The organism is Vulgatibacter sp. (assembly GCF_041687135.1).
GTDB lineage: Bacteria > Myxococcota > Myxococcia > Myxococcales > Vulgatibacteraceae > JAWLCN01.
Window position 1 is genome coordinate 335,282 of sequence record NZ_JAWLCN010000001.1, and the last position, 57,019, is coordinate 392,300.

Here is a 57,019-nt window from a genome sequence, read left to right on the forward strand (position 1 = left end):
GCGCCCACGGATCTCGACACCGCCGTGGTGCAGGCGCACTGCCCGGATGGCGAGGGCGGCTGGACCATCCATCCCGGCCACGGCGAGCCCGACGGCACCTTCGTCATCGAAGGCCTGCCCGAGGGGCATTGCTGGGTGCGGATGGACCGCTGGGAAGGCGGCGAGCATCCGCCGGAGGACGAGTACTTCTGGACCGACGCCTCGACCCTCGACTTCGGCACCGTGAAGGTCGAGCGCGAACAGGTCGACTTCTTCGTGGCCTCCACCCGGATCTCCCTGGCCGTCGACGGCCTCGAGGCCTGGGTGCCGGGGGAGCACGAGCTCGGCCTGCTCGTTCCGAACGTCACCTTCTCGCAGTACAACTTCGCCGACTTCCCGGGCTCGGTGGAGGGGATTCCCGGCGCAGGTGAGACCGCGGCCGAGTCGATCTCGTACGAGCTCGCCAACCTCTCCACCCCAGCGTTCTCGGCGGAGAAGGGCGATCGCCCGCTGATCCTGCAGTCGGGGCTCCGGGAGAACGATCGGGGCAACGCCTGGTTCACCCCGCTGCGCGCCTTCGAGGGCGAGCCCTTCTCCCTGGACGAGGGCGGCACCGCCCACGTCGAGGGCACGCTCGTGGAACTCGAGCAGCACACCTACCGGCTCCACTGGGACATCCCAGCGTTCGACGCCCTCGCCGACGGGATCCGGGAGGGAGCCACTCCCTTCGCCAGGGGCTTCGCCTATCTCTCCTCCCGCGGCGTGGAGGAGGACGCGTGGCACCACGGTTCGCGTCCGTGGCAGGCCTTCGTGGTGGCGGACGAGTCGATCTTCGACACCGCCGAGGCGGTGGATTTCGGCGACGTCGTGCACGGCAACCCGATCCCCGGCGGCACCTTCTACGACTGGTACCAGGTCTGGTACCGCACCTTGCTGCCCTGGTTCGACGACAGCGAGCAGGAACTCTGGGCCACCGCCGGCCGCTACGGCGGACCCGCGCCCACGGCAGAGGAGGGCGCCCGCCCCCTGGTGGCCCCGGTCACTGGGATCCGCATCGGCGGCAGGGATGCATCGCAGCCACTGGCAGACGTCGGTCCGCAGCCGACGATCAGCTGGCAGCCCCCTGTTACCGGCGAGATCACCTCCTACGAGATCGACCTCGTCACCCCCGGCGCCGGCGACATGGCGATGGGCGGCTTCTTCCGCAAGGCGGCCCACCTCGTGGTGCCCGGCGACGTCACCGAGATCGTCCTTCCGGTGGATCTGCTCCGCGAGGGCTTCCGCTACGCGGTGATCGTCCGCGCCGTCTCCAGCGAAGGCCAGGAGGTCCGCACCGCGCCGCTGGCCCGGGCGCTTCCCTACGCGTGGGCCGACGCGGTCTCGGAGACCTTCCTGCCTTGAGCCACCCCGACTTTCGCAGCACGAGGAAGATCATGCGCCACGTCGCAAGCAGCCTGATCCCGACGCTCCTCCTTCTCGCCGCCTGCGGCGGAGAGGAGCAGCCCCGTCCCCACGGCAGCGCCGAGAGCCCGATCGAGCCGGCGGCCCGCACCATCGCCGGCAGCGCCGAGTGGAAGTACGTCCGGGTGGACGGCACCCCCAGCGGCAGCTTCCAGGACGACCTGCACAGCTGGGTGATCGAGGCGCACTTCCCCACCGAGCAGGGCTGGGACGTGGTGCCGGGCTACGGCCTCTCGGACGGCACCTTCACCATCCCCGGCGCGCCGGAAGGCGAGTACTGGCTCCGCATGGTGATGCGCCCGTTCGGCCAGGACTTCGTCTGGACCGACGCCACCACGCTGCCGATCGGGACCACCTCGGTGGGCCAGGCCGATCCCGTCCACGCGCCGGCACAGGCGCCGGTGGTGATCCGCGCCGACGGCCTCTCGCCCTGGGAAGACGAGGACGGCCTCGCCTTCTTCGCCCCCGACGCGGTCAACGTCGACAACGGGATCCAGTGGGAGATCGAGGCGGGCGCGCCGGCTTCCGGGGACACCTCGCTCGACCTCACCTTCAACTGGAACGGCAGGCCGCACGTCCGCGTCGAGCAGGGGAGCCCCGCCTTCGTGGTGCAGTCCCGCGCCTTCGCGAGCGATGCCGGCGTCGCCTTCCGGGCGCCGGTGGCAGCGTTCACCCCAGCCGACGTGGTGCAGGGACTCGACGGCACACCGATCGTGCTGGAGGGCAGCTTCGCCTCGCCGCCCGCCCTCGACTTCCAGCTGGCCTACGACGCTGCAGCCTACGACGCGCTGCGCACCGCGATCCACCCCAGCGGCGCGAGCGAACACCCGTTCTACGGCCACGCCCTCTACGCCCACCCGGGCGCGCGGGACGACGGCGAGCTCTTCTACAGCTTCGAGTTCCCGATCTTCGAGATCGCCGACTCGAGCGTGCTCTCCACCTCGGACGATCTCGGGGCCTTCTCCATCCCCAACCCCTACCCCGAGGAATGGGTGGTCCAGTCCTTCTACGCCACCTGGCAGGTGCAGGTCCCCTTCCCGCTGGACGACGGGCAGGAGCGCTTCTTCGAGGCGGTGGTCGGACGCCGCAGCCGCACGCTCTCGACCGAGGCCGAGCCGCTGCGTCCCGTCGTCGGCCCGGTGGGCGAGGTGCGCCTCGACGGCGTGGCCCTCGATACCGATCGCGAGGGGATCGCGCCGCTGGCGGAGCTCTCCTTCGATCCGCCGGCGATCGGCAGCCCCACCAGCTACGTGGTGCAGGTGGCGGAGGCGCTCGTGGATCCGCCGGAGCCCTACTGGCCGGGTTGGTACCTGGTGGCGAACCTCCGCCTCCCCGGCGACGTGACGAGCGTGCGCATGCCCCACAACCTGCTGCGCCCCGGCGGCACCTACCTGCTCGTCGTGCGCGCGGTGCAGGAGGAGGGGCAGGACCTGCGGCTGGCGCCCTACCGCAACGGCGTGGAGTCGGCGATCGCCGACCGCGTCACCTCGATGTTCACCGTCGCCGCCGAGTGATCGCGGCGTGAGAGCAGAGGCGGCCGGCGGGCCTGGACCGGCCGGCCGTCCTCGTTTCCGGAGAGAATGAAATGAGCGGAGCACCGCGCATCGATTTCTACAGCAACTTCCACAAGGGGCTGCGCCGCCTGCACTTCGACTTCGCGGTCCTCGCCGGCTCGACCGATCCGCACGACGCCGCAGCGGTCGAGCACCTGCGCGTGCGCTTTCGCCAGATCGTCCACGTGCTCCACGCCCACGCCCGCAACGAGGCGACGTACATGCACCCGGTGCTGGCGCGCCACCTGCCGGAGGCCCACGCCTCCCTCGAGCTGGAGCACGCGGGCCACGACACCGAGCTCGCCACCCTGCAGGCGCAGCTCGATCGGATCGCCACCGTCGCGCCCGAGAACCGTCAGGACGCGGCGATGACCTTCTACCGCTCCTACAACCGCTTCCTCGCCAGGCAGCTCGAGCACCTTGCCGAGGAGGAGTCGCTCCTGCCGCATCTGTGGGAGCGCTGCGATCCTTCGGAGCTCGCCGAGGCGCTGGGGCGCTTCAAGGAGGCGCTCACGGTGGAGAAGCTCGCCTCGGATTGGACGATGATGCTGCCTGCGCTCAACGCGCCGGAGCGCCACGCGATCCTCGGCATGGTGCTGGCGAAGCACTGACCCCGCATGTGCGGCCTCCGCCCACCACACGCCGGTTGCGGGCAGGCGGGGCGGGCCTGCCTGCTCGGGCGTTGTGCGGGGGGGATGGGTGCACTAACCTCCCCGCCGAATGGCTGACGAAGGCAAGCGCCCCCAGGGGCCCGACGAGAGCGCCCCGACCCAGGGTGCATCCGTTCCGACGAAGAAGAAGACCTGGCTGAAGCGGATCGCCGGCGCGAGCCTCGGGCTCGTGCTCCTCGGCGGTATCGCTGCAGCCGGCGCCGTGTACTGGGCGTACGACACCTATGGCGCCGATCTGCCCCGTGTGCCAGACGTGCACGAATGGCATCCGCCGATCCTCTCGGAGGCCTACGCCACCGACGAGGTCCTCCTCGCCGAGTTCTTCGCCGAGCGGCGGAAGGTGGTCCCCTACGAGCGGATCCCGAAGAAGCTCGTGCAGGCCTTCGTGGCCTCCGAGGACAACGTCTTCTTCGACCACCCCGGCTTCGATCCGATCGGCATCGCCGGCGCCGCCTGGAAGAACTTCACCGCGGGCCGCGTCCGCGGCGGCGGCTCCACGCTGACCCAGCAGACCGCCAAGGCGCTCCTCATCTCCGCGGAAGGCTACGACAAGGGCCGCGAGAAGACGATCCGCCGCAAGATCAAGGAGCTTCTCCTCGCGCTCGAGCTTGAGCGCAAATTCACCAAGGAGGAGATCCTCTGGCTCTACCTGAACAACGTCTACCTCGGGCACCACAGCTACGGCGTCCAGTCGGCGGCGGAGAACTACTACCGCAAGAACGTCGAGGACCTCACCCTGCCCGAGATCGCGCTGATCGCCGGCCTGCCCCAGGCGCCTTCGCGCTACTCGCCCTTCACCAACCCGAAGAACGCCGCCGAGCGCCGGGAGTACGTCCTCCGCCGCATGGCGGAAGAGGGGATGATCAGCGAGGAGCAGCGGGCCAGCGCAGCGGCGGAGCCGATCCGCGTCCACCCGGTGGAGGACGTCTTCGGCGACACGGCTCCCTTCTTCGCCGAGCACGTGCGCCGCGACATCGTCGACCGCTACGGCAACCAGCGGATGCTCGGCGACGGCCTGAAGATCTGGTCCTCGATGAACTCGGAGAACCAGCGCTTCGCCCAGAACGCGATGCTGAAGGGGCTCCACCACGTCGATCACCGCCAGGGCTTCTCCGGCCCGGTGGGGAAGGTGGCGAAGAACGACCAGGCGGCGAAGCTGAAGGCCTTCGACGCGGTGCTCGAGGCGCGCGGCGGCGCGAAGCTCGAGCGTGATCGCATCTACGTGGGGCTCGTCACCGCCGTCGAGGCGAAGAAGGCGACGGTCAAGCTCGGCACGAAGCTCGAGGGCGAGCTGCCCCTGGGGGCCGCCCGTTGGGCGCGCAAGCCCAACTCCGAGGCCTACTTCCCCTCCTCGCTCATCACCTCGCTCGAGGGCGTGGTCGAGCCGGGCGACCTCGTCGTGGTGCGCGGCGCCATCGCCGAGGACATCGGCATGGACTCGGAGAAGGCGGGGCTGAAGCGGACCTACGGCGCCGACGGCGTCTTCCTCGCGCTGGAGCAGGAGCCGGAGCTGCAGGGCGCGATCGTCTCGATCGATCCCTGGAGCGGCTACGTGGTGGCGATGATCGGCGGCTACGACTTCGACGCCTCCGAGTTCAACCGCGCCTTCCAGTCCTGCAGGCAGCCGGGCTCCTCCTTCAAACCGATCGTCTACTCGGGCAACTTCGAGCTGGGCAGGGATCCCACCGACTCGCTGCGCGAGCGGCCTTTCACCCCGGCGTCGATCCTCATCGACGCGCCGATCGTCACCGACGATCCCGAGAACAACCTGCGCTGGAAGCCGCAGAACTTCGACCAGACCTTCATGGGCGAGGTGACCGCCGCCTACGCGCTGGTCAACTCGATGAACATCCCCGCGGTGAAGGCGCTCGAGAACCTGAGCGTGCGCCAGGCGGTGGATTGGGCCAACAAGATCGGCATCACCTCGAAGCTCAACGAAGATTTCTCGATCGCGTTGGGCTCGTCGTGCGTGACCCTCTGGGATCTCGCCAACGTCTACGCCGCCTTCGATCGCGGCGGCACCAGGCCCGAGACGAAGTTCCTCCGCAAGGTGGAGGATCGCTTCGGCCGCACCCTCGAGGATCACACCTGGTACGCCGACGGCTGGGCGCCGCTCAAGGACCGGATCGCCGCGGGTTACGCCGAGCTCTGGAGCGAGCCGGAGCGGGTGATGAGCGAGGAGACCGCCTACATCACCACCCAGCTGCTCAACCAGGTCACCCTCTACGGCACCGCCGCCAGCGCCGGCCGGATGAACAACAAGTGGAAGATCGCCGGCAAGACCGGCACCACCAACGATTCGTTCGATGCGTGGTTCATGGGCTACTCGGTGGATCTCGTCACCGGCGTGTGGGTCGGCTACGACCGCTACGACCACCCGCCGATGGGCCGCTACGAGCAGGGCGGGCGCACCGCGCTGCCGATCTGGCGCGACTACATGGAGAACGCGCTGGACGGCAGACCCCAGCGCGACTGGAAGCAGCCCGCGGGGATCAACTGGATGACGGTGAACCTCAAGACCGGCCGTCCCGGCGGCGGCGAGGGGAGCCGGGCGCTGCCTTTCAAGCGTGGCACCGAGCCCAGCGCGTCCACGCCTGCGGGCGACGGGGGCACGGTGGATCCGGCGCTCTTCATGGGGCTGCCTTAAAGTCCGTTCTCCCCCTTGTTGAGAGACGAGGCGGTCGTGGTCCAGCGGGCTGCGGCCGCCTTTTTGTTCGTGGAGCGCTCGGATCGTTCACGGCAGGTGTCTCGACGGGTTGCTGCGCGGCTGCTACGGTGAGCCGGCCGTATCGCTCCCTGCAACAGGCCGTGCTCGTATCTCGCAAAGGAGGCTGCGAATGAAGCGCTCTCTTCTTCACGCCCTTCAGGCCCTCAGCTTCGCACTGCTGGTCGCGGCGACGGGCGCGGTCGCTCGCCCCGCGCTCGCCGAAGCGGAGCCGCTCGCCTTCGCGACCACGGAGTTGCCGGTGGGCGTGGTCGGTCTCCCGTGGGAGGCCCGCATCGAAACCGTCGGTGGGACAGGCCCCGTCACCCTCGAGTTTCCGCCGGGCGAGATGCCGGTCGGGATTCACGTCGACGGGGACACCCTGCGCGGCACGCCGATGGAAGCCGACTCGTTCTCGTTCGTCCTCGTCGCCAGGTCGGGTGAGGAGCGGGTCGCCGCGGTCTTCGCGGTCCGCTTCGTCGATGCAGGGACGTGCCTGACCAGCCGGCTACCGAATGCCGTCGTCGGACGGCACTACGCCTCGCAGGTCGAGATCGCCGGCGGCGCGTTGCCCTGGACCTTCGACGCCGGCGACCTCGTCCTCGGTCTGCAGGTGAGCAGCAGCGGCGAGATCTCGGGGATCCCGATCGGGGAGACTGCCGAGCCCCTCACCCTCGAGGTGCGGGCGCGGGATCGCGAAGGCCTCGAGAGCAGCTGCACCCTCGAGCTGCTGGTGATCGCGGAAGCCGACCTCTTCATCGAAGGCAGCGGCGGTGCCGGCGCTAGCGGCGGCAGCGCCGGAGGTGAATCGAACGGCGGCAGCGGCGGAAGTGCCCTCACCGGTGAAGGCGGCGATGACGATGGCGGCTGCGCCGCCTCCGCCACCGGCCCCTCGCTCCTCGCAGCCGGCCTCGTCCTCGCCAGGCTCCGCCGCCGCAGCTGATCGGCGCACGCCCGCCGATGCACGCATGGAGGCGGTCGTGGCCATCCGAGCCGCGACCGCCTCTTTCGCATCACCAGCCGCGGCACGAACCAACCCCAGGGCACGAGCAGCGCCTTCGCACGGAGCACTGTCGAGGTGAAGCACCACCGCCGGCCCGTGCTCGGTGAGGACCACCCGGTGCTCGTGACCTGGCGGGTGCTCGACCACGTCTGGAGCATGCAGTCGAAGCGCAGCTTCCGCGTGCTCCTCCGCACTTCTCGTCCGGCGGCGGAGCGCTTCGGCGCGCGGATCACGCATTTCTCGGTGCAGGGAAACCATCTGCATCTCCTCGTCGAGGCAAGCGGGACGAAGGCGCTATCGAGCGCGATGCAGGGGCTGGGCGTCCGGATCGCCAAAGGGCTCAACAAGCTGATGGGACGCGCGGGGAAGGTCTTTGCCGATCGCTTCCATGCGCACGCCCTCGGCTCGCCGACCGAAGCGCGCAACGCGATCGACTACGTGCTCGGCAACACGCGCAACCACGCCGAGCGGCAGGGGCGGGCCGTCACGCGCTTCGTGGATCGCTTCGCGGTCTCGCATGAGCAGCTCGGTGACGCGACCGCCTGGTGGCGGACCTTCGACGACGGAAGCCTACCGGTGGCTCCGCCGGCGAGCTGGCTGCTGGAGCAGGGATGGCGCCGTGCCAGGCCGAAGAAGGCGCCACCTGCCTTCGCGTTCCCGGCGTAGGTTCGCCGCAATCCTGTCCGGTCACACCGGCCAGTAGCGCCGATGGAAGGCAGCTGCCTCCCGGAGCGCGGCGAGGCCCCGCTCGCTCGGCGGTGGCGGCTCCGGCGGCAGCGCGCCGGCGAGCACCCGCGTGCAGGCGTGTACGCTCTCCGCCAGCGCGGGGAGGTCGTAGCCGCCCTCGAGCACCAGCGCGATCCTGCCGCCTGCGTGCCGATCGGCGATCCCCTTCGCCAGGTGGCAGAGGTGGGCGAAGCCGTCCGCCGAGACGCCCATCCCGCCGAGGGGATCGTCGCCGTGCGAATCGAAGCCCGCGGAGACGAGCACCAGCTCGGGCCGGTAGCGCTCCGCGATCGGCAGGAGCAGCTCCCGGAAGACCGCGGCGTAGTCGCCGTCTCCCAGCCGCGGCGGCAGCGGCACGTTGACCGTGTAGCCCTCGCCGGCACCACGTCCGGCCTCGGTGAGCGCGCCGGTGTCGGGATAGAAGGGGAGGCGGTGGGTGCTGAAGAAGAGCACCTCGGGCCTGTCGTAGAAGGCGACCTGGGTGCCGTTGCCGTGGTGGACGTCCCAGTCGACGATCAGGATCCGCTCGTAGCCGAGCATCTGCCTTGCGTGGGCTGCGGCGACGGCGACGTTGTTGAAGAGGCAGAAGCCCATCGCCCGGTCGGGCTCGGCGTGGTGCCCCGGTGGCCTGCCCAGCGCGAAGGCGCCGTTGGCCACACCCTCGGAGACGGCGCCCACCGCCTCGATCGCGGCGCCTGCGCTGAGCAGCGCCGCCGGCAGGGTCGCCGGGCACATCGCCGTGTCGGGGTCGAGCTGGGTGCTGGTTCCCGCGAGGGCGAGGATCTCCTGGACGTAGGGCACGGTGTGGACGCGCTGGAGCTCCTCGCTGGTGGCCTGCCGGGGCAACTCGATCCTGGTGCCGGGGATGGGATCGTGCTGGAGCCGGTCGAGGATCGCGCGCAGCCGCCCCGGACTCTCGGGATGGGCGTAGCCCGGGTCGTGGGCGAGGCAGCGTTCGTCAACGAAGAGCAGCGTCTCACGGACCATCCGGCACTCCTCCCGCGCAGCAGCGCCGAGGAGCCGCACCACGCGGCCCCAACGGCAAAGCTGCCCCTCGTGGTGCCACCCGCCAATGGGCGATGCAACAAGACCGTGGCGGTGCTGGGGCAGGATGGCCCGAATCACGTCCGAGCAGCCTGCCGCCTTGCATGCCGCCTCGTCCTCGGGCAAAGGGGCAGGGAAGCGGGAATCGGCCTTTTCTCCATGGGGTTGGTGCTCCCGCGGACACCTTCCAGAAGTACGCCCCTGGTGTAGACTGCGAGCCCCATGTTCGGCCTGTCCTTCGGCGAAATCCTCATCATCCTGGTCGTCGCGCTGATGGTGCTCGGGCCCAGCGGCATGCCCAAGCTGGCCCGCACCCTGGGCAAGGGGCTGCGCGACTTCCGGCGGGCCACCGGCGACATCCGCGGCTCCTTCGAGCAGGAGTTCTACAAGCTCGATCAGGAGGTGGAGAACGCCACCCGGGTCGACGGGCCGAAGGCCGCTGCCGCCGCGGGGATCGAGCCGGGCTCGGTCTCCACCGCCAACGCGCCGCCGGAAGGCGTCGCGCCGCGCAACGCCGCGCTGCTGCCGCCCGAGGGCACCGAGCCCACCGTGCCGCAGGCGAACCTCGCCGTGGCGCCCACCGCGGAAGCACCTGCGGCAACGACGCCCGCCGCGGAGCCCGCCGCCCCGCCGGTGAAGGCGACAGAAGAGACCCGATGAGCACCGACGAGCAGCAGCAGCCTTCCGAGCTGCGCCTCAGCCTCCTCGAGCACCTCAAGGAGCTTCGCTCCCGCCTCTTCCGGGTGACGCTGGCGGTGCTCGTCCTCGGCTCGCTCTCGCTGGCCTTCGCCCGGGAGTTCTTCCACTTCCTCGTGCTGCCGATCCTCCAGGCCTTGCCCGAGGGGCAGCGGGCGCTGGTCCAGACCTCGGCGATCGAGGAGATCAACACCTTCCTCAAGGTCGGCATCTACGCCGGCGTCTTCCTTTCGGCGCCGGTGATCCTCCAGCAGATCTGGGGCTTCGTCTCCCCGGGCCTCTACGCCAACGAGCGCCGGATGGCGCTGCCCTTCATCGGCGCGGGCACCGCCTGCTTCGTCGCCGGCGCGGCGTTCTGCTACTTCGTGGTGCTGCCGCCCGCCTTCGAGTTCCTGCTCAAGCCCGAGGAGGCCCGTGCTGCACAGACCGAGATGCAGCTCGCCCGCGGCGCGGTGGAGGACGCAGGCCGGCTCATCCGTGCCGGCGATTTGCCCGCGGCCGAGACTCTGCTCGAGAAGGCCGACGGGCATCTCGAGGTGCTGCCCGACGGCAGCCCCGACGGCCTGCTCGCCCTGCAGGAGCGGGCCAGCGGACTCGATCCGCTCCTCGACGCTGCGGAGCGGGTGGCAGGCGGGAGCCCTCCTGCCCGCGCGGCCCTCGCCGAGGCGATCGCCGCCAGGCACGACGGCCGCGCCGCCGCCCTGGCCGGCGACCGTGCCGGCGCGGTGCGCTCCCTCGACGCAGCGGAGCGAGCGGTGCGCCGTGCCTGGGCCCTGGGCACGGGCGGCGCGGAGGGCGCACGGGCGGAGCTCCTCCTCGAGCGGCATGCAGGCAGCACCGCGCGCCTCGCCGCAGCGGCGGAACAGGTGACCATCGACGATTGGACCCGGCCGATGCTCTCGATGAAGGAGCAGCTCAACCTGGTCCTCGTCCTCCTGCTCGCATTCGGGCTGATCTTCGAGATCCCGGTGGTCTTCTCGCTCCTCGCTGCCCTCGGCATCGTCACCGGCGAGGGGCTGGCGAGCTGGCGCAAATACGCCATCGTCGTGAACGTGATCGTGGCCGCGGTGATCACCCCCACCGGCGATCCCTTCAACCTGGCGATGATGGCGATACCGATGGTGCTCTGCTACGAGGTCGGCGTGATCTCGGCGCGCATCATCACCGCCCGCCGCAGGGCCCGCGAGCAGGCTCTACTCGCCGGGTGAAATGTGCACCCGACCCATCCCCGCTTGGGTCGCTTTCCGCCCCGAACAGTGGCACGCCGCGCAGACCCTCCTTACCCCGTCTGTTCTGATGGAAGGAGAAGGAGGCGGCCCTGGCAAAATACGACGCGCATCGGATGGCGACGGGCGTCCCCGGCCTCGACGAGGTCCTCGCTGGCGGCCTGCCCGCGGGCAGGATGTACCTGGTCGCCGGTGATCCCGGCGCGGGGAAGACGACCCTCGGCCTGCAATTCCTGCTCGAGGGGCGTGACCGGGGCGAAGCCTGCCTCTACATCACGCTCTCGGAGACGGCGGCCGAGCTGCGCAGCAGCGCCGCCTCCCACGGCTGGTCCCTCGACGGAATCGAGATCCTCGACCTGCAGTCCGGCCAGGGAACCGGCCGCGCGGACGCCCACTACACCATCCTCCATCCGGCCGAGGTCGAGCTCGGCGACACGATGCGGACGATCGTCGAGCGGATCGAGGAGCTTCGGCCCAGGCGTGTCTGCTTCGATTCGCTCTCGGAGGTGCGCCTGCTCTCGCGGGAGTCGCTCCGCTTCCGCCGGGAGGTCCTCGCCCTCAAGCAGGCCCTCGCGCCGTCCGGCGCCACGGTGCTCCTGGTGGACTACCGGACCCGCGAGTCCCGCGACATCCACATCGAGAGCCTCGTCCACGGCATCTTCGAGCTCGAGCACCACACCATCGAGTTCGGCAGCGAGCGGCGCCGGATCTCGGTCCGCAAGTTGCGCGGCAGCGAGTTCCGCGGCGGTCACCACGACTACCGGATCCGCAAGGGAGGCATCGCCGTCTTCCCGCGGATCATCGCGGCGGAGAGCCGCAACGACTACACGCCACAAGCTTTTCCGAGCGGAATCGCCGGCCTCGACGAGCTCCTCGGCGGCGGCGTCGGAACCGGCACCAGCACCATGCTCCTCGGCCCCTCCGGCGTGGGAAAGAGCACCCTCGCATCGACCTGGGCCCTCGCAGCGGCGGAGCGCGGGGAGCGTGCGGTGGTCTACCTCTTCGACGAGGGACCCTCGACGTGGGTGAGCCGCCTGCGCTCCCTCGGCCTCGATCCCCACCGCCATCTCGACTCGGGACGGATCGTCCTCTCGCCGGTCGATCCCGCCGAGATGAGCCCCGGCCAGTTCGCGTCGCTGGTGCAGGAGCAGGCGGTCTCGCACCGCGCGAGGGTCGTGCTCATCGACAGCATCAACGGCTATCTCAATGCCATGCCGGCGGCGGAGTTCCTCGGGCTCCACCTCCACGAGCTCCTGCAGATGCTCAACCACCACGAGGTGGTGACCCTCCTCGTTCTCGCGCAGCACGGGATCCTCGGCCAGGGCGTGCGCTCGCCGATCGAGCTCAGCTACCTCGCCGACGCGGTGGTGCTGCTCCGCTATTTCGAGGCCTTCGGCGAGGTCGGCAAGGCGCTGTCGGTGGTGAAGAAGCGCCACGGTCCCCACGAGCGAGCGATCCGCGAGCTGCGCCTCTCGACCGCCGGCGGGATCGACGTCGGCGGCCAGCTCACCGCCTTCCAGGGCGTGCTCGCCGGCAGCCTCGTCTTCAGCGGCGGCTGGCACGAGCGCGAGGAGCGCGTGGATCGCGAGGAGCACGACGGTGCCTGAACGCGTGCTCGTGCTCGCACCCACCGGGCGCGATTCGCAGCTGGTGCGCGGGCTGCTCCACGAGGCCGGCTACGAAGCAGCGGTCTGCCCCTCCTTCGACCACTTCCTCGAGGCGCTGGAGGAAGGTCCCGGCGCCGCCGTTCTCGCCGAGGAGGGGATGCCGCCGGCGGCGCTCGAGCGGCTGGTCTCCTTCATCGATCGCCAGCCGGCGTGGTCGGACCTGCCCTTCATTCTCCTGACCCTGCCGTCTGCCGCCAGGGCGGACGCGCTCTTCACCGCGCTCGGGCCGAGAGCGAACCTGCGCCTCCTCGAGCGGCCGCTGCACGCTGCGGTGCTCCTCGCCGCGGTGCGCTCGGCGGTGCGGGAGCGGCGGCGGCAATACCAGGTGCGCCAGCTGCTCGCCGAGCTCCAGGAGGCCGACAAACGCAAGACCGACTTCATGGCGCTTCTCGGCCACGAGCTCCGCAATCCCCTCGCCTCGATCCGGACCGCCGTGCAGCTGATCCAGCGCCGCGCCGGCGATCCGGCGGCGATGGAGCGGATGGGCGGTGTGCTCGACAGGCAGACCGACAACATCACCCGCATGCTCGACGACCTGATGGAGATCTCGCGGGTGGCGCAGGGCAAGATCCGCGTGGAGCCCGAGCCCACCGATCTGCGCCAGCTCGTCGCCGAATACCTGAGCGGTCTGCGGGCGCGTCCCGAGACCGAGGGGCGCGTGATCCGGGCAGAGCTGCCCGATCATCCGGTCGTGCTCGATCTCGACCCCGTGCGGATGGAGCAGGTGGTCGCCAACCTCGTCGTCAACGCGCTCAAATACACGCCCGCACCTGGCGGGGTGCACGTCTCGCTTCGCGAGGAGGGGGACGAGGTGCTCATCGAGGTCAAGGACGAGGGGATCGGCATCGACAAGGAGATGCTTCCCCGGATCTTCGAGGCGTTCATGCAGGTGGACGGCGCACGGCAGCTCTCGCAGGGCGGGCTCGGCCTCGGCCTCCCGCTGGTGCGCAGCCTGGTGGAGATGCATGGCGGCAGCATCCACGCCCACAGCGACGGAGCGAACACCGGCAGCGCCTTTACCGTCCGCCTGCCGCGGCGGCCCCTGCCGCATTAAATCGCGGGGCGGGGCAGGACAGCCTGTACCAGGAATTGCTCCCGCTCGAAGCGGTGCCGGGCCTGGGTGAAGTAGTCCCGCCGCACGATCTCCACGCCGGCCCTGGTGGCGATGCACCGCCAGGTCTGCGGCACCGTGGGCTTCTTGCGGGTGAAGACCCGCGAGGTGAAGAGCGCCACGTTGCGTCCCCCGTCGTCCGACCGCGCGGAGCCGAAGAGGAACATCTCCACGCCGTCCGCGCGCATCGCCGCGCCCAGCGCCTGCGTCGCCGCGTAGCTCGTCGCCGAGCGCAGGGCGAGCTGGTACTCGCGGAACGGGCCGGCGCCGAGATCGACGCAGCGTTCGCTGCGGATCCTTGCCTGGAAGGCCGAGAGCTCGACCTCGATCGGCTCGAGCTCGGCGCTCGTTCCCTCGAGGAAGAGGAGCCGGTAGTAGGCCACCTCCGCGAAGGCGGTGGCCAGCGCCTCCGAGCCGTACCAGAGCGAGGGCTCGTGGCGGGTGGCGAAGCGCGAGCCGTGGCGGAGCGGCGGGTGGCGGAAGGGGGTGGAGAGCAGGTAGTGGAGCCCCTCGGTCTCCCGCGGGACGGGCGGCTTCACCCCCTCGAGGAGCTCCTCGAGCAGCCCCTGCTCCTCGTCCGAATCGACCAGCTTGCGGGTGGCGATCACGTGCTGCGCCTCGACGACGCGCCACGGCGCACCCTCGAACGGCGCGCAGTTAGATCTTCCCCCGCATGCCGTCCAGATATTCGCCGACATGGACGAGCCCCCGCACGCTCTGCAGGAGCTCGAGTGGCACGCCCTGCAGGTGATCGTTGTACGCCCGCAGCCACGCCCTGCAGCGCGCCGCCTCCCCCCCCAGCAGCGCGTCGAGGCTGCGGAAGACGCGCACGAAGAGCAGGCCCAGCTCGCCCTCCTTCGACGCCGGGGCGAGCTTCTTCTGGCCGGACGCGATCCGCGAGAGCGTCGCTGCGCTCACGCCGACGATCGCTGCCAGCTCCTTCTGCGAAACGCCGAGGAGATCGGCGGCCCGCAGCACTGCGCGGGTCAGCACCTCGCTCGCCCGGACCGCCTCCGCCGCCGCTCGATCCACCACGTCCGCCTCCTTTCAAATGAAAGAATAGTCGGATGGGATTGCATCCGCAAGACGGAGGGGGCCAGGGTCGGCCGGCGGGTTCAAGGCCGCAGCCAGGCGGCGACCGACGCGGCGATCGCCGCGGGGCTCGCGGTCGCATCGACCACGAGCACGCCCTCCTCGCCATCCGGCGCTTCCAGCGTGGCGAGCTGGCTCTCGAGCAGCGCGGGCGGCAGGAAATGGCCCTGCCTCGCCCGGAGCCGCTCGCGCAGTGCATCTGGCGGCGCGTCGAGGTGAACGAAACGGATCCCGGGTACGGCCGACCGGAACCGCGCGCGGTAGCTTCGCTTCAGGGCGGAGGAGGCGACGACCAGACTCTCGCCACCTGCGTCGGCAGCTACGACCAGGTCGGCGAGGGTGGCGAGCCAGGGGTCGCGGTCCGCGTCGTCGAGCGGCAGGCCGGCCGCCATCTTCTCCCGGTTGGTAGTGGGGTGGACCGCGTCGCCGTCGAGGAAGCGGGCGCCCAGGGTGGCAGCGACCGCCCGTCCTACCGTGCTCTTTCCCGCGCCGCAGACGCCCATCACCACGACGATCATCGTCCGCTCCAGTCGGCGTGGAAGTCGCCGGGGCGATCGACGCGGCGGAAGAGGTGGGCGCCGAAGGCGTCCCGCTGCGCGGCGATGAGGTTCGCTCCCAGCCTGCCGCTCCGCAGGCCATCCCACGCTTCGAGGGCGGAGGCGAGGGCAGGGGTCGGGAGCCCCGCCGCCAGCGCAGCTGCGACCGCCCGCCGCCAGGGCCCCTCCGCAGCGGCGAGCCGTGCGGCGAGGGCAGGGGCTGCCGTCGGATCCGGCGGCGCCTCCGGGGCGCGGCAGGCAGCGGCGATCACCGGAAGGAGCGCGCTGCGGAGGATGCAGCCCGCCCGCCACCCGTCGGCGACCGCAGCGCGATCGATCGCCCAGCCATTGGCACGGGAGGCGGCCTCGAGCAGGGCGAAGCCCTGCCCGAAGGCGGCGATGCGGGTGGCGAGCACCGCTTCTCCCAGCGCCGCGGCGAGATCTGCCGGCGGCTCGCGCGCAGGCGGCATGGGAAGGCGCGCCGCGAGCGCCCGCCGCGTCTCCACCTGCGCGGAGAGGTACCTGGCGAAGACCGCTGCGGCGAGGGTGGGGGCGTAGACGCCGAGCTCCAGCGCCGCTTCCACCGTCCAGCGGCCGGTGCCCTTCTGCCCGGCGACGTCGAGCACGCGATCGACGAGAGCGCCGCCGTCCTCCGTGGTGCGCAGCACCGAGGCGGCGAGGCCGGTGAGGAAGGAGGCGCCGAGATCCTCGTTCCAGCGATCGACCGCTGCGGCGATCGCTGCTGCGTCGAGGCCGGCGAGATCCCGCAGGAGGAGGTAGCCGTCCGCCAGCGCCTGCATCTCCGCGTACTCGATCCCGTTGTGGACCATCTTGACGAAGTGCCCGGCGCCGCCGGGACCGAAGCGGGCGGAGCAGTGCGCGCCGTCCTCTGCCCGTGCGGAAAGCGCGACGAGCACCGGCGCGATCCGCTCCCAGCCGTGCGAGTCGCCACCGCCCATGAAGGCGGCGCCGTGGCGGGCACCCGCGGCGCCGCCGGAGATCCCGACGCCGAGCAGGTGGACGCCGGCGCCAGCCAGCTCCCGCTGCCTGCGCTCGGTGTCGCGGTAGTGGGCGTTCCCGAGATCGACCACCACGTCGCCTGCTGCGAGGTGCGGCAGGAGCGAGGCGAGGAAGGCGTCGGTGGGCTCGCCGGCCTTGAGCAGCAGGAGGATGCGCCTGGGGGCGGCGAGCTGGGCGGCGAAGGAGGCGACGTCTTCCACCGCTTGCGGCAGCCCCGGCGCCGAGGCCGCCCAGCGATCCCTGGCCGCGGGCCAGGGATCGTGCACCGCCACGGAGAAGCCCTTCTCCGCTGCGTGGAGGGCGAGGTTGCTCCCCATCGCCCCCAGGCCGACGATCCCGACGTCGCGCATCACCGCTCCCTTCTTCCCGGAGCGGCTGATGCTGTGTGCGGTTGGCCGGCGCCGCAACCGCCGGCGCGATCAGCCGGCGCTGAGCACCGAGAAGACCCGGTTGCCGTGGCGCTGGATCGCGGGGACGAGGCCCCCCTCGCGGGCGAGGGCCTGGACCACCTGCGCCAGGGGCTGGGCGGCGAAGCTTCGGCCCGAGCCCACGTGGGTGACGGTGCCGCCGGCGAGATCCACCGCGATCTCCTCGCCTTCCCCGGCCAGCTCGTAGAAGGCCTCGTCCTTCACCACGAGGTAGGGCAGGGCCTCGTTGACGAGGTTGCGCTTGTGGATGAAGGCGTAGCTCTTCGCGATCACCGCCTGCACGCCGGCGCCCTTCAGCGCCCACACCGCGTGCTCGCGGGAGGAGCCGGAGCCCCAGCCCTCGCCGGCGACGATGACGTTGCGGCCTTCCTTCGCGCGGCCGACGAACTCCGGGCGCACGAAGTGGAAACACTTGGCACCGATCTCGGCGAGATCGGTGAGGTGGCAGAAGTCGCCCGGGATGATCGCGTCGGTGTCGACAGAGTCGCCGAAGCGCTGCACGCCGCCGCGCAGCACCTGGGCGTCGGCGTTCGCCGCGCCGGCCGCGCCGCCTGCGTGGGCGGGAGCGATCGCCACCTCCGGCTCGGTGGTCCGAATCTCGGGGAGGAGGCGGTTCTTGCGGCGGAGCAGCTCGGCGTAGCGCTCCTGGTCGACGCCGGCGAGGAGCGGCCGCGGATCGGCGACCTTCATCATCGTCGCCGAGGCGGCGACGGTGGCGGCGGAGGCCAGGTAGGCGAAGGAGCCCTCGCCCATGCGGTTCTCGAAGTTGCGGTTCTGCGAGGTGATCCAGTGCTCACCCTTCTCGGCGCGCTCGGAGGCGATGCCGAGGCACATCGAGCAGCCCGGAGGCCCGACGCGGAAGCCCGCCTTCTCGTAGATGGCGAGGAGGCCGGTCTCGCGCAGGTGCGACATGATCGCGAGATCGCCCGGGACGACGAGGCGCTTCTGCGTCGCCACCGGCTTCATCCCCTGCGCCAGCGCCTGCTCGAGGACGAGGGCGCCCAGCACCAGCTCCTCCTCGGTGGTGGTGCAGGCGCCGATGAAGGCCCCCTGCAGCTCCATGCCCAGCATCGTCTCCACGCCGAAGACGTTGTCCGGCGAGAAGGGCCTGGCGATCACCGGGCCGAGCTTCGAGAGATCGATCCGGAAGCGCTCGAGGTAGGGGGCGTCGTCGTCGGCGCGGAAATAGCGGCCGGCGTCGTTGTGCGAGTTGCGCCGGGAGACCCAGTCCGCCACCACCGCGTCGGGCTCGAAGATGCCGTTCAGGCCGCCGAACTCCGCGGTCATGTTGGCGATGGTGAAGCGCACGTCGGTGGACCACTTGCGCACCGCCTCGCCGCGGTACTCGACGCTGCGCTCCATCGCCACGGTGTTGCGGCCGAGCTTGCCCAGGGTCTCGAGGATCACGTCCTTGCCGCCGATGCCGAAGGGCAGCTCACCCTCGTAGTCGACGGCGATCGCCTCCGGCACCTCGATCCAGGACTCGCCGAGGACCATGGCGGCGGTGATGTCCGCGCCGCCGAGGCCGATGGCGAAGGCGCCCATGCCGCCGTGGGAGGAGGTGTGGGAGTCGGCGCCGAGGACCACCTCGCCCGGCTGCACGAGATCCCGGTAGAAGCGGGTGTGGAGGATGGTCTCGTTCGCGTCGTAGAAGTGCTGGATGCCGCTCTCCTTCGCGAAGTCGCGGGAGAGCTGGGTGAGCTTCTGGGCGCGCTTGTCGCTGGCGAGGGTCACCGGATCGACGGTGTGGTCGATTGCCAGGTAGAACCGCTCCCGGTCGTGGACGGCGGGCTTGCCGAGGAGCTCCCAGGTCCGGGCCATGCCGTTCCACGCGAGCTCGCTGGCGATGGTCCAGTCGACTTTGATCCGCAGGACGTCACCCGCCTCCACCCAGGGGCGGGGGTGCCCGATGGCATGGGCGGCGAGGATCTTCTGGGTCAGCGTCATCGGCTTGCGCATGCGTCCACCTGAACCCGCGCGGGTCGTACCCCGCGGTGTTTTTCTGGTTGCTCCTGCCCCGAAAAGGCCGCAGCACTCTAGACCGCTGACCAGGCTCGTTCAACGACGGAACCGGAGTGACACCATGCGCCGTGTACTTCTCGTGCTCTCTGCCATCGCCCTGACCCAGTCCGCCTGCTTCGGATCGTTCGCCGCGACCCGCTCCCTCTACCAGTTCAACAAGGGTGTCTCCGGCGACAAATGGGTGCGGTGGCTCGCCTTCCTCGGCCTCACCATCATCCCCGCCTACCAGCTCTTCGCGTTGGGCGACGCGCTCATCTTCAACTCGATCGAGTTCTGGGGCGGCTCCAACCCGATCAACGCCGACGCCTCCGAGCCCCGGGTGCGCGAGGTGATGCTCGCCGACGGCTCCACCGCCCGCCTCGTCGACGAGGGCGACACCCTGCGGATCGAGCAGGGCGACCAGGTGCTCGTGCTGCAGCGCGTCGGCACCGAGCTCACCCTCGCCACCGGCGACGGCACGGTGATCTCCACCGTGCGTGAAGGGCAGGGCGGCGCCGTCGAGGTGGTCGATGCCGAGGGCAATGTCGACGTGGTCCGCGCCGACGAGCTCGCAGCAGCAGGCGAGACCCCGGCGCAGGTGACCGCCTGGGCCCTGGCACGCGCCGGCAACTGAAGGCCCGCGGAGGGCGGCGGACGACGCCGCCCTCTCTCTTGGCGAGATGGTTGCGTCCGCAACCATGACGCGATAGGGATCACGCCGGTGACAGGTGACCCTGCAGCAGCGCTCCGCGCCTCGATCCAGCATTTCGTGCGGCAATTCGGCCTGCTCGAGGGCGGCGATCGGACGCCGTGCGGCAAGCACCTGCCGGTTTCGCATGCGCAAGCGCTGCAGGTGCTGCTGGGGGCTGCCGATCCTCCGACCCAGGCCGACCTGGGCGGGGTCCTCGGCATCGACAAGAGCAACGTCGCGCGCCTCTGCGCCCGGCTCGAGGCATCGGGGCATCTGTCGCAGGAGCGTTGCCCCGAGGACGCGCGGGCGCGCCGGCTGCGGCTCACCGCGAAGGGCCGGCGCTTCGCAGCGGAGGTGGACGAGGCGAGCCGGGCGCGTTTCGCCACGATGCTCGCGGCCATCCCCGAAGAGCGCCGGGAAGAGACGATCCGCGCGCTTCGCCTGCTCGGCGAGGCAGCTTCGAAGGCGAGGGTGGGATGACGAGAGGATTCGCAGGGTTGGTGATGATGGCGCTGGTGGCTTGCAGCACGCCGGAGCCGGAGCAGGCGGCGCCGCCGCCGGCGCATCCACAGCAGGCGCTCGACGCGCTCGACGCACGCACGCCGCTGCCGCTGCTGCCGGTGATGGCACTCCACCAGAAGCAGAACATGCAGGAGCACCTCGTCGCCGTGCACGAGGTGGTCGGCGCCCTCGCCCGGGGGGATCACGCCGCAGCGGCCGCCGCCGCGAAGCGTCTCGGCACCTCCGAGGAGATGACCCGCCAGTGCAACCACATGGGAGCGGGTGCCCCGGGCTTCACCGAGCGGGCCCTGGCCTTCCACCGCACCGCCGACACGGTGGTCGAGGCGGCCAATGCCGGCGACACGAAGGCCACGCTCGCCGCCCTCGATCGCACCCTCGCCACCTGCACCTCCTGCCACGCCACCTGGCGGCAGCAGGTGGTGGACGAGGCCACCTTCGCCCGACTCGGCACGACGCCGCCCCACCACGGGCCGTAGACCCACATCCATTCGATCGGATGGATTCTGGTGTGCTCCGGGCCTCCTACGCAGCAGTCGGCTCGATTTCCATTCGAACGAGTGGATTCCGCCGATGCTTGCGACCTCCGCCCCGGGCCACGAAGCAAGCGCTCGACGATGGAAAAGCGCCTCGCCCAGCTCTCGGCATGAACGTCGGCTTGCCTTGACCAGCCGAGCAGGCGCCCCATATCGTCGGGCCCCTTCCATCCTTGCGCCCACGCGGCGCAGCAACGGCGGGGGCCGCCCGGCCTCCCGGACGAGGTCTACGAAGATGGCGCGGATTGCGGTGATCCCGGGTGACGGCATCGGCAAGGAAGTGGCACCCGAGGGCGTGAAGCTCCTCGAGCAGATCGCCGCGCTGCGGGGCCTCGACCTGCAGTTCAACCACTTCGACTACGGCGCCGATCGCTTCCTCGCCGACGGCACCACGCTGCCCCCCGAGGCGATCGCCGACTTCCGCGACAACTACCAGGCGATCCTCTTCGGCGCGGTGGGCGACCCGCGGGTGCCGGACTCCCGCCACGCCCGCGAGATCCTCCTCGCCCTGCGCTTCCAGCTCGACCTCTACGTGAACCTCCGCCCGGTGAAGCTCCTCGCCGACCGCTTCTCGCCTCTGAGGAACAAGGGCACGAAGGAGATCCGCGGCGTCTTCTTCCGCGAGAACACCGAGGGCGTCTACGTCGACGTGGGCGGCACCTACAAGCAGGGCACGCCGGACGAGATCGCGGTCACCGAGGACGTGAACTCCCGCAAGGGCGTGGAGCGGATCTGCAGGGCGGCCCTCGACTACGCCCGCAGGCACGGCGTGAAGACCGTGTGGATGAGCGACAAGTCGAACGCCATGCGCCACGCCGGCGGCCTCTGGCAGCGCACCTGGAAGGAGCTGGCGAAGGAGTACGGCGACCTCGAGCTCAAGCACATGTACGTCGACGTGCTGGCGATGCAGATGGTCTTGAAGCCCGAGATGTTCCAGGTGGTGGTGACCAACAACCTCTTCGGCGACATCCTCACCGACATCGGCGCCGGCCTCGCCGGCGGCCTCGGCTTTGCCGCCTCCGCCAACCTGCACCCGGGCCGCATCGGCCTCTTCGAGCCGGTGCACGGCTCGGCGCCCGACATCGCCGGCACCGGCAAGGCCAACCCGATCGCCACCTTCCTCACCTGCGCGCTCCTCCTCGAGCACCTCGGCCACGACGCCGAGGCGCGGATCGTCGAGCAGGCGGTGGAGCTGGCGGTGGCCGAGAACGTGCTCACCCCGGACGTCGGCGGCGACAGGGATACCCAGGCCGTCGCGGCCTTCGTGCGGGCGCAGGTCGAGAGGTTGGCCAGGGCGTGAGCGGCGACGCGATCAAGCTCATCCTCTTCTTCGGCCTCCTCGGCTACCTGTTCTGGCGCAACCTGCCCGGCGCCCTGATCTTCGTCCGGCCCGCCTTCATCCGCTGCCGGATCCTCGGCGGCGCCGAGGCGGTGGAGGGTGCGATCCGCGGTCCGGCGATGCAGGAGATGACCGCCGAGATCGAGGAGCTGGGCTTCGAGCCGCTGGGCCTGATGGTGGAGCAGCGCCCCCTGCGCCGCGGCCGCCGGGAGCTGGTCTACGGGAACCCGGAGGCGCGGACCTTCGCCGTGATCGCGCCGGTGGGCAACGAGGCCTGGCTCCACTACGTGACGCCCTTCGATGGCGGCGCCACGGTGATCACCGCCGACTACCACTGGCCCTCGATCGAGGAGCCCGACTACCTGGCCGGCGGCCTGCCCGCAGGCAGCCCGCTGGAGATCCTCAACACGCACAAGCGGCGGGTGCAGCGCTTCGTCGACGAAGGCAGGAGCGTCGACGGGCGTTATACCCTCGAGGCCCGGGCCGAGGCCTGCGGCGCCTTCTACGCGAAGGGGCCCGGCAGGCGCGAAGTCCGCCGCCGCGAAGTCCGGGGCGTGATGTTCACCACCGCCGCGCTGATCATGGTCGTGCTGACCGTGGTCGACGCGGCCCGGCGCTGAAAGAGCGCGCCGACCGTTTCTCACAAGGAGTAGGCAGATGAAGAGCGCCGGCAACACCGAGATCGTCTTCCTCGCAGCGAAGCGCACGCCCTTCGGCACCTTCGGCGGAGCCCTGAAGGATCAGACCGCCACCGACCTCGCGGTCCACGCGGCGAAGGCCGCCCTGGAGCAGTCGGGCGTCTCGCCCGAGGACGTGGGCCACGTGATCGTGGGCAACGTGATCCAGACCTCTGCCGACGCGATCTACCTCGCCCGCCACGTCGGCCTGCGCGCGGGTCTTCCCCAGAAGGTCCCCGCCGTCACCGTGAACCGCCTTTGCGGCTCGGGCTTCGAGGCGATCGTGCAGGGCGCCCACCACCTCCTCCTCGGCGAGTCCGAGGTGGTGCTGGTCGGCGGCTCCGAGTCGATGTCGCAGGCGCCGCACATCATCCGCGGCGCCCGCTGGGGCATCCCGCTGGGCAAGGGCGGCATGGAGGACAGCCTCTGGAGCGCGCTCACCGACAGCTACACCGGCATGCCGATGGCGATGACCGCCGAGAAGCTCGCGGAGCAGCACTCGATCTCGCAGGACGAGGTGGACGATTTCTCGGTCCTCTCGCAGAAGCGCTGGGCCGCAGGGGTCGAGCAGGGCGCGTTCGCCAACGAGATCGCGCCGATGGATCTGCCCGGCCGCAAGCGGGGCGAGACCGTCCGCTTCGAGCGCGACGAGCATCCGCGCCCGCAGACCACGAAGGAGAGCCTCGCCAAGCTCCCCAAGGTCTTCAAGAAGGACGGCGTGATCCACGCAGGCGCCGCCTCCGGCATCTGCGACGGTGCCTCGATGCTGGTGATGGCGACCCGCGCCTACGCGGATCGCAAGGGCCTGAAGCCGATCGCGCGCCTGGTGAACTGGGGCGTCTCCGGCTGCGATCCGACGGTGATGGGCATCGGCCCGGTCCCCGCGATCCAGAACGCGCTGGAGCGGACCGGCACCAAGGTCGCGGACTACGGCCTCTTCGAGGTGAACGAGGCCTTCGCGCCGCAGTACCTCGCGGTGGAGAAGAGCCTCGGCCTGCCCCGCGAGAAGACCAACGTGAACGGCGGCGCCATCGCCCTCGGTCACCCGCTCGGCGCATCCGGCGCACGCATCACCACCCACCTCATCTACGAGCTCGCCCGCCGCGGCGAGAAGTACGGCATCGGCTCCGCCTGCATCGGCGGCGGCCAGGGGATCGCGGTGGTGGTCGAGGCGCTGTAAGGCGCGTATCGCGCTGGTGCAACGGAAGGGCGGTGCCGGAGTCGGCACCGCCCTTGCTTTTGGCGACGCATCGAACGAGCGGCGTCTCCGATCAGTCGGAAGCTCTACCCCTCTGCAGGCAGTGGCAGAACTGCACCGCCTGCAGGGCGAGAGCCAGCCTGGTCGTCGCGGGTGCGGCCACACACACGAGCTACCAGCGCGCAGAGACGCTTGGTCATTCGACCGGTGTGATCGGCTGTCCGATGAGATCCAGCTTGTCGAGGTCGTAGCGATAGACGGCGGAGAACTTGCCTACGTTTGCGCCCGGGAGCGTGTAAACCACGTAGAGGTGCTCGCCTGTCAGGCCAGCCTCCCAGACTTCGTGTCCGTCGATTCCACGGATATTCCGCATCGCCCAGTCGGTCGTGCGGGCCAGGAGGAGCCGCTGGCGGTCGGCCTGCGATTCGTACACCTCCTCCTTCCATACAGCGGCAATGTGATTGCCCCACGTGGAGATTTCTCGAACCCCCACGACTGGTCGGGGCCAGAAGACCGGCCCGAGGCGCAGCTTGGCGAGCGTTCCCTCGCCAGTTCGGTCAGCCACCCAGAACCTGCCGTTGGGCTGGTGCGAGGCGCAGGCATTCGCAGTCGAGAACCCCGCGACGTGGGTGTCGCTCAGGCCAACTGAGCAGGTATCGACTGGGATCTCGTCCAGGAGCGTGCGGACACCTCGGCCATCAGGCCTCCATGCTCGCACCCGTGAGCCGGCCTTCGCCTTTTCGAGTTCCGACCAGACGAGAAGGTCGTCAAGGCTCGCTCCCTTTGCGACGGAGAATCCCGCGTCTCCAGGGCGGTCGAGGATCGTGACCTCGCTCGAACCTGGCGTAACGGCAGCGCGGATCAGATTGCCGCAGAGGTAGAACGAGCGGCCCCCTGCTTCCATGTCTGCATGGTCGCACCAATCTGGGCTGAATCCCATCTCCTCAAAAGTCAGCCAGGGTAGCTGCCACTTCCACTCTCCTCGCTCGCGTTGCCAGACCCCCCGGATTTGTAGCGAGGGAGCAGGCTCGCGAGTTTTATATGCAGCAGCGAAGAGCGCGGAGCGCACGCGCAAGCTGGCGCCGCACCAAGCGAAGCCGTTCCGCTTGCTGATGACCTTCTGGACGGCGCTGCGCGTCAAGCCCGAGCTCAGATCAACCGTGCGCTGTACAAGAATGTGATACTTGTCGGTTCCGGTTCCGCCATGAGCGAAGTGGAGAAACGCTAGCGGGCTTCCGTTCTCGATCGAAATGCTTAGCTCTGGATAGGCAGCAATATCTCCATGCCCCTGGTACACATCCGCCCGCGTGCAACCCTCGCCGCAGCTCTCCCAGGTCAGTGGTGGGTAGCGGATACGATCGGGGTGCGCCTGTCGGATGTAGCAGAGTTCGTCCCACACCTCGTGCTGCGGCAGCAACGTCCAGGTGTCGGGGTCGTCGAGCCAGGCGACCTCGGCAGGCAGGTCCAACGGAGGGAACTGCTTCACCGGAGTGCTTCCGCCACTTCCGCCGGTTCCCGTGGCATGACCGCCTGTGCCGCCTTCGCCGGATCCGTGACCCCCAGCACCACCGCTGCCCCCCGGGCTGCTGGCTGGAGATTCGGACTCGGAAGGCGCGGGGGTGCTGCAGGCGGTGGCAAGAGCCACCACCTGCAGACCGAGAAGCATGATCCAGCGCTGTCTCAGAGCTCGGTGCACGGATTACCCGCCTCGAAACGGCCGGCTGCGACTTCGACGTAGCGGACACCGTCTGCATCCATCACCGGCTCGATGTGTGATTGTCGCTCACCAGCTCACTCGGCGCGGGGCGTGTTTGTCAACGGGGCGATGAGGAACTGCCTGGGCCTGTCTTGGGCGGGGCGCGAGGGCGGCATTCGCGCACGAGCGTATCGAGGGAGGATACCTTCCACCACACGTCGCGCAGGGCGTGCACTCCCGCCACCTTCCCGGTAGACTTCGAGTCTTCGCGCATCGTTCGTTGCAGCGCCCGCTTGAATCGCGGGGTTGCGAGAGGACCGCGGCCACGGCGGCGGTTATGGGAAGGGGCAGCAGATGAGCAAGTCGGCGGCGTTTCCGGAGAAGTACGAAGAGCTGATCTACGACTGGAACCGCCTCGACGTGGTGACGCCCCTCACCACCAAGCCCATCGACCTCTTCGACGAGTCGCTCCGCGACGGCCTGCAGTCGCCCTCCGTCGCCGACCCCGACATCGAGCAGAAGCTGCAGATCGTCCAGCTGATGGCGGACCTCGGCATCGCTGCAGCCGACGTCGGTCTGCCCTGCGCAGGGCCCCGCGCCTACGCGGACGTCACCGCCATCGCCACCTACGTGCGCGACCAGAAGCTGAAGCTCCGGGTCTGCGCCGCGGGCCGCACCATGGCGGGCGACATGGCGCCGATCGCCGACATCCAGCAGAAGACCGGCGTGCCGCTCACCGCCTATGCCTTCATCGGCTCCTCCCCGATCCGCCAGTACGCGGAGAATTGGAGCCTCGACCACATCCTCAAGGTCTCCGCCGAGGCGATCGACTTCTGCGTGAAGGAGAACCTCGACGTCTGCTACGTCACCGAGGACACCACCCGCTCCTCGCCGGTGACGCTCGACAAGCTCTTCCGCAACGCGATCGATCACGGCGCCTCGCGCCTCTGCCTCTGCGACACCGTGGGCCACGCCACCCCCGACGGCGTGCGCCGCCTCATCCAGTGGACGCAGGCGCTCATCCGCGGGATGGGCGCCAACGTGAAGATCGACTGGCACGGCCACAATGACCGGGGCCTCGCCGTGGTGAACACCATCTTCGCGCTGGAGTACGGTGCCGACCGGATCCACGGCACGGCGATGGGGATCGGCGAGCGGGTGGGCAACACCGCCATCGATCAGCTGCTCATGAACCTCAAGCTCCTCGGCGTGATCGACTGGGACCTCACCAGCCTGGTGCGCTACGTCGAGGCGGTCTCCGCAGCGACGAAGGTGCCGATCCCGGTGAACTACCCGCTGGTCGGCGGCGACGCCTTCCGCACCGCCACCGGCGTGCACGCAGCGGCGATCATCAAGGCCAAGCGCAAGGGCGACGAGTGGCTCGCCGACCGCGTCTACTCGGCGGTGCCCGCCGGCGAATTCGGCCGCGACCAGCTCATCGAGATCGGGCCGATGAGCGGCATGTCCAACGTGGGCTGGTGGCTCGAGCGCCACGGCGAGCCGGTGGACGAGGCGCTCTGCCGCTTCCTCCTCGCCAGGGCCAAGGCCTCGGACCGCACCCTGGGCGAGGGCGAGATCCGGTCGGCGATCGCCGAGTACCGGGCGGGAAGTGTCGCCACCGGAACGTGACTCCCTCGGAAGGGGAGGCTCCGAATCGGGTGGGAACTTCCTGCTTGAAACCGGAGCGCCCGGAAGGAAAGAATCGGTGTTCTTCAACCCCAGGGGGGCCGCTGCGGTGGAGCAGGGCCGATTGGCTGGGTGGCGTTTGCAGAGGAGGCGAGGGGATGAACCACTTCACCGGGGTCAAGGTCTTCTCGACCACGCTGGCACGTGATCGCGAGAGCATGGGCGAGAACATCACCCGCTGGCTTCGCGAGAACGCGGGGATCGAGATCCTCGACAAGGTCGTGACGCAGTCCTCCGACAAGGAGTTCCACTGCCTCACGATCACGCTCTTCTACCGCGAGAAGGCGATCGATCGCTGAACGCGGCGGCAACGATCGGTTGCCTCCTCGGCCAGCGGTCATAGACTGTCCTCGATCGGGGTTCGTCCAACCCGGGGAAAGGAAGGTCTTCCTTGCGGCCGGCTCGCTACTCCGGCGGGGGCGGTTTCGGCGGCGGCGGCGGCCCGATGGCCACCAAGCTCACCGTCGCCATCGGCGCCCTCTCCATCCTCGTCGCCATCTCCGGCCGCATGGGCGGTGGTGGCCTGCTCCAGCATCTGCTCTTCACGCCGGCGCTCGCCGTGCGCGGCGAGCTCTGGCAGCTGGTCACCTACGCGCTCTTCATCCCGCTCGGCTCCGGCGCCGGGATCTTCGGCTTCCTGATCAGCCTCTACTTCCTCTACGCCATCGGCGGGCAGGTGGAGTCGGTCCTCGGCTCCCGCCGCTTCCTCGGTTTCTTCCTGATCGTGCCGGCGCTGGCGGCGGTGGTGACGATCCCCTTCGCCTATCTCTTCGGCTGGCAATTCGTCACGCATTCGGGCGTGTGGGTGGCGCTCTCGGCGCTGGTGATCCTCTTCGGCCACCATTTCGCCCACCAGCCCATCTACCTCTTCTTCGTGCTGCCGGTGCAGGGGCGGCAGCTCATCGCCATCGCCTTCGGCATCCTCGCGCTCTATGCCATCCTCGACGGCGTGGCGCAGGTCTTCCCGGAGCTCATCGGCATGCTCTCGGCCCTGGCCTTCGCCTACGGGATGTTCCAGCCGCGGCGGGCCTGGCTCCGGTTCCGCTCCTGGAAGATCGAGCGGGAGCTGAAGCGCAGGCACTCGAAGTTCTCGGTGATCCGCGGCGGCCGGGAGGAGAGGGAGCGCAAGCCGCCGACCGAGAAGAAGAGCGACGGCGAGCGGGGCCCCTGGCTCCACTGACAGGGCCCGGTTCAATTGCAGCCCGATCCGCAATTGCAAAAGCGTTGCAGTTGTTGCAGGGTGCGCCGGTACGAGGTTCTTCCCGGCATGCACGCCCCCGACAAGCCAGGCCCCAGCCCCGCGCAGCAGCGGCGCCCGCTGATCGAGCTGCAGGCGATCCAGACGGGCTACGGCAAGCGGCCCCTCTCGCCTCCCTTCGATTTTACCGTCCGTTCCGGCGACGTGATCGTCCTCGCCGGGCCCAACGGCGCCGGCAAATCGACCCTCGCCCGGACGCTGATGGGCGTCCTCCCGCCGGTTGCCGGCACGCGCCGCGCCGGCACGGCGGCCCGTCCCGTCCGCTTCGGCTACGTGCCGCAGCGCGAACGCCTCGACGACCTCTGGCCCTTCTCCGTCCTCGACATCGCGCTGATGGGGGCCGTTCCGGGCCTGGGTGCCTTCCGCCCCTTCGGCCGGGCGCGGCAGCAGAAGGCCCTGGCGGTCCTCGCGCAGGTGGGCATCGCCGACCTGGCCTCGTCTCCCTTTCGCAGCCTCTCCGGCGGCCAGCAGCAGCGGGCGCTCATCGCCAGGGCGCTGGTGGCGGAGCCCGACGTGCTCGTCCTCGACGAGCCCACCAACCACCTCGACATCCCGGGCGAGCGGGCGGTCTACGAGCTGCTGGCGCAACTCCGCCGCGAGGAGGCGGAGAAGGCGATCTTCGTGATCACCCACCACCTCGAATCGGCCCTCGCCATCGCCACGGAGGTGGTGGTGATGCGGCAGGGCGAGCGGCCCCGCATCGCGCCCGTCGATGAGATGGTCGCCTCCGGCGCCCTCGACGATCTGCGCATCGCGCGCTTCGAGAGGCGGGCGTCGTGAGCGAGGTCTCCTTCTGGGAGGCGAGCTTCCTCTGGCGCGATCCGCTCCTCGCCGCGGGCCTCTCGGCGCTGCTCTGCGCCTTCGTCGGCGTCTACGTGGTGCTCAAGCGCTCCGCCTTCGTGAGCGCCGCGGTCTCGCAGTCGGCAGGCCTCGGCGTGGTGGTGGCGCTGCTCCTGCCCCACCTCTTCGACTGGCATCCGTCGGCGCTCCTCGTCGGCATCGTGGCGGGCACGCTCTCCGCCGGCCTCTTCGGCCTCTCCCGCCGCGGCGGCAGGGTGGGCGTCGAGTCGGCCATCGCCCTGGCCTACGTCGTCGCCGGCGCCGCTTCGCTCCTCCTCGGCACCTTCCTCACCCACGAATACGAGGCGGTCCACGGCATCCTCTTCGGCGATGCGGTGGCGGCGCCGCCGGAGGAGCTCTGGGCGCTGGGGCTCACCACCGTGGCCGTCGCCGCGCTGCACCTCGCCTTCGTGCGGCAATTCCTCTTCGTCTCCTTCGATCCGGAGACCGCGGCGGCGATGGGGATGAAGGTGGCGCGCTACAACGTGGCGCTCTACTTCTCCGCCGGCCTCGCGATCTCGGTGGCCACCCGGGCGGTGGGCGCGCTTCCCGTCTTCGCGCTCACGGTGATCCCCGCTGCCGGCGGCCTCCTCCTCTCCGACCGCCTCGGGCGCGTGATCGGCTTTGCCCTCGCCACGGCGCTGGGCGCCACGCTCCTCGGCTATTACTTTTCCTTCATCTGGTCGCTGCCCACCGGCGCGACCATCGTCGCCACCACCGCGCTCGCCCTCGTGCCCGGGGTGGTGCGGCGGTCGCTCGCGCACTGAAAGCCCATGGCCACTCGCTCTTCGCCGCCGCCCTCCACCGACCGTGAGACGCTCCGCGAGCGCATCCGCGAAGCGGGCCTGCGCAGCACCGCACCGCGGGTCGCGGTCCTCGCCTGCCTCGAGCAGGCGAAGACCCCGATGAGCCACGCGGAGATCTGCGACGCGCTGCAGGAGGAGGGCTTCGATCGCGCCACCCTCTACCGCAACCTCGTCGACCTGGCGGAGGTGGGGATCCTCACCCGCAGCGATCTCGGCGACCACGTGTGGCGCTTCGAGATCCGCAAGAACGGGAACGGCGGCGCGAAGCACGAGGTCGAGCACCCGCACTTCACCTGCACCGACTGCGGCGAGGTCTCCTGCCTGCCGGAGGTGCAGGTGAAGGTGAAGGGCGCAGGCAGCGTGCCGAAGTCGGTGGCCGCGGCGACGGTGCAGGTGCAGCTCCGCGGCCGCTGCGACGACTGCTCGTAGCGCGCCGCCGGGGCCGCGGCGCCTTCGCACCGCGGGCCCCGCAGGCTGCTACTCGTGGCCGTGCCCGTCGTCACCGGCGTGCAGGGTGACGAGGACCACCGCGTCCGCGGCACCGGGGCCGAAGACCAGCGTGTACTGCGTACCGAGCTCGAGGTCGGCGAGATGCATCGTGGTGAGCTCGGCGCAGGCGTCCACCGTCTCGGTGGCCTCGATGGCGACCTCGGCGTCGCCGTCGAGGATGGCGAGCGTCGCGGCGCCGTCGGTGAAGAAGGCGTACTCGCCTGCCTCGTCCGGCGTGAAGAGCACCGCGCCCGCGTGCGCGTCGTCCACCAGCGGCAGCATCACGTGGAAGGGCTGGTGGGTCTCGCTCACCGCGTTCGTCGCCGCGGCAGGATCGGCTGCTGCCGTCACGTGCTCCATCGTCTCGGTGACATGGGCGCATGCGTCGGCTGCGAGCGCGTCGTGGGCATCGATCGGGTCGGCGTGGTCGTGGTGATCGTCGCCGCCGCAGGCGGCGAGGGAGGTGGCGAGGAGGCTTGCTGCAAGGAGCTTCTTCTTCATGGCAACTTCCTGGGAGGGGGCAATCAACCGGCGACCGTGATCACGCCGGGGAGGTTTTCGAGGACGAGTTCGAGGGCTGCTTCGTTGGTAGCCGCGTCGATGCGGATGGTGCCGTCGGGATCGGGCGCGAGGGGGAGGACGTCGACGCCCTGGAGCAGGCGGTTGAGGGAGAAGACGAAGCGCAGCTGCGTGGTGTCGCCCAGACCCACCTCGATCCCGAGGGGGACCTCGACGGCGACCGGCGCCGGTACGCAGAGCACGACGGGAAGCTCGCCCCCCACCGCTGCGTTGCCGGTGGCGAAGATGGCGCAGCCTGCAGCCTCGCCCATGGTTGCTGCGCCCAGCTCGAGCAGCGCCGCCTCGTAGGTGGCGACGGCGACTTCAGCGCTGCCGAGGGGCTGCTCGGCGCCGAGTAGATCGATCGAGGTACCGTCGATGACGGGATCGGCGAGGGCGCGAAGCGCGGCCGTGAGATGGGCGTGGCCGTGGCCGTCGTCGGCGGGCTCGTCGCGCTCCTCCTCCGCTGCGAGGAACTCGATCTCCTCGAGGGAGAGGAGCGCGCTTTCGAAGCGCACGCCGCCGGATGCAGTGCCCGCTGGAAGGAGCGTGGCCTCCACGAAGCCGGTGGCCTCCTCGCCGGTGCCGGTGGCGCAGCCCGCTGCCAGGGCGCCGAGAACGAGAAGCCGCCTCATTTCGCCTCCTCCAGGCCGGTGCGGAGCCGCGCGAGCACCATTTCCATCCAGGCCACGTAGTCGCCGGTGTCCGGGGTGCCGCCCACGTCGCCGGGGAGCGTGACCAGCTGCGCGCCGGCCTTCTCGGCGACGGTGCGGGCGGTGCTCTGGTTGTACCAGGGCTCCGCCACCACCACCGGCGGCGGCTGCACCTTGCGCATCCGCAGGATCAGGCCAGCGAGGTGGCTGGGCGAGGGCGAGATGCCGGGGAGCGGCTCCACCGTGGCGAGCTCCCGCAGGCCGAGCCAATCCTCGAGGTAGACGAGGCTCTTGTGGAAGGGGACGAGGGAGCGGCCGCGGAAGGGCGCCATCTCCTTCTCCCAGGCGGCGATCTTCGCGTCGAGGCGCTTCCGGAAGGCGGCGGCGTTCTTGCGGAAGGTGGCGGCCTTCCCGGGATCGAGGGCGGCGAGGCGCTCCGCGATCCCGGTGGCCACCTCCTGCACGCGACGCGGGTCGTACCAGAAATGGGGATTGCCGCCGGCGTGGACGTCGCCGAGGGAGCGGTCGAGGGAGGCCGGTACCTCGAGGGGCCGCTGCACCAGCGACATCACGTCGAGGTTGCCGGGCTGCCCCGGCTGGATCCTCGGGTTGCGGGCGCCGGTGACGAGCGGCGGCAGCCAGCCCTGCTCGAGCCCAAGGCCGACGTCGAGGAGAAGATCGGCCTTGTTGAGGGCGAGCATCATCGTCGGCTTGCCGTCGACGAAGTGGGGATCCTGCGTGGGCGGGGCGAGCACGGTGACCGTGCCCTCGGCGCCCAGGACCTCGCGGGCGATGGCGCCGACCGCCGGGAGCGAGGCGACCACGCGGGTCTGCGCCGCGGCGCTGCCGGCACCGGCGAGGAGGAGAACGAACAGCAGCAGGCGGGAAAACATCGCGTGCTCCTAGAAGGCGTGGGCGCCGTGGGCACCCATCACGAACTGGAATTGGAGGAAGAGCTCGGTGACCGGCCCGCTGTCGCCGTCGGGCGTGACGAGGCCGAAGTCGTGGTTCGCCTGCAGGCGCAGGCGGCTGAACTCGGAGGGGTAATAGGTGAGGGAGGCGCCGACGCGCTCCTGCGTCGCCGGCGCGAGGAATTCGCCGAGCTCCTCGCTCTGCACCACCGGCTCGTCGATGGCCGTGCCGTCCGGCAGGCCGAGGAGGTCGTAGCGGATCGCCGCCTCCCAATGCCGGTCGAAGCGGCGCACCACCCAGGCGTAGAGCCCGCCCTGCTCGAGCCTGCCGTCGGGGACGGTGGCCCGGCGGTAGAGGTACTCGGATTGGAGCGCGGTGTAGGCCACCGAGGAGCGGTCCCGGAACCGGAGGTAGAGGTCCGCGCCGAAGACGTCGGTGCGGTTCTCGTCGGTGACGAGGAAGCCGCCCGCCGCGTTGGGGCCGTTCGCAGCGGAGAGGCCGAGGTTCAAGGTGATCCGCTCGGCGAGATCGAAGGAGGAGAGGGCGCGGCCCACGTAGAGGAGATCGGCGAGATCCTCGATCTCCTCGGATGGGACACCGAAGGAGAGCTCGTTGCCCGCGTCCTGGACGCTGGCCCGCAGCTCGAGGAAGAAGGGCAGCGGCAGGAGCACCGAGGCCTCGACGCCCAGGCCGCGGAGCTGCTCGCCGCCGAAGAAGCGGCGGTTCGGCAGCGGCATGTCGACGAAGGGCGTGAGCTCGAGGAAGTGGACCTGGTTGAAGCGGCCGAAGGGTGAATAGAAGGCGCCGCCGCGGAGCTGCAGATTCCAGGGGAGCGCGAGGGTGGTGGCGTAGGCCTCCTCCACCTCGATGCCGAAGAGCGAGAGGGAGAGGAAGACGTCGGCGCGGAAGTAGGGGTCGATCGCCGAGCGGAAGCCGAGCTCGATCTCCTGGAGCTCGAAGCCCGTGTGCGAGGGCTCGTGGGCGGGGAGGCGCAGCGCCGGCGTGTCGCTGAAATAGGAGCCGACGAAGGTGCCGATCGCCGAGATGTCGGGGAGGAGCTTTCCCGGTGAGAGGCCGCCGCTGGTCTGCGCTGCTGCTGCAGGGGCGGGCGCTGCGAGCTCGGATGCGAGCTCCGCTTCGAGGCGCGCGCGTTCCGCCGCCTCCTCGGCGGTCTCGTCGGGCGTTTTTTCCTGGGCGTGGGCGGTTGGAGCGAGGAGAAGCAGCTCCGCGACGATGCAGGCTGCCACCACCGACCTGGAGCCGGCGGCGGGGACGAAGTTGGACATGGGAAACGGACACCTGTTGGCGCACTGCGCCGATGCGGACGAAGAGCTGCCGGTCCCTACGGGATCGGCGGATGGTTGCTCGTCACGTGCGCATGGCGGAGGGCCCGGTGCTTCCGCAGCCGGTCGTCTCGTCGACGAGGGATCACGCCAGGCGCTGCAGGAGCGCTGGCGGTGACGTGGAGGGGCTGACGTCGGCTGGCGTGAGGGCCGGCGGCGGATCGACGTCGCGGGTCGCGGCGCGGTAGAGCGGTGGGGGCAGCGGCGCCGGCAGCGGGAGCTCGACCACCTGCGGCGGCCTGGTGGCCGGGCTCTGGTGGAGGATGCAGGCGGCGCAGCTGGGCTGCCCTTCGTCGAGGGCGTGGTGGTGCTCCGCCGCCACCGCCTGGAGGCCGAAGAGGCCCAGGCCGACGATCAGCAGCAGGAGCTTGCACCAGGCGCGCAACATCAGAGCGGGAGACTCCGGGGCGAGCGGGCGTGCTCGCAGGTGCATAGCTGCCACTTTCGCAACCGAGTTGCAAGTGGCAAGTCGACCGTCGACGTCAGTCCAGCGCCAGGTCGCGGATCGCGGCGCGGTAGACGAAGACCCGCGAGGCGAGGCCCCTGGTGTCGGCGGGGACGAGGAAGAAGCCCACCGGATCGGCGAGATCGGTCGCCCAGCCCTGCAGGGGACGGCCGTCGGTGAAGGTGACCCGCACGCTCCTGCCCTCTGGCGCCGCCGGCCCCTCTCCCGGCGCGCGCATCAGGAAGACCGCCTTGAGCTGTGCCGTGGCGAGCTCCTCGCGGCCCTTGCCAACCTGGAGCGAGAAGCTCCTGCCGGTGAGATCCACGTTGGCGACCTGGCCGCGCTTCACCACACCTTCGCTGGCGTGGACGACGACGCGGTGCTCGCCGATGACGAGGCCCCGAGCGGTGTAGCTCGAGGACGCTGCCGGCGCTGGCCGGACCGGAGCCGGCTCGGGCCAGGCCTGGGGCGCGGCGGGGGCTGCGGCGGGCGGCGTCCAGGCAACCGGCGCTGGTTCCTCTTCGATCGCGTCGCTCTCGTCGAGGAGCACGGCCTCCTCCAGCACGAACTCCTGCGCTGCACCGGCAGGGGCGACGAGCGCGCCGTCGACGGAGAGGGAGGGACCCGGCGCGAAGTGATCCTGTTCCTCGGTCTCGGCGTCGTCGATGTGCATGCCGGCAGGCGTACCCAGCTCGAAGACGGGGGCTGCTGCAGGCGGCGCGAGCTCGAGCGCCTCGGCGGCGTCGTGCGATGCGCCCGCCTCTGCCTGGAGCAGGAACTCGTGCGGCGCAGCGAGGAAGGACGCGGCGTTCTCGGCCGCATCCGTTGCCACATCGAGGGATTCCTCGGGCGTTGCGAGGAAGGAGTTGGCGTCGCCCTCTGCCGCGGCGCCGAGGAATTCGTGGGGCGCTGCGAGGAAGGAGCTGGCGTCGCCTTCCGCCGCTTCGTCGAGCGACTCCTGTTCCGCGATGCAGTCTGCGTCCTCCGCCGCCACGCCGAGGAATTCGTGCGGCGCCGCGAGGACGGGCTCGCCGACAGGCGGGTCGTCGGCGAGCTCGATCGCCTCGATGCCCGGCGCTTCGTCATTCGCGTCGTCGTCGAGGACGATCGCCTCGGCCACCTCGAAAGGCGACGCGGCGTCGTCGAGTACGAGCAGCTCCGCCGGGGCAGGTTCCCCCTCGACGACGAGGTCGCCTGCTTCCGCCTCGAGGGCAGCGGGCTCCGGGGAGGCGTGCCCCTCCGGCTGATCCCAGGGAAGCGCTGCGGCGCTCCCCGCGGCGTGCTCCGGCTCGGGGCCGGCGGTGTCGTCCTCCCAGCCGTCGAAGCCCGCCTCGATCTCCCCCGGCGCAACCGCTGGCGGCGCGACGGGGATGCGGCTCACTTCGAACGGGAGGAGCTCGGGTCGCAGGAGCTCGCGCTCCTCCTCCTCGGGCTCCGCCGTGGCAGCGTGGGCCCGTTCGGGACCCGCCGTGCTCGCCCAGAGGTCGAACGAGGGAGCGGCGGGGCCCGGCGTCACCGGGGCGATCACGAAGTCCCAACCTGCCGAAGCGGGAGCCTCGGTGTTCTTCGCCTCGGGCTCGAGGGTCGCCGCCCAGGGATCGGCCGCCGGTGCAGCGGCCTCGTCGCCCTCGTCTCCGGGGGGGAGGGCGGCTCCGTCGTCGTTGGCGGGCACGAAGCCGATGGGGTCCTCGTCGGTGGAGGCGGGGGCTTCGTAGCCGGGTGCCTCTGCGGCGGAGGCGGGGGCCTCGGCTTCGTCGGCCTCGGCGGACGCCGCCGTCGCCGCGGCGACTGCAGCCCGGGCGGTGTCGGCATCGACCACGCCACCGTTCACGTCGTAATGGACGCCGGCGTTCGGCTCGTACCAGAGCTGCGCCCACGCATGCCAATAGAGGCCGCTCTCCTCGTGGAAAACGTAGCCGCTCGGCTGGTCGGGCTGCGCTGCGGCGACTTCGACAGGGGGCGCGTCCGCCTCGGGGCCATCCGCCACAGTGAGAAGGAGTTCGTCCTGTTCGGTCGCATCTTCCGGCGCAGGCTCGGGTGCCGCTGCATGGCCCGGAGGCGAAGCCGCCGTGTCGAAGACCGCGAGCACCGCGGCGGCGAGGGCCGCCGGTGCAGGCTCTTCCGCGGGAACCGCCTCCGCCGGAGCCGGAGCCGGAGCCGCGGCCGGAGCCGGAGCCGCGGCCGGAGCCGCGGCAGCGGCCGCCTCGACCTGGATCCCTTCCGCAGCAGCCGCCGGCGTGCCGGCAGGCTTCGCCCCGCCCTTGAGCGCCGCCCGCAGGTCGTTCCAGCGAAGCTCCTCCTCGGCGGCGAGGCCCTGGTTGCGACGCTTGTCGTCGAGGGCCCGGAACTCCCGCATGGAACTGAGAACGTCGGACATGGCGCGCGGCCCCTCCCGGCCGGGGGCTACGCCCCTCGATGCGGCACGGCAGTGAACAATCCGCTAGATGGTAAACGAGAGCCGCCCACCCTCCAAGCTTCAGATTGCACATGTGGTGAAAGGTGCGCGGGTGCTGGCCCGCCGGACGACCGATCCAGTTGACCGGCAGCCCCGTGCCGTGCGAAATCGCCCGCCAACCTGTCGCCTGCCCGACGCAGGCAGCGGAGAATGCCATGAAGGACACCGAGCTCGAGCTGGAGCGCAAGGCAGACGACGCCTGGACCGGCCCCCGCCTCATCGTTCTCGCCGTCGTGACCCTCACGGTGGCGCTGGGCATCATCACCATCCTCGCCCGCTCCGCCGCTCCCTACTAAGGGCAAGCCTGGACCATGCCCCTGATCGGCCGCCCCCGGTCGGCAGGGGAGGCCTGCGCACCCGGTGCACACCTCCGTAGCTTCTTCCCAAGGCGCAGATTGGCGCCAGGGCGGAGGCGGCGATGGCGAAGGTGTACCGGGGTGCTGCGATTCTGGCAGCGGTGCTGCTCCCGGCGGCGGCGACGGCACAGGAGCCGGACACGCGGCCCGAGGGCGTCGTCGAGGTCGAACCCGAGCGCGAGCGCGCGCGCGGGACCCGCGACCGCGGCAGCGAGGCGCGGGTCGAGCCGGCGGACTTCGAGACCGAGAAGCCGAAGTGGGGCATCGTCGAGCACGAGCTCCGGGTCGAGCCGGTCGAAGCGAAGCAGCCCGCGGAGCTCCGTGACGGCGACCTGCCGGAGCGGCCGAAGCCCGAGTGGCCGAACGACCACCTCTACGACGGCTGGGATTACGGCAACTCGTTCAGCTACCCGCAGGTCTATCCCAACGTCGGCGCCAGGCTCCTCAACGTCGTCGGCGACGTCGACAGCGAGACCAACTTCATCTCGCGTTTCGAGGCGGAGCTCTATCTCCTCCACTTCGGCGTGACCTACCTCGAGTCGATCGGCGGCGACCGCACCGACGCGACCTACGCCGACGTCGACCTCCGCATCCCGATCGGACTGGGGCAGACCAGCCAGCTGGCGATCATGCCGGGCGTCTCCTTCCCGATCGACGCCACCGACAAGAGCGAGGAGACCACCAACGTCCGGGCGCAGGCGATCTACGCCTTCGGCGCAGGCGGCCTCGGGCTCCAGCTCCGCGGCGGCATCACCGAGGGCACCCGTCCCGCTGGGCTCCTCGCGGTGAACGAGCGGATCGACGGCACCGCTGCGCTCTACGGCGGCATGGTGGCCTGGCGGGTGCTCCCGCCGCTGCAGCTGCGGGTGGAGGCGGCAGGCGAGATCGCCGCCTCCGACGACGACGTGGACCGGCTCACGCTGCTGCCGGGTGTCGTCTTCTTCCCCTGGGGCGATCCGCGGCTCCACCTCGGCCTCACCGCCGTGGTCGAGGCGGTGAGCGAGGACCTCGACGAGGATCCGAACTACGGCGGCCTCCTCGACCTGGGGATCTTCTTCTACTGAGTTTCACTGCGCGGCAGCTGCTGCCGCGCGGGCTCCGCCGCAGATGCGGGGAGCGACGAGTCATCTGAGCGCGTGCACCGGGAGTGGGCCTGCCCGCTTGCGAAAGCCGCAGGTCCGAAGCGCTCTGCAGTCGCGGGGAGCGGCAGGAAGGGGTGGCGTACCGTGCACCGTCGCGGTGCGCCACCCCGACCTGTTTTCCGGAAGCCCGGGATCAGCTGACCTCGGTGACCCGGTAGCCGCCGCGCTCGAGGCCCACCTTGAGGTCCTCGATGTGTTCGCGGCCACGGCACTCGAGGGTGAGCTCCACCTCGGTGTCGCCGAAGCCCGATTTGCCGAAGGCGCGGTCGTGGTGGATCTCCATCACGTTCGCCGAGTACTCGGCGACCAGCCCGAGGAGCCGCGCCAGGTTGCCGGGGCGATCCTCGATCTGGATGGCGAGGCGCACCAGGCGGCCGTCCTTCACCAGGCCCTTCTCGATCACCCGGGCGATCAGGTTCACGTCGATGTTGCCGCCGGAGACGATCACCGCCGTCTTCTTGCCGCGGGCAGCGGGGACGTGGCCGTTGATCAAGGCGGCGACCGCCGCGGCGCCAGCGCCCTCCGCCACCGTCTTTTCGCGCTCGAGCAGGAGCAGGATCGCGTTGGCGATCTCCTCCTCGGTGACGGTGACGATCTCGTCGACGTATTTGCGGACGTAGGCGAGCGTGTGCTCGCCAGGCCGCTTCACCGCGATGCCGTCGGCGATGGTGCGGCCGGGGGGAACGGTCACAGGCTCGCCGGCCTCGACGCTCGCCTTCATCGAGGGGAGCGCCTCGGTCTGTACGCCCACCACGCGGATCCGCGGGTTGACCTCCTTGATCGCGGTGGCGATGCCGGAGATGAGGCCGCCGCCGCCGATGGGGACGATCACGCACTCGAGGTAGGGGTTCTGCTCGAGGAGCTCGAGGCCGATGGTCCCCTGGCCGGCGATCACCATGTCGTCGTCGAAGGGATGGACAAAGGTGTAGCCGTGCTGCTCCTGGAGCCGGCGGGCCTCCGCATAGGCCTCGTCGAAGTTGCCGCCGGAGAGGACGACCTTCGCGCCGAAGGAGCGGGTATTCGCCACCTTGATGAGCGGGGTGCGGTCCGGCATCACGATCGTCGCCGGGATGCCGAGGCGGCCTGCGTGGAAGGCCACGCCCTGCGCGTGGTTGCCGGCGGAGGCGGCGATCACGCCGCGCTCGCGCTCCACCGCCGTGAGGGTGAGGATCTTGTTCAGCGCGCCGCGCTCCTTGAAGGAGCCGGTCATCTGCAGGTTCTCGAGCTTGAAGAAGGTCTTCGTGCCGGTGAGCTGGCCGAACCATTCCGAGCGGGCGCAGGGTGTGGTGACGACGTACTCGTCGATGCGGGCGCGCGCTTCCTCGATCTCACGGATACCGATCACGGTTGTCTCCCCTCGTTGCGCGCGCAAGCTAACGCGGCGGCCAGATCGGCGCAAACGCAACGGCGGGCCCTTTCACCACCAAGGATGCGTCTCCCCCGGAAGGGAGGCAGCCCCCGAAGAAGATCAGCCCGCGAGCTCGGGAATGGCGGGGCCGGAAGGGAGCGGCTCGCTGCGCAATCGGTCGGCGGACCGATGGCGCTCCCACGCCTCGAGGGCCGCATCGAGCCGGCCCTGGATCGCCTGGGCTTCGGCACGGACCGCCGGGTCGACGAGCTCGACGCTGCCCTCGAAGGCCTTGCCGAGGCGGGCCGCTGCTGCGCGCACCTCCGCAGGCTCCCACCATGGCCTGCCGGAGGCGAAGCGGAAGGGCGCGGTGTGGAGCCCCTCGTCGAGGAGCGCCCGCATCCGCGTGCAGGCGGGGTCGTCGCCCGCCACCCTGGCCAGCCGCTCGGCCTCGGCGAGGCCGAGGCCCACCAGGCGCCAGAGCAGCGCCTGGAGCTCGTTGTCCGGCGCGCTCCAGGCGGCAAAGGGGATCCCCGCCGCCAGCTCGTCCGGCGTGGTGCGCCAGCTGGACGGGAGCGGCTCGTGGGGCTCGCGATCGGGGAAGGCCGAGGAGAGGGCGGTGAGGGTGGAGAGGATCGGTCCCTGGCCCCGCACCAGCCGCTCGAGCTGCGCGAAGGCGGCGCTTCCGGCGGTGAAGGCGGCGCCCGGCACCACCGCCACCCGGTAGCCACCGCCTTCGTCGCCGAGCGGCGCAGCGTCGCCGCTGGCTACCGCGCGCGAGGTCGCCCGGTCGCGGAAGTAGAGGTGGAGCTCCGGCTTGCCGCGGAGCACCGCCACCCGCTGCCGCGGGGCGAGGCCGATCCGGCCCAGGGCGAGCTCGTCGGCGATCACCCAGCGCATCCCGCGGTTGGCCACCACCTCGCCCACCTGCCGGCTCCAGGCGAGCGCCGGCGGGAGCAGCCCCTGTGGCCGCCAGCTCCTGCCCATCCGCTCCGCCATCGCCTCGTGGCCGAGGCGGATCTGCCGCTCGATCTCGCTGCGGGGCAGGCGGGGCAGGAGCGCGTGGCCGAGGGCGCCACCGGCGAGCTCCACCTGGCCCCGCTCCACGCCGGCGGCGAGCTCCTGGAGGATCCCGGCCTGCCCGTGCCGGAGCAGCATCCGGGCGAGGCCTGGATCCAGGGCCACGGTGACGCCGGCGCCGCGGTGGCGATCGAGGAGGCGGAGCAGGGGACGGAAGGCGTCGCGGGCCACCCGCTCCACCTCCGTCCCGGCGGGATCCGGCGGCAGGTAGAGCTCCACCACCAACGCCAGCCAGCTCCGGCTCGCCATCGCTAGAAGCTCGCCGCCGCGCGCATCTCCACCAGGGTGGTGCCGCGGCTGCCGCGGAGCCGCGACTCGAGGGAGCGGCGGTCGAAGCAGAGCCGCTCGCCGAGCTTGAGGGCGATGTCGCGGTCGAACTCGGGGGCGCCGGCGGTGACGAGATCCCAGAAGGCGTTCTGCACCTCCCAGAGATCGACGCCCATGCCGAGGGTGTCGCCGAGGTCGATGAGCTCGATCATCTCGCGGGCCACCTCGCGGCGGGGCGAGGCGGCGAGGCGCTGCACGTGCTCGAGGATCAGCCCCTCGATGATCCGCCGCGGCTCGTCCACGTCGAGGCGCACGCCGAGCATGCGCGCCTCCGCCATCAGCGCGCCGAGCTGGTTCTGGGCGCTGGGGATGGAGAGGGCGTTGTCGCGCAGATCCTCGAGGACCGTGCGCAGCGCCATCGAGAGGGTGAGCTCCGCCGCTGCGCGGAGCGCCGGCGGGATCGGCGTGTTGATCTCGAGGAGGAAGCGCATCAGGCGCCGGTTCTCCTCGAAGATCCGCTCGTAGTCGCGCTCGTAGCGGGAGAGGGTCTCGCGCAGGAGCTTGCGGGCCAGCGCGCGGCGCTCGTCGACGAAGAGGTCGCGGAGGCTGAAGTCCTGCCCCACGAAGTGCGCGTCCATCGCCCGCACCACGTCGGAGAGCGAGAAGCGGGCGAATTTGTGGAAGAGCTCCCGCTCCAGCTCCTCGTAGGTCTGCACGTCGGTGAAGGGGCGCACCGAGCAGCGGAAGTCGTTGCCGCCGAAGTGGAGCACCGCGAAGGTGGCGTCGAGCTTCTCGTGGGTGATCTCGGAGATGAGCCGCACCCGTCCGACCGAGAGGGTGGCGGGCCCGACGCTCTCGCGCCGCCAGGCGAGCTGCTGGAAGCGGTAGCGGAAGACGCGCCCCTTGTGCTGCGGCGTGGGATCGAAGAGCCGCGCGATCGCGTGGTGGGCGACGATGCCGGGGAGCGTGGCGATCGAGGGCCGCACGTAGCGCTCGTAGACCGTGGCGCCGTCGTGGAGGTCGGGGATGTTGGAGGGCGCCTTGCGCAGGTCCTCGAGGAAGGCGGGCTCGAGGTTGGGGCCGCCAGCCTCGCGGGCGAGCTGGATGGCGCGGGCGGCGTATTTGAGCACCTGCACCGTCTCGAGGCCGGAGACCTCGGAGAAGAACCAGCCGCAGGAGGTGTACATCAACATCGCCTGCCGCTGCATCTCGAGGAGCCGCAGCGCCTGCACCTTCGCCTGTTCGGACGAGAGCGCACCCGGCCGGGCCTCGCGATCGGCGAGCCACGCCTCCACCCGCTCGGCGTTGTTGTCGAGCATCACCTCGATGAAGGAATCGCGCGCCGCCCACGGATCGGCGAAGAGCTGCGCCCCCTCGCGCTCGAAGAACTCGGCGAGCTGGTTGCGGAGCTGATCGAGGGCGTGGCGCAGGGGCTGGCGCCAATGCTGCTTCCAGCCCGGCTGCCCCGCTGCGTTGCAGCCGCAGTCGCTCCGCCAGCGCTCCACGCCGTGGGCGCAGCTCCAGCTGGAGGGCTCGACGATCTGCGCCTCCATCTCGGGCGGATGCTTCTCGAGGTATTGCGCGTAATTGGTGAGGACGAGGCCGCGGCTCTCCGCCTGCGCCAGCGCCGAGGCGAGGACCTCGTCGCCGCCCTTCTTGTGGTGGCCGAAGGTTTCGCCGTCCACCGCGACGTTGAGCAGCTCCTCGTGGTCGCGGCCGGTGTGGAAGCCGCCCTCGAGCCGGCGCAGCAGCTCCTCCGGCGAGGCGAGGCCGCCCTCGAAGGCGAAGGCCTTGGCGATGGGGCCGTCGTAGAAGAAGGCGACGATGCTGGCGCCGCTGGGCAGCTTCACCAGATAGGGGCGCGTCGGATCGACGTGGCCGCCCTCCACCTTCTGCCAGCCGTCGTGGCCGATGGCGCGCACCGCCTTCGCCTGGAAGGGCGAGAGGATGGTGAACTTAACCCCGTGCTGGGCGAGGACCTCGAGGGTCTCCACGTCGGCTGCGGTCTCGGCGAGCCACATCCCTTCCGAGCGGCGGCCGAAGCGGAGGAGGAAGTCGCTGAGGCCCCAGCGGATCTGGGTGACCTTGTCCCGCCGGTTCGCCAGCGGGAGGATCATGTGGTTGTAGGCCTGGGCGATGGCGTTGCCGTGGCCGTCTCGCTCGGCGCGGGACTCCCGGTCCGCCTCCAGGATCGCCTGGTAGATCCCCGGCTCGGCCCGCTGCATCCAGGAGAGGAGCGTGGGGCCGAAGTTGAAGGAGATCGACTTGTAGTTGTTGACCACCTGCACGATGCGGCGATCGCCGGTAAGGATGCGGGCCGCGGCGTTGGGGCCGTAGCACTCGGCGGTGATCCGGGCGTTCCAGTCGTGGAAGGGCGCGGCGGAATCCTGGACCTCGATCTCCTCGATCCAGGGGTTCTCGCGGGGCGGCTGGTAGAAGTGGCCGTGAATGCAGAGGTAGCGCGTCTGACCCAAGGTAGAGCCTCCGTAGAGACGAGCGGCCGGGCCAAATTGCGCACGCCGTTCCCGGACGGCACGCAGGCGGCGCTCGTGAATTTGGGGGAGGCTATCCCCCGGAACGTTTGCCCTCAAAGCGATGGGGAGGCGGGCTGTCGGCTCGTTGAAAGTGGGCGGGGCGCCCGAGCTGGGGCCTGCCTGCTATGCTCGGCAACGGGGGAAACGGCGAAGCAGCGCACGCTCCGGTTATCACCGTTGGTCACTCCAACCCGTCCAAGGACGAGCACGAGGAAGCGATGAAGCTGCAGCCATTCCATCTAGCGCCAGCGGCTGTATTGATGCTGGTCAATGCCTGCGCCCCGGACGGTGTAGGAGGGCCGACCGTCGCCGCTTCGGCAGGGGAGCGCCGATCCGTCGCAAGGGAAAACAGCGAAGAGGGTACGCGCGGAACTTTACCCCAGGTGGAAGGGGCGGGCGCCTCCCCTGCCGGGGGATGTAGCCAGGCGGCAGGTCAGTAGGTGAAGACCGGGTAAGGGATGCGGAAGTGCCCCTCCCGCAGCTGGGCAGCAAGCGAGCCGTTGAGGTAGTGCTCGATCACGAGCCCGGAGAAGCGCCCCTCGAGCGCAGCGCCGTCCGGGGTGAGCCTGATGTCGATCGGGCTCGTGTCGAGGACCAGCGGGTCGTCGTCGCCCTCGGGGCCGATCGAGAGCACGAGCGCGCCACGTTCCTCGAACGGGCATTCGTGGTGAAGGGCCGCCCGAGGCGGGGCCTGCCTGCTATGCGTCGGTGGGTAGGCAGGAGACTTCCCCGACGTCCGTGCAGCTGCAGGTGCATTCCTCGACCCCCGGATCGCTGAAGCCCTCGCATGTCTGGCAGACGTTGGTATTGCAGAAGGCCGCAGCGATGTCTGGCGTCACCACACAGATCATCTTGCCGCTTGCGTCACACTGATCGCCCGGAAGTCTCAGCATCGATCGGCAGTCGCATTCCTCGATGGGCGGGCACTCATCCAGCGACGTCAGGCCAGGCGAGCATTGCCACGCGCCGCCGACGCAAACCGGCCTGCGCCCGAAATCCGCCGCGCAACAATCCTGGACGCAATCGCCTGGCATCTCTTCAAGGGCGCATTCGCACGAGTCCGCGGAACAGCGGTTCCATGCAACCCTCCCCTCCTGGCACTCCTCCCGGCCTTCGTATGCGTTCCATCTGCTCCTGGGAGTACCCAGCCCGGGACCGATGCAACAATCCATCGTGCATTCGCAAGGCGAAGCAGGGTCTGCACAGACATGCTCGAGGCTATCCGATGCACCACCCGCGCCTCCGTTCGCCGCTCCGCCGGAGCCAATTCCACCCGCTCCAGCCACTCCTCCGAGACCTCCACTGCCGAGGGCGCGAGGTGGCATCCGATCGGAGCATGCGACGACATACAACGCGATGGCGATCAGGGCTCCAGCTCTCATGGCAAGTTCCCCTTGAGAACACAGAGGCTGTTCAGGGATGGAGCGACAGGATCGTCCATTCGATGGTCTCGTGCTTGGCGGCCGCAAAGTCCAGCGGGTCCGTCCGGTCCACCACGGTGGCGCGAAGTGTGCGCACCGTTTCTCGCGGGTGCGGAAGCCCCCGGTGGGGTTACGCTCAAGCCCCGAGAGGTAGAGTCTGCGGGGGCACGTCACTTCGTACCGAGTCTACCGCAGCATCCACGGGCCCCCGGTGGCCGGGGCTTGAGGGCTCGAGGTACCAGGGCAGCTTGAACACGGTCAGTCGACGCCGACCACCGACCCGCCGAATAGCAGGTTGAGCCGCTCGCGGAGCTCGTCGGTGGGCGTCACCTTGCAGTCGCGCAGGGCGATGCGGGTGACCGAGTTGCCCGGCACCAGCACCCGCATCTCCACGCCGAGCGAGCCCGGGTGGAGGCCGAGCAGGTTCTTCACCCGGTTCAGCTTGTCGGGGGTGATCTGCTCCGCGGGCACGGTGATCGACAGCCGCGTCGCGCGCCGCGCGCGCATCTCGGCGAGCGGCACGATGTCGTCGACGATGATCTCCGCGGTGGGGTTCTCCTCGTCGCGGGTATTCATCTGCACGGTGCCGGTGATGAGCAGCGGCGCGTCGGTCTCCAGCAGCGACTGCCACTGCTCGAAGCCGCCGGTGCGCTCGGGCCGCCCGTCGCCGGGCCTGCCGCGGCGCCCGCCGGCGAAGCAGATGCACTCGATGGTGCCGGTGAGATCCTCGATGGTGGCGAAGCCCATCAGCTTGCCGGTCTTGGTGGGCCGCGCCCTGAGCGCACTGGTCACGCCGACGATGCGCACCTGCTCGCCGTTCTTGCCGCCGGCGATCACCTGCGCGGTGGTGTGCGAGGTGTAGCGCTTGATCTCGTCGGCGTAGGGGTCGAGCGGATGGCCGGTGATGTAGAAGCCGATCGTCTCGCGCTCGCCGGTGAGCTTCTCCTTGTCGGTCCAGGGATCGACGTCGGGATACTCGCCGTCCTTGCCCGGCCCCTTCTCCTTCGCGGCGGAGGCCTCGGGACCGCCGAGCAGACCGAAGAGCGACGACTGGCCGATCGCCCGGTCGCGCTGCGCCGACTGCCCGCGCTCCAGCGCCTTCTCGATCGCCGCGAAGAGCTTCCACCGCGGGATCCCGGCGAAGTCGAAGGCGCCGCAGCGCACCAGGCACTCGATCACCTTGCGGTTCACCCGGCGCAGATCGACGCGCTCGCAGAACTCGTAGAGGCCAGTGAAGCTCTCCTCCTCGCGGTTGCGCGCCTCGAGGATCGCCTCGATGGCGTTGGTGCCGACGCCCTTCACGCCCCCCAGGCCGAAGCGGATCTTCCCCGGCACGCCGTGGAAGCTCTTGCCCGACTCGTTCACGTCCGGCGGCAGCACCTCGAGGCCGCGGTCGCGGGCGTCGGCGATGTGGGCCACCAGCTTCTCGGTCTTGTCGGCGTCCGAGGTGAGGAGCGCCGCCATGAACTCCGCGGGGTAGTGGCATTTGAGCCATGCGGTCTGCATGGTCACCAGCGCGTAGGCCGCCGAGTGGCTGTTGTGGACGACGATCCCGTCGGCGACGAAGTTGTGCGTCTCGTCGACGGTGAGGTCGTAGGTCATCTCCTCGCCGCGGGGCTCGATCGAGACCACCTCGTCCCAGACGACGTCGCTCTGCTCCTCGCCGCTCCTGCTCCGGGAGAGGATCGCCTCGAGGAGCGCCTTGCGCTCGCCGTCCCGGCCCACGAGGTGCGGGGCAATCCGGTGGTGGAAGCGCTCCAGCGCGAGCCCGGAGCCGACGCGGACCGACCAGCCGCTGTTGTTGGCCCGGATCTGCGCCACGATCCCCAGCCGCAGGAGCAGGTGCTGCACGTCGCGGGCGGAGGCCTCGGTGGAGACCTTGAGGCTCGGGGTGGAGGAGAGGGTTCCCGCGGCGGACCAGATCCGCCCGAGGAGCAGCTCGAGATCGGTGTCGCGGAGGGTGAAGACCTCGCGGGGCAGCCGCTGCGCCGGATCGAAGAGGCCGTGGGCCTCCGCCCAGTTGGCGAAGCAGCAGCTCTCCTGCTGCTGCCAGGCCATCGCCCCGCCGGCAGCGCCGGCGAAGGGCTGCGGCGGCGCGACCTTCACCTCGGCGCCCTGCACCGTGCCCTCGGTGAGCGGGAATTGCCGCACCACCTGGGCGAAGTCCGCAGCCAGCTCCGGCGAGCCGAGCTTGAGGCGCGCGGTGCAGCCCTCGTGGCTCGCGCTGCCGGTGAGCAGCGCCGCCAGCGCCACCAGCTGGTGCCGCGGCCAGCTCGCCCCGCGGGCCAGGGGCAGCACCCGGGGCGTGGCGATCTCCTCGCCGACCGCGAGCTCCTCGAGGCACTTCCATCCCTTCCTGGTGAGGAAGGGATGGTTACCGGTAGCCACCACCTGCTTGCCGAGGGCGGTGGTCAGGGCGAAGACGGGCTTCACCCCGTTCTCCATCACGTCGGTGATGGCCCGGGGGACGATCCTGCCGCTCTCCTCGTGGAGGGAGAGGGTCTGGAAGTCGAAGCTCTTCTCGGTGCCGTGGCGCTCGAAGAGCTCCTTCACCTGCACCCGCGCGCCGCTGCGCGCGTCCACCACCTCGGTGGAGCCGACCACGCATTTGTTGAAGCCGTAGGCGGCGAACTTCTCCATCAGGTCGAAGATCTCGCCGGCGAGCTTCGGATCGACGCCGGTGGTCTTGGCGCCCTCCATGAAGCCGACCCGCTCCTTCGCCATCACCTCCGCCTTCTTCTTGCCCATGGCGCGGCGGAGGAGGTCGGCGCGGCCCAGGCTGTAGCCGCCCAGGACCTGCGAGATCTGCATCACCTGCTCCTGGTAGACGATCACGCCGTAGGTCGGCTTGAGGATCGGCTCCAGGTCGGGGTGGGGATAGGTCACGGCCTGGCGGCCGTGCTTGCGCTCGATGAAGTCGTCGACCATGCCCGACTGCAGCGGGCCCGGGCGGTAGAGGGCCACGGCGGCGACGATGTCTTCGAAGCGGTCGGGCTTGAGTTTCTTGAGGAGCTCGGTGAAGCCGGACGACTCGAGCTGGAAGACGCCCTGCGTGTCTCCCTTCGCGATCATCTGGTACGTCGCCGGATCGTCGAGGGGGATCTCCTCCTCGACGAGCTTCGGCTTCTCCGGGTTGTTCGCGTTGATCATGTCGATCGCGTCGCGAATCACCGTGAGCGTCTTCAGGCCGAGGAAGTCGAATTTGACGAGGCCCGCCTCCTCGACCTCGTCCTTGGCGAATTGGGTGACGAGGAACTTCTCGCCGGAGGGCTGGTAGAGCGGGACGTACTCCCAGAGCGGCTTGTCGCCGATCACCACGCCGGCTGCGTGCATGCCCGCCTGGCGGTTCAGGCCCTGCAGCGCCTTGGCGATCCGGAAGACCTCCGCCACCCGCTCGTCCGCGTCGATCTTCTCCTGCAGCTTCGGATCGAGCTCGATCGCCTTCTCGATGGTGGGCGGCTTGCCGTCGATCAGGTTGGGGATGTTCTTGGTGAGCTCGTTGCACTCGCCGAACGACAGGCCCAGCACGCGGCCCACGTCCTTCAAGGCGCTCTTCGCCGAGAGCTGGCCGAAGGTGATGATCTGGCCGACGTTGTTCTCGCCGTATTTCTGGGTGACGTAGTCGATCACCTCGCCGCGGCGGTTCTGGCAGAAGTCGACGTCGAAGTCGGGCATCGAGACGCGTTCCGGATTGAGGAAGCGCTCGAAGAGCAGGGCGTAGGGGATGGGGTCGAGATCGGTGATCCGCAGGGTGTAGGCCACGATCGAGCCTGCGCCCGAACCACGTCCCGGCCCCACCGGGATGCCGTGCATCTTCGCCCAGTTGATGAAGTCCTGGACGATGAGGAAGTAGCCGGAGAAGCCCATCTTCTGGATGACGGCGATCTCCATTTCGAGGCGCTGCCGGTAGGCGTCACGATCGACCGGGTACTTCTTCTCGATCTCCTTGAAGCGCTGGTCGAGACCGGTGCGCGCCAGGTGGGCGAGCCAGCTGTTGTCGTCGTGGTTGTCGGGGACCTGGAACTTCGGCAGGAAGATCTTCCCGAGCTCGAGCTCCACGTTGCACATCTCGCCGATGCGCGCGGTGTTGTAGACCGCCTCGGGCACGTCCGAGAAATGCGCCATCATCTCGTCGGGGCTCTTGATGTAGAGCTCCTCGGTGTCGTGGCGCATGCGCTTCGGATCGTCGTAGAGCTTGCCCTGCGCGATGCACATCAGGAGTTCGTGCGCCTTGGCGTCCTCGCGCTTCACGTAGTGCGCGTCGGCGGTGGCGGCGAGCGGGATGTCGAGGTCGCGGGAGAGCTGCTTGAGCTCGGCGTTCGCCTTCTCCTGCTCGGGAAGCCCGTTGCACTGGATCTCGAGGAAGAAGTGCCCCGGCTCGAAAATCTCCTTGTACTCCTGCGCCGCCTTGCGGGCGCCGTCCATGTCGCCGCGGCGCGCGAGCCCCGGGATCTCGCCGCCGAGGCAGGCGGTGAGGGCGAAGATCCCCTTGGAGTGCTTGCGGAGCAGCTCCTTGTCGAGGCGCGGGTGGTAGTAGTGCCCCTGGGTGTAGCCCATGGAGACGAGGTAGCGGAGGTTCTTCCAGCCCTCGTCGTTCTCGGCGAGCAGCACCAGGTGGTGGGAGACGCGCTCGGTGCGGTCCTGCCTGCCCCGGGGGCCGGCGACGTAGGCCTCGCAGCCGAGGATGGGCTTGATGCCCGCGGCCTTCGCCTTCTTGTAGAAGTCCACCGCGCCGAACATGTTGCCGTGGTCGGTGACCGCTACGGTCGACATCTTCTTCTCGCCCACCGTCTTGATGAGATCCTTCATGCGGATCGCACCATCGAGGAGCGAATAGAGGGTGTGCAGGTGCAGGTGGACGAAGTCGGACATGGGACGAAGCGGATAGCACAACGGTCCGACATCCAGAACCGTTGACCTGCGCCAGGACCTCCGGACAGTCTCCAACCGCCCGGAATCCGGGGCATTCCATCCCGCTTCAGAGGCCGAGGAGGCGGCCGATCGCCCGGTAGATCCCGAGGAGCTCCAGCGCCGAGGCGACCACCATCACCACCACCACCCAGCGGACCCAGCCGGCGCCCCTTGCCACCGCCAGCCGCGCCCCGAAATAGCCGCCGATGCCGTTGCCCGCGGCGAGGACCAAGGCCGGCGCCCAGCGGACCTGGCCCGCGGCGATGAAGACGCCGAGGGCCACCAGGGTGAGGGCGAGGGTGAGGGCGACCTTCACGCCGTTGGCGCGGATGAGATCGAGGCCAGCGCCGCGCACGGTGGCGGCGAGGATGAAGAAGCCGATCCCCGCCTGGATGAAGCCGCCGTAGAAGCCGATGCCGAGGAAGAGGAGCACCTCCGCAAGAGGAGGCAGCGGCTCGCCGCCGCCCCGCGGATCGAGGGCCGAGGGGCGGAAGACGAGGAGCGCGGCCATGGCGAGGAGGACCACCGCGATCACCGGGCGGAAGGCGTCGTCGGAGATCAGGGTCGCCACCCACGCGCCGACCAGCGAGCCGACGAGGCTGGGGACGAGAAGGAGCCGCACCGTGCGCCAGGGCAGGTGGCCCGACTGGTGGTAGCCGGCGGCGGAGGTGACGCTGTTGGCGAGGACGGCGACGCGGTTCGAGGCGTTGGCCTCGGTGGCGGGCAGGCCGAGGAAGACGAGCAGCGGCAGGGTGAGCAGCGAGCCGCCGCCGGCCATCGCGTTGATCGTGCCGGCGAGAAGGCCGCCGCCGAAGAGCGCCGTGGCGCCGAACCAATCCACTTTCGCCTCCCTGCGGCGCGAGCATGCCACGCCGCGCATACTCGGCGAATACGCTTTCCCGCCGGGCGGCCTGCCGCCCCCGGCCCCCTTTGCTAGCCTCGCTGCATCCACGAGCTCGAGGAGGGGGCAATCATGGAGCGCAGGATCCTTCGCTTTGCGTCGACGATCGCCGTGCTGGCAGCGGCAGCGCTGCTCGCTGCAGCTGGCTGCGGCGACAGCGTCCTCGAGGAGCGCGCCGCCTGCAACGCCGATTCCGAATGCGCCAGCGGCGAGAGCTGCGTCTCGGGCGCCTGCCAGGCGGTGGTCGGCAGCGGCTGCGGGAGCGACGCCGACTGCGGCGTCGGCGAGACCTGCACCGCCGGCGTCTGTGCCGCGGACCCCGGTTGCACGAGCGACGCCGACTGCCCCGGCGGCCTCTGCGTGAACGGCGCCTGCTCCGCCGCGAGCTGCACCACCGACACCGACTGCTCGGCAGGCCAGGAATGCGTCGCCGGCAGCTGCACCGCCGCAGGCTGCACCAGCGACGACCAGTGCCCCGACGGCTGGGATTGCCTCGCCGGCGTCTGCGTCGAGGACGGGGGCGAGGGGCCGTGCACCACCGACGCGGACTGCGAGCCGGGCCACGTCTGCGTGGGCGGCGCCTGCACCGATGGGCCGTGTACCTCCGATTCCGATTGCGAGGCAGGCCACGCCTGCACGAATGGCGTCTGCACCGACGACGGCACCGGAAGCTGCACCACCGACGCCGACTGCGAAGCGGGCCACCTCTGCGTGGACGGCATCTGTGCCGACGACGAGATCGCCTGCGTCACCGACACGGACTGCCCCGCGGGCCTGCGCTGCGACGAGGGCGAGTGCGGCGTGCCCTGCACCACCGACGCCGACTGTGGCGCCGGCTCGATGTGCGATCCCGAGGACGGCTTCTGTGACGAGATCGAGTGCGTCACCACCGCCGACTGCGAGGCGGGCCGCATCTGCGTGAACGGCGACTGCGAGAGCGACTGAGCGGCGCTCTCAGATCCACTTCGGCGGGGGACGGGGGTGGGCCTCGTCCCGCGCCAGCCGCTCGAAGAGGGCGTCGGCGCCCTCGACCCGCTCGAAAAGCGCCGTGTGTTCCCGCCGCACCAGACCGTTGGCAGCCGCCGCCTCCACCCAGCGGTGGAGCGGCTCCCAATAGGCGACGCCCGGCGGATCGACGAAGATCACCGGCTTGTCGTGGAGCCCGAGCTGCCGCCAGGTGATCGCCTCGAAGGCCTCGTCCAGCGTCCCGAAACCACCGGGCAGCACCGCGATTGCGTCGCTGCGCGCCGCCATCACCGCCTTGCGCTCGTGCATCGAGCCGACGATCACCTGCTCGCTCAAGCCCGGATGCGCGATCTCGTGATCGACGAGGTGGCGCGGGATCACGCCGATCACGGCGCCGCCTGCAGCCAGCGCCGCGTCGGCGAGCTCACCCATCAGCCCCACCGAGGCGCCGCCGTAGACCAGGGTGAGGCCTGCCCGGGCGATCCCCGCGCCGACGACGCGAGCGAGCTCGTGGAAGGGCGGGGGCGGTGCGCTCGAGGAGCCGAGGAAGACGCAGACCGATCGGATGGGGGCCATCGCGCCCGTCTATCAGAAGCTGCCGCCGAGCTGGAAGACCTGGACCGGCCGCACGCCGGCGCCGCTCTCCTCCTCCTCGTCACGGGGCGTGAGGCCGCCGGGGCCGTGGAGCAGCCGCGGCACGGCGAGACCCACCACCGTGCCCAGCGCAGCGCCGGCGAGCACGTCGGTGGTCCAGTGGTGGTAGCCGGCGACGCGGAAATAGGCGACGGCGGTCGCAGCCGGAATGCCGATCAGCCAGATCGCGGTCGGGTCGCGCCCACGCAGATCGGTGATCGTCGCCATCGCCGCCACGCTGGTGAACGCAGCGGAGGCGTGGCCGCTCGGGAAGGAGACGTACCAATCCTTCTCGTGCTCGGAGACCTTGGGGTGATCCTCGCCGAGGTAGAGCACCATCGGCCGCTGCCGCCCCACCGAGAATTTCAGCGCCTCGGTGACGAGGAAGTTGACGGCGAAGGCCTCGCCGAAGACGAGGGCGTCGATCGCTCCGTCCTCCGCGCCGTCCTCCGCGAAGCCGAGCACGATCGCGCTCGCCGGCAGGAGGAGGAGGCCCACGTCCGAAAACGTGGTCGCCCACTCGTGCCGCTCCCACGCCAGCGCCTCGGTGATGCTGCGGTCGAAGCCGCCGGGCTCACACCAACTGCACGATTCCGGCGCGAGGGCGCCGCGGGCGGCGAGCTCGCCCGCCATCACCAGCCCGATGCCGGTAGTGATCGCGACGCTGGGCCAGACCTCGTAGCGGAGCTCGTCCGCCGCCGCAGCAGGGGCGGGCACCGATGCGGCGCCGCAAGCGATCGAAAGCGCCAACGCCAGGGAGCGGCTCACGGCCCTCACTCCTTCGTCTGCAGGTCTTCGAAGGGCACGTCGAGCACCGGGTAGAGCTTTCGATCCGGCGCCTCGTAATGCCACCACTCCTTGCGGATGGTGCGGAAGCCCTCGGCCCGCATCGCCGCGCGGAGCCGGTCCCGGTTGTGGATCACCTCCGGCGCCCCGCCCCGGTAGTTCTGCCACGCCCGCCGGTCGAATGTGTCGAAGTCGGTGGGCATCGGCAGCGCATCGCCACCCGGCGCTGCGAGGGTGAGATCGATCGCCGCCCCGCGGTTGTGCACGCTGCCATGTTTCGGATTGGCCACGTAGCCCGGCTTCGGAAAGACGGCCCACATCTGGTGCTGCACCGAGAGCGGCCGGTAGCAATCGAAGACGCGCAGCCGGGTGCCGTCCTCCTTGCGGAGGCGGTCGGCGACCCGGGCGAGACGCTCGGCGACCGGGCGGCGCAGGTAGCAGCGCGCGCTCTGCGGGTAGACCTGCTTGCCGATGAAATTGCGCTCGGTGGCGTAGCGCAGGTCGAGGACGAGATCGGGGATGAGCCGCTGCACGTCGACCAGGTCGGCGACGTCGGGCCGCTTCGCCGGCTTCGGTGCCGGTGCCGGTTTCGGTGCTGCTTCACTCGCCAGGGCCATCGGCGCAAGGCTGAGCACGGCAGCAGCGAAGAGGAACCTCACGCCGCCCCTCCGCCGGAGAGCCGGGCCTCCCCTTCCGCCGGGGCGGGCCGCTCCCTGCGCGGCTCCTTCCGCTGCGCCGGCGGCCTGGTGAGCTGGAAGGCGGCGCCGCTCACGAAGACGAGGGAGAAGGGCAGCAGGCTCACCACCGGATGCGGCTCCAGCCATTCGGCGTGGCCGCCGTGGAGCAGGATGCTGCAGAGGCCGGTGGCGAGGAGGGCCGCGCCCACGAAGGCGGAGGCGAGCGCAGCCATCGCCCGGACGAGGACCGCCCCGAGCACGCCGCAGGCCACCGCCCCGGGGACCGCCCGGAGGAAGGGATCCTCGAAGGGGACCCAGCGCGAGAAGACGAGGCCGCCGGCGAGGCCGCAGATCGCGAAGCCCGCTGCCACCGGCCAGACGCCGCCGAGGATCCCCAGGGCGAGGGCAGCTGCCCAGCCGAGGAGATCGGCGGAGAGGCCGAAGTTGGCAGGATCGATCACCGCATCGGCGGCGACCCAGCCCACCGCTGCAGAGAGGGCGGAGGCGGTGGCGCGCAGGAGCACGTGGTGGGCGCCGAAGGCGGCGAGGCAGAGGCCGACGATCGCGACGATCCAGCCGAGCCAGGCCGGCAGGCTTCGTCCCGCGTCGAAGAGCACGGCAGGATCGAGTTCCCACGCGCGCCGGATCAGCTCGCCCACGTTCACTCCCCGGCCGTTAGAGCAAGAAGAAGATCACCACCGTCGCCGCGATCGCCAGGGCGAAGAGGGCGATCGCCCACGCCCGCTTGTCGACCTCGGTCTGCTCGCGCAGCCGCTGCGCCGCGGCGCGGTCGCTCGCCGGCGCCGTCTCGTCGTGGAGCACCGTCCATGCCTCGGCACGGGCTCCCTGGAAATCACCGGCGGCGTAGCGCAGGCGCATGCGGGCTGCGGGCGTCTCGGCGCCCCTCTGCTTCTCCGGATTGGCCATCGGGCCGGACTCTACGGGGCGCAAGTGGCAGGGGCAAGCGGCAGGCCCACCTGCCCGCCGGGGTGGCAGATCGCTGGCGCGAGGGCTACGCTGCACCCACCTATCTCCTCCACCGGGGCCGTGCGGAACCGGGGGACGAAAGAGCTCGTTCAACCTTCGCTGGAGTCGAGGACCCCCGGTGGGAATCCTGCGGCCCTCCCCGTGGTTCGGGGGCGGGCGGCGTAGCCGACCCAATCCCGCTCATGGACAGGCGCAACTTCCTCACAGGCCTCCTGGCCGCCTCGACCCTCTTTTCCCTGCCTTCCCGCGCCCTCGCGTTCGGCGAGAGCTCGCGCCTCGTCTTCGCCCAGGGGCGCTACGAGGGCAATTGGGCGCCGAGGCGGAACGCGCTGCGCCGCCTCGCCTTCGAGATCGGGACCCGCACCTCGATCGTCACCTCGCCGCAGGAAAAGCCCCTCGACCTCCACGCGCCGGAGCTCTTCCGCCACCCCTTCCTCTACCTGGCCGGTGATGCGGCCCTGCCCAACCTCGGGCAGACCGCCCTGGACAACCTGCGCCGCTACGTCACCTACGGCGGCTTCGTCCTCTGCGACGGCTCCGATGGCGGCGGCGCCTTCGCCCGCTCCTGCGAGGCGCTCTTCGCCGAGATCCTCCCGGGCCAGCAGGCGGGGCGGATCCCGCCGGAGCACGTCCTCTACAAGAGCTTCTACCTGGTCGATCATCCCGCCGGCAGGACCCTGCAGCGGCCGTGGCAGAGCGGCTTCGTCCACAACGGACGGCTCGCGGTGGTGGTAACCGAGAATGATCTCGGCGGCGCGTGGAGCCGCGACGAGCTCGGCTCGTGGGAGTACGAGGTGAGCCCCGGCGGCGAGACCCAGCGCGAGCTCGCCTTCCGCCTCGGCGTGAACACGGTGATGTACGCCATGTGCACCGACTACAAGGAAGACCAGGTGCACATCCCCTTCATCATGAAGAGGCGCCGCTAGGTGGTCGACGAGATCTACAACGACTGGCGCCTCGTCTCGCTCTCGCCCTGGCCTGCCTGGGCCCTGGTGCTCCTCGGGCTCGCCGCCCTCGCCGGCGTGGCGCTGGCGTGGTGGGGGCTGCGCCGCGAGAACCGGCCCTGGCGGCGCCGCGGCCTCGTCACCCTGCGCACCCTCTCGATGGCGGCGGCGCTCTTCGTGGTGCTGGAGCCGGGGATCCGGCTGCTGCAGACGTCGCGGGTGAAGAACCGCCTCGCCGTCCTCGTGGACGGCTCCGCCTCGATGGCCTTCCCGGCGGACGCCGCAGGTCCCACCCGCGCCGCCGTCGCCGGGAGCTACCTGCAGCAGGTGGCGCCGGAGCTGGCGGAGCTGGCCGAGCGCTACACCCTCGAATTCCACCGCTTCGACGGCGACCTCTCGCCGGCGGATCTCGGCGTGCTCCAGCAGGCGCCGGAGCCGAAGGGCGAGAAGACCGATCTGCTCGGGGCCCTCGAGACCGCAGCCGGTGGCGGCAACGCGGCGGGGCGCAAATTGGTCGGCGCCCTCGTCCTCTCCGACGGCGGCGACAACGTCGATCTCCAGGGCGGGATCGCCGGCGCCGCCCGCGAGAAGCTGGAGAAGCTGCAGATCCCCGTCTCCACCGTGGCGGTGGGCGGCGGCTCGCTGCAGGACCTCGCCGTCGAGACGGTGAAGGTCGAGGACTTCGCCTTCGTGCGCAACACCGTCGAGGTGCAGGCGACGCTCACCGCCAGCGAGATGCAGGCGATCGACGTGCCCGTCACCCTGCGCCGCGAGGGGCAGGTGGTGGCGCAGCAGACGGTGCGGATCGAGCCCGGCAAGCGCGAGCATCCGGTGCGCTTCCGCTTCACCCCCGACCAGATCGGCGAGTTCGTCTTCACCGTGGCGGCGCCGGTCTACGAGGGCGAGGCGATCCGCTCCAACAACAGCCGCTCCTTCGTGCTCAAGGTGATCCGCGATCGCGTGCGCACGCTGCTGGTGGTGGGCCGGCCCTCGTGGGACGAGCGCTACCTGCGGATGCTGCTCAAGACCGATCCCAACGTCGATCTC

Annotated in this window: 51 protein-coding genes and 1 pseudogene (2 of these 52 cut by a window edge); 27 read left to right on the top strand and 25 right to left on the bottom strand. The window is 70.4% G+C overall.

Going from position 1 to position 57,019, the window contains the following annotated elements; genetic code table 11:
• From ACESMR_RS01575 to ACESMR_RS01600, 6 genes are all read left to right on the top strand, one after another.
• On the top strand, window positions 1-1,380 hold the 3' portion of the coding sequence (locus ACESMR_RS01575) for a fibronectin type III domain-containing protein (protein ID WP_373044476.1). It extends 174 nt beyond the left edge of the window; only the last 1,380 of its 1,554 coding nucleotides appear in the window; its start codon lies off the left edge, out of view; it ends in the stop codon at window positions 1,378-1,380.
• A 32-nt stretch (window positions 1,381-1,412) separates the two neighbouring features.
• Window positions 1,413-2,954 (top strand): hypothetical protein, encoded by a 1,542-nt coding sequence (locus tag ACESMR_RS01580; protein ID WP_373044478.1) that lies wholly within the window; start codon window positions 1,413-1,415, stop codon window positions 2,952-2,954.
• A gap of 71 nt (window positions 2,955-3,025) precedes the next feature.
• A complete protein-coding gene (locus ACESMR_RS01585; protein ID WP_373044480.1) occupies window positions 3,026-3,604 on the top strand; it encodes a hypothetical protein in 579 nt (192 codons plus the stop codon).
• Window positions 3,605-3,713: 109 nt separating this feature from the next.
• The gene (locus ACESMR_RS01590; protein WP_373044483.1) at window positions 3,714-6,311 is read left to right on the top strand and encodes a penicillin-binding protein 1A; all 2,598 of its coding nucleotides are present in this window, start codon (window positions 3,714-3,716) and stop codon (window positions 6,309-6,311) included.
• Between the two features lie 190 nt (window positions 6,312-6,501).
• Window positions 6,502-7,311 (top strand): hypothetical protein, encoded by an 810-nt coding sequence (locus ACESMR_RS01595; protein ID WP_373044485.1) that lies wholly within the window; start codon window positions 6,502-6,504, stop codon window positions 7,309-7,311.
• Between the two features lie 135 nt (window positions 7,312-7,446).
• The gene (locus ACESMR_RS01600) at window positions 7,447-8,037 is read left to right on the top strand and encodes a transposase (protein ID WP_373044487.1); all 591 of its coding nucleotides are present in this window, start codon (window positions 7,447-7,449) and stop codon (window positions 8,035-8,037) included.
• 21 nt (window positions 8,038-8,058) lie between these two features.
• Here the strand turns inward: ACESMR_RS01600 and ACESMR_RS01605 are convergent, their stop codons facing one another.
• Window positions 8,059-9,084 carry a histone deacetylase gene (locus ACESMR_RS01605; RefSeq protein WP_373044489.1) on the bottom strand — a complete coding sequence of 342 codons (1,026 nt, stop codon included), beginning with the start codon at window positions 9,082-9,084 and terminating at the stop codon, window positions 8,059-8,061.
• Between the two features lie 279 nt (window positions 9,085-9,363).
• Here ACESMR_RS01605 and ACESMR_RS01610 point away from each other — a divergent pair, with 279 nt between their 5' ends.
• The 4 genes from ACESMR_RS01610 (at window position 9,364) to ACESMR_RS01625 (ending at window position 13,784) form a co-directional block, all read left to right on the top strand.
• Window positions 9,364-9,801, top strand: a complete 438-nt coding sequence (locus tag ACESMR_RS01610; protein ID WP_373044491.1) for a twin-arginine translocase TatA/TatE family subunit — start codon at window positions 9,364-9,366, stop codon at window positions 9,799-9,801.
• On the top strand, window positions 9,798-11,045 hold the full coding sequence (locus tag ACESMR_RS01615) for a twin-arginine translocase subunit TatC (protein WP_373044493.1): 1,248 nt from the start codon (window positions 9,798-9,800) through the stop codon (window positions 11,043-11,045). The genes ACESMR_RS01610 and ACESMR_RS01615 overlap by 4 nt, the downstream gene beginning before the upstream one ends.
• Window positions 11,046-11,179: 134 nt before the next feature.
• Window positions 11,180-12,670, top strand: coding sequence for an ATPase domain-containing protein (locus ACESMR_RS01620; protein WP_373044495.1), 1,491 nt, complete (start codon window positions 11,180-11,182; stop codon window positions 12,668-12,670).
• Window positions 12,663-13,784, top strand: coding sequence for an ATP-binding protein (locus ACESMR_RS01625; RefSeq protein ID WP_373044497.1), 1,122 nt, complete (start codon window positions 12,663-12,665; stop codon window positions 13,782-13,784). Before ACESMR_RS01620 ends, ACESMR_RS01625 begins: the two co-directional genes overlap by 8 nt.
• Here the strand turns inward: ACESMR_RS01625 and ACESMR_RS01630 are convergent.
• The 5 genes from ACESMR_RS01630 to ACESMR_RS01650 form a co-directional block, all read right to left on the bottom strand.
• A complete protein-coding gene (locus ACESMR_RS01630) occupies window positions 13,781-14,449 on the bottom strand; it encodes an RES family NAD+ phosphorylase (RefSeq protein ID WP_373044499.1) in 669 nt (222 codons plus the stop codon). The genes ACESMR_RS01625 and ACESMR_RS01630 overlap by 4 nt on opposite strands.
• Window positions 14,450-14,498: 49 nt before the next feature.
• Window positions 14,499-14,876 (bottom strand): antitoxin Xre/MbcA/ParS toxin-binding domain-containing protein, encoded by a 378-nt coding sequence (locus ACESMR_RS01635; RefSeq protein ID WP_373044501.1) that lies wholly within the window; start codon window positions 14,874-14,876, stop codon window positions 14,499-14,501.
• 80 nt (window positions 14,877-14,956) lie between these two features.
• Window positions 14,957-15,451, bottom strand: coding sequence for a gluconokinase (locus ACESMR_RS01640; RefSeq protein ID WP_373044503.1), 495 nt, complete (start codon window positions 15,449-15,451; stop codon window positions 14,957-14,959).
• Window positions 15,448-16,839, bottom strand: a complete 1,392-nt coding sequence (gene gndA, locus ACESMR_RS01645; protein WP_373044505.1) for an NADP-dependent phosphogluconate dehydrogenase — start codon at window positions 16,837-16,839, stop codon at window positions 15,448-15,450. The genes ACESMR_RS01640 and gndA overlap by 4 nt, the downstream gene beginning before the upstream one ends.
• A 69-nt stretch (window positions 16,840-16,908) precedes the next feature.
• Entirely contained in the window at window positions 16,909-18,876 is a 1,968-nt protein-coding gene (locus ACESMR_RS01650) for an aconitase family protein (RefSeq protein WP_373044507.1), read from the bottom strand.
• Between the two features lie 124 nt (window positions 18,877-19,000).
• Here ACESMR_RS01650 and ACESMR_RS01655 point away from each other — a divergent pair, with 124 nt between their 5' ends.
• The 6 genes from ACESMR_RS01655 to ACESMR_RS01680 all read left to right on the top strand — a co-directional run bounded on the left by ACESMR_RS01655 (window position 19,001) and on the right by ACESMR_RS01680 (window position 23,860).
• A complete protein-coding gene (locus ACESMR_RS01655; RefSeq protein ID WP_373044509.1) occupies window positions 19,001-19,552 on the top strand; it encodes a DUF3332 domain-containing protein in 552 nt (183 codons plus the stop codon).
• An 87-nt stretch (window positions 19,553-19,639) separates the two neighbouring features.
• Window positions 19,640-20,089 (top strand): MarR family winged helix-turn-helix transcriptional regulator, encoded by a 450-nt coding sequence (locus ACESMR_RS01660; protein ID WP_373044511.1) that lies wholly within the window; start codon window positions 19,640-19,642, stop codon window positions 20,087-20,089.
• On the top strand, window positions 20,086-20,607 hold the full coding sequence (locus tag ACESMR_RS01665; RefSeq protein WP_373044513.1) for a hypothetical protein: 522 nt from the start codon (window positions 20,086-20,088) through the stop codon (window positions 20,605-20,607). The genes ACESMR_RS01660 and ACESMR_RS01665 overlap by 4 nt, the downstream gene beginning before the upstream one ends.
• 292 nt (window positions 20,608-20,899) lie before the next feature.
• Complete coding sequence (locus tag ACESMR_RS01670) at window positions 20,900-21,964, top strand: isocitrate/isopropylmalate dehydrogenase family protein (protein ID WP_373044515.1); 1,065 nt, start codon at window positions 20,900-20,902, stop codon at window positions 21,962-21,964.
• Window positions 21,961-22,623, top strand: coding sequence for a hypothetical protein (locus tag ACESMR_RS01675; protein WP_373044516.1), 663 nt, complete (start codon window positions 21,961-21,963; stop codon window positions 22,621-22,623). Before ACESMR_RS01670 ends, ACESMR_RS01675 begins: the two co-directional genes overlap by 4 nt.
• Before the next feature lie 37 nt (window positions 22,624-22,660).
• On the top strand, window positions 22,661-23,860 hold the full coding sequence (locus ACESMR_RS01680) for an acetyl-CoA C-acetyltransferase (RefSeq protein ID WP_373044518.1): 1,200 nt from the start codon (window positions 22,661-22,663) through the stop codon (window positions 23,858-23,860).
• Between the two features lie 214 nt (window positions 23,861-24,074).
• On the opposite strand, the gene ACESMR_RS01685 is transcribed toward ACESMR_RS01680, so the two are convergent.
• Window positions 24,075-25,364, bottom strand: a complete 1,290-nt coding sequence (locus tag ACESMR_RS01685; protein WP_373044520.1) for a hypothetical protein — start codon at window positions 25,362-25,364, stop codon at window positions 24,075-24,077.
• Window positions 25,365-25,928: 564 nt separating this feature from the next.
• Between ACESMR_RS01685 and ACESMR_RS01690 the strand changes: the two genes are divergently transcribed.
• The 6 genes from ACESMR_RS01690 (at window position 25,929) to ACESMR_RS01715 (ending at window position 30,593) form a co-directional block, all read left to right on the top strand.
• Window positions 25,929-27,203, top strand: a complete 1,275-nt coding sequence (locus ACESMR_RS01690; protein WP_373044521.1) for a LeuA family protein — start codon at window positions 25,929-25,931, stop codon at window positions 27,201-27,203.
• Window positions 27,204-27,358: 155 nt separating this feature from the next.
• Window positions 27,359-27,559, top strand: coding sequence for a hypothetical protein (locus tag ACESMR_RS01695; RefSeq protein ID WP_373044523.1), 201 nt, complete (start codon window positions 27,359-27,361; stop codon window positions 27,557-27,559).
• A 92-nt stretch (window positions 27,560-27,651) separates the two neighbouring features.
• The gene (locus ACESMR_RS01700) at window positions 27,652-28,440 is read left to right on the top strand and encodes a hypothetical protein (RefSeq protein WP_373044525.1); all 789 of its coding nucleotides are present in this window, start codon (window positions 27,652-27,654) and stop codon (window positions 28,438-28,440) included.
• Between the two features lie 87 nt (window positions 28,441-28,527).
• Window positions 28,528-29,298, top strand: a complete 771-nt coding sequence (locus ACESMR_RS01705) for a metal ABC transporter ATP-binding protein (RefSeq protein ID WP_373044527.1) — start codon at window positions 28,528-28,530, stop codon at window positions 29,296-29,298.
• Entirely contained in the window at window positions 29,295-30,125 is an 831-nt protein-coding gene (locus ACESMR_RS01710; RefSeq protein ID WP_373044529.1) for a metal ABC transporter permease, read from the top strand. Before ACESMR_RS01705 ends, ACESMR_RS01710 begins: the two co-directional genes overlap by 4 nt.
• 6 nt (window positions 30,126-30,131) lie before the next feature.
• Window positions 30,132-30,593, top strand: a complete 462-nt coding sequence (locus tag ACESMR_RS01715; protein ID WP_373044531.1) for a Fur family transcriptional regulator — start codon at window positions 30,132-30,134, stop codon at window positions 30,591-30,593.
• A 48-nt stretch (window positions 30,594-30,641) separates the two neighbouring features.
• Here ACESMR_RS01715 and ACESMR_RS01720 read toward each other — a convergent pair whose 3' ends face one another.
• From ACESMR_RS01720 to ACESMR_RS01745, 6 genes are all read right to left on the bottom strand, one after another.
• The gene (locus ACESMR_RS01720; RefSeq protein WP_373044533.1) at window positions 30,642-31,154 is read right to left on the bottom strand and encodes a hypothetical protein; all 513 of its coding nucleotides are present in this window, start codon (window positions 31,152-31,154) and stop codon (window positions 30,642-30,644) included.
• Between the two features lie 23 nt (window positions 31,155-31,177).
• Entirely contained in the window at window positions 31,178-31,846 is a 669-nt protein-coding gene (locus ACESMR_RS01725) for a hypothetical protein (protein WP_373044535.1), read from the bottom strand.
• On the bottom strand, window positions 31,843-32,757 hold the full coding sequence (locus tag ACESMR_RS01730; protein ID WP_373044537.1) for a metal ABC transporter substrate-binding protein: 915 nt from the start codon (window positions 32,755-32,757) through the stop codon (window positions 31,843-31,845). Before ACESMR_RS01730 ends, ACESMR_RS01725 begins: the two co-directional genes overlap by 4 nt.
• Window positions 32,758-32,766: 9 nt before the next feature.
• Complete coding sequence (locus tag ACESMR_RS01735; protein WP_373044538.1) at window positions 32,767-34,062, bottom strand: zinc-regulated TonB-dependent outer membrane receptor; 1,296 nt, start codon at window positions 34,060-34,062, stop codon at window positions 32,767-32,769.
• Window positions 34,063-34,204: 142 nt separating this feature from the next.
• Window positions 34,205-34,507 carry a hypothetical protein gene (locus tag ACESMR_RS01740; protein WP_373044540.1) on the bottom strand — a complete coding sequence of 101 codons (303 nt, stop codon included), beginning with the start codon at window positions 34,505-34,507 and terminating at the stop codon, window positions 34,205-34,207.
• A 94-nt stretch (window positions 34,508-34,601) separates the two neighbouring features.
• A complete protein-coding gene (locus ACESMR_RS01745; protein ID WP_373044541.1) occupies window positions 34,602-36,941 on the bottom strand; it encodes a DUF6982 domain-containing protein in 2,340 nt (779 codons plus the stop codon).
• Window positions 36,942-37,174: 233 nt separating this feature from the next.
• On the opposite strand from ACESMR_RS01745, the gene ACESMR_RS01750 reads away from it, so the two are divergent.
• Both ACESMR_RS01750 and ACESMR_RS01755 read left to right on the top strand, forming a co-directional pair.
• Complete coding sequence (locus ACESMR_RS01750) at window positions 37,175-37,315, top strand: hypothetical protein (protein ID WP_373044543.1); 141 nt, start codon at window positions 37,175-37,177, stop codon at window positions 37,313-37,315.
• A gap of 122 nt (window positions 37,316-37,437) precedes the next feature.
• Window positions 37,438-38,439 carry a hypothetical protein gene (locus ACESMR_RS01755; RefSeq protein ID WP_373044544.1) on the top strand — a complete coding sequence of 334 codons (1,002 nt, stop codon included), beginning with the start codon at window positions 37,438-37,440 and terminating at the stop codon, window positions 38,437-38,439.
• A 211-nt stretch (window positions 38,440-38,650) separates the two neighbouring features.
• Here the strand turns inward: ACESMR_RS01755 and ACESMR_RS01760 are convergent, their stop codons facing one another.
• The 7 genes and pseudogenes from ACESMR_RS01760 to ACESMR_RS01785 form a co-directional block, all read right to left on the bottom strand.
• Window positions 38,651-39,862, bottom strand: a complete 1,212-nt coding sequence (locus ACESMR_RS01760; RefSeq protein WP_373044545.1) for a threonine ammonia-lyase — start codon at window positions 39,860-39,862, stop codon at window positions 38,651-38,653.
• 123 nt (window positions 39,863-39,985) lie between these two features.
• A complete protein-coding gene (locus tag ACESMR_RS01765) occupies window positions 39,986-41,194 on the bottom strand; it encodes a hypothetical protein (RefSeq protein ID WP_373044547.1) in 1,209 nt (402 codons plus the stop codon).
• Window positions 41,195-41,196: 2 nt separating this feature from the next.
• Complete coding sequence (locus tag ACESMR_RS01770) at window positions 41,197-43,686, bottom strand: DUF3536 domain-containing protein (RefSeq protein ID WP_373044548.1); 2,490 nt, start codon at window positions 43,684-43,686, stop codon at window positions 41,197-41,199.
• Window positions 43,687-44,179: 493 nt separating this feature from the next.
• A complete protein-coding gene (locus tag ACESMR_RS01775) occupies window positions 44,180-44,380 on the bottom strand; it encodes a hypothetical protein (protein ID WP_373044550.1) in 201 nt (66 codons plus the stop codon).
• Window positions 44,381-45,425: 1,045 nt separating this feature from the next.
• Window positions 45,426-47,771, bottom strand: coding sequence for an OB-fold nucleic acid binding domain-containing protein (locus ACESMR_RS23830; RefSeq protein ID WP_411293364.1), 2,346 nt, complete (start codon window positions 47,769-47,771; stop codon window positions 45,426-45,428).
• 3 nt (window positions 47,772-47,774) lie between these two features.
• Window positions 47,775-50,134 (bottom strand): annotated as a pseudogene (gene dnaE / locus ACESMR_RS23835) (DNA polymerase III subunit alpha); the annotation flags it as partial.
• Between the two features lie 11 nt (window positions 50,135-50,145).
• On the bottom strand, window positions 50,146-50,919 hold the full coding sequence (locus tag ACESMR_RS01785) for a sulfite exporter TauE/SafE family protein (RefSeq protein WP_373044552.1): 774 nt from the start codon (window positions 50,917-50,919) through the stop codon (window positions 50,146-50,148).
• Between the two features lie 132 nt (window positions 50,920-51,051).
• On the opposite strand from ACESMR_RS01785, the gene ACESMR_RS01790 reads away from it, so the two are divergent.
• Window positions 51,052-51,924, top strand: a complete 873-nt coding sequence (locus tag ACESMR_RS01790; protein ID WP_373044554.1) for a hypothetical protein — start codon at window positions 51,052-51,054, stop codon at window positions 51,922-51,924.
• A gap of 9 nt (window positions 51,925-51,933) precedes the next feature.
• Here ACESMR_RS01790 and ACESMR_RS01795 read toward each other — a convergent pair whose 3' ends face one another.
• From ACESMR_RS01795 to ACESMR_RS01815, 5 genes are read right to left on the bottom strand one after another with little or no spacing between them, the layout of a single operon-like run.
• The gene (locus ACESMR_RS01795; RefSeq protein WP_373044555.1) at window positions 51,934-52,521 is read right to left on the bottom strand and encodes a TIGR00730 family Rossman fold protein; all 588 of its coding nucleotides are present in this window, start codon (window positions 52,519-52,521) and stop codon (window positions 51,934-51,936) included.
• 12 nt (window positions 52,522-52,533) lie between these two features.
• Window positions 52,534-53,346 (bottom strand): phosphatase PAP2 family protein, encoded by an 813-nt coding sequence (locus ACESMR_RS01800; protein WP_373044556.1) that lies wholly within the window; start codon window positions 53,344-53,346, stop codon window positions 52,534-52,536.
• Window positions 53,347-53,351: 5 nt separating this feature from the next.
• Window positions 53,352-54,023 (bottom strand): M15 family metallopeptidase, encoded by a 672-nt coding sequence (locus tag ACESMR_RS01805; protein WP_373044558.1) that lies wholly within the window; start codon window positions 54,021-54,023, stop codon window positions 53,352-53,354.
• Entirely contained in the window at window positions 54,020-54,700 is a 681-nt protein-coding gene (locus ACESMR_RS01810; RefSeq protein ID WP_373044559.1) for a hypothetical protein, read from the bottom strand. Before ACESMR_RS01810 ends, ACESMR_RS01805 begins: the two co-directional genes overlap by 4 nt.
• A 16-nt stretch (window positions 54,701-54,716) precedes the next feature.
• Entirely contained in the window at window positions 54,717-54,968 is a 252-nt protein-coding gene (locus ACESMR_RS01815) for a hypothetical protein (RefSeq protein ID WP_373044561.1), read from the bottom strand.
• Window positions 54,969-55,210: 242 nt separating this feature from the next.
• Between ACESMR_RS01815 and ACESMR_RS01820 the strand changes: the two genes are divergently transcribed.
• Window positions 55,211-55,954, top strand: a complete 744-nt coding sequence (locus tag ACESMR_RS01820; protein WP_373044562.1) for a DUF4159 domain-containing protein — start codon at window positions 55,211-55,213, stop codon at window positions 55,952-55,954.
• A protein-coding gene (locus ACESMR_RS01825) for a glutamine amidotransferase (protein WP_373044563.1) crosses the window boundary here: on the top strand, window positions 55,955-57,019 show its 5' end (the start). It continues 1,218 nt past the right edge of the window; 1,065 of the gene's 2,283 nt are visible here — the first part of the coding sequence; it begins with the start codon at window positions 55,955-55,957; its stop codon lies beyond the right edge, outside the window.

Bases quoted from the DNA above. Each gene is read 5' to 3' on its own strand.
- ACESMR_RS01580 (WP_373044478.1), top strand. From the start codon at position 1,413: ATGCGCCACGTCGCAAGCAGCCTGATCCCGACGCTCCTCCTTCTCGCC.
- ACESMR_RS01585 (WP_373044480.1), top strand. From the start codon at position 3,026: ATGAGCGGAGCACCGCGCATCGATTTCTACAGCAACTTCCACAAGGGG.
- ACESMR_RS01590 (WP_373044483.1), top strand. From the start codon at position 3,714: ATGGCTGACGAAGGCAAGCGCCCCCAGGGGCCCGACGAGAGCGCCCCG.
- ACESMR_RS01595 (WP_373044485.1), top strand. From the start codon at position 6,502: ATGAAGCGCTCTCTTCTTCACGCCCTTCAGGCCCTCAGCTTCGCACTG.
- ACESMR_RS01605 (WP_373044489.1), bottom strand. From the start codon at position 9,084: ATGGTCCGTGAGACGCTGCTCTTCGTTGACGAACGCTGCCTCGCCCAC.
- ACESMR_RS01610 (WP_373044491.1), top strand. From the start codon at position 9,364: ATGTTCGGCCTGTCCTTCGGCGAAATCCTCATCATCCTGGTCGTCGCG.
- ACESMR_RS01615 (WP_373044493.1), top strand. From the start codon at position 9,798: ATGAGCACCGACGAGCAGCAGCAGCCTTCCGAGCTGCGCCTCAGCCTC.
- ACESMR_RS01620 (WP_373044495.1), top strand. From the start codon at position 11,180: ATGGCGACGGGCGTCCCCGGCCTCGACGAGGTCCTCGCTGGCGGCCTG.
- ACESMR_RS01640 (WP_373044503.1), bottom strand. From the start codon at position 15,451: ATGATCGTCGTGGTGATGGGCGTCTGCGGCGCGGGAAAGAGCACGGTA.
- gndA (WP_373044505.1), bottom strand. From the start codon at position 16,839: ATGCGCGACGTCGGGATCGTCGGCCTGGGGGCGATGGGGAGCAACCTC.
- ACESMR_RS01650 (WP_373044507.1), bottom strand. From the start codon at position 18,876: ATGCGCAAGCCGATGACGCTGACCCAGAAGATCCTCGCCGCCCATGCC.
- ACESMR_RS01655 (WP_373044509.1), top strand. From the start codon at position 19,001: ATGCGCCGTGTACTTCTCGTGCTCTCTGCCATCGCCCTGACCCAGTCC.
- ACESMR_RS01665 (WP_373044513.1), top strand. From the start codon at position 20,086: ATGACGAGAGGATTCGCAGGGTTGGTGATGATGGCGCTGGTGGCTTGC.
- ACESMR_RS01670 (WP_373044515.1), top strand. From the start codon at position 20,900: ATGGCGCGGATTGCGGTGATCCCGGGTGACGGCATCGGCAAGGAAGTG.
- ACESMR_RS01680 (WP_373044518.1), top strand. From the start codon at position 22,661: ATGAAGAGCGCCGGCAACACCGAGATCGTCTTCCTCGCAGCGAAGCGC.
- ACESMR_RS01690 (WP_373044521.1), top strand. From the start codon at position 25,929: ATGAGCAAGTCGGCGGCGTTTCCGGAGAAGTACGAAGAGCTGATCTAC.
- ACESMR_RS01695 (WP_373044523.1), top strand. From the start codon at position 27,359: ATGAACCACTTCACCGGGGTCAAGGTCTTCTCGACCACGCTGGCACGT.
- ACESMR_RS01705 (WP_373044527.1), top strand. From the start codon at position 28,528: ATGCACGCCCCCGACAAGCCAGGCCCCAGCCCCGCGCAGCAGCGGCGC.
- ACESMR_RS01715 (WP_373044531.1), top strand. From the start codon at position 30,132: ATGGCCACTCGCTCTTCGCCGCCGCCCTCCACCGACCGTGAGACGCTC.
- ACESMR_RS01720 (WP_373044533.1), bottom strand. From the start codon at position 31,154: ATGAAGAAGAAGCTCCTTGCAGCAAGCCTCCTCGCCACCTCCCTCGCC.
- ACESMR_RS01725 (WP_373044535.1), bottom strand. From the start codon at position 31,846: ATGAGGCGGCTTCTCGTTCTCGGCGCCCTGGCAGCGGGCTGCGCCACC.
- ACESMR_RS01730 (WP_373044537.1), bottom strand. From the start codon at position 32,757: ATGTTTTCCCGCCTGCTGCTGTTCGTTCTCCTCCTCGCCGGTGCCGGC.
- ACESMR_RS01735 (WP_373044538.1), bottom strand. From the start codon at position 34,062: ATGTCCAACTTCGTCCCCGCCGCCGGCTCCAGGTCGGTGGTGGCAGCC.
- ACESMR_RS01740 (WP_373044540.1), bottom strand. From the start codon at position 34,507: ATGTTGCGCGCCTGGTGCAAGCTCCTGCTGCTGATCGTCGGCCTGGGC.
- ACESMR_RS01745 (WP_373044541.1), bottom strand. From the start codon at position 36,941: ATGTCCGACGTTCTCAGTTCCATGCGGGAGTTCCGGGCCCTCGACGAC.
- ACESMR_RS01750 (WP_373044543.1), top strand. From the start codon at position 37,175: ATGAAGGACACCGAGCTCGAGCTGGAGCGCAAGGCAGACGACGCCTGG.
- ACESMR_RS01755 (WP_373044544.1), top strand. From the start codon at position 37,438: ATGGCGAAGGTGTACCGGGGTGCTGCGATTCTGGCAGCGGTGCTGCTC.
- ACESMR_RS01765 (WP_373044547.1), bottom strand. From the start codon at position 41,194: ATGGCGAGCCGGAGCTGGCTGGCGTTGGTGGTGGAGCTCTACCTGCCG.
- ACESMR_RS01790 (WP_373044554.1), top strand. From the start codon at position 51,052: ATGGAGCGCAGGATCCTTCGCTTTGCGTCGACGATCGCCGTGCTGGCA.
- ACESMR_RS01795 (WP_373044555.1), bottom strand. From the start codon at position 52,521: ATGGCCCCCATCCGATCGGTCTGCGTCTTCCTCGGCTCCTCGAGCGCA.
- ACESMR_RS01815 (WP_373044561.1), bottom strand. From the start codon at position 54,968: ATGGCCAATCCGGAGAAGCAGAGGGGCGCCGAGACGCCCGCAGCCCGC.
- ACESMR_RS01820 (WP_373044562.1), top strand. From the start codon at position 55,211: ATGGACAGGCGCAACTTCCTCACAGGCCTCCTGGCCGCCTCGACCCTC.